The 55,220-nt window shown below is 65.2% G+C and carries 55 protein-coding genes, 3 pseudogenes and 1 riboswitch; of the genes and pseudogenes, 26 read left to right on the top strand and 32 right to left on the bottom strand.

What is annotated here, in order from left to right; all coding sequences use genetic code 11:
• Window positions 1–212 precede the first annotated feature (212 nt).
• Complete coding sequence (locus BLV97_RS13755; RefSeq protein ID WP_035837406.1) at window positions 213–611, top strand: hypothetical protein; 399 nt, start codon at window positions 213–215, stop codon at window positions 609–611.
• 157 nt (window positions 612–768) lie between these two features.
• On the opposite strand, the gene BLV97_RS20810 is transcribed toward BLV97_RS13755, so the two are convergent.
• The 5 genes from BLV97_RS20810 to BLV97_RS13735 all read right to left on the bottom strand — a co-directional run bounded on the left by BLV97_RS20810 (window position 769) and on the right by BLV97_RS13735 (window position 6,852).
• Complete coding sequence (locus BLV97_RS20810) at window positions 769–987, bottom strand: hypothetical protein (RefSeq protein ID WP_143037541.1); 219 nt, start codon at window positions 985–987, stop codon at window positions 769–771.
• Window positions 959–2,395 carry a DUF6880 family protein gene (locus BLV97_RS13750; RefSeq protein WP_035847141.1) on the bottom strand — a complete coding sequence of 479 codons (1,437 nt, stop codon included), beginning with the start codon at window positions 2,393–2,395 and terminating at the stop codon, window positions 959–961. Before BLV97_RS13750 ends, BLV97_RS20810 begins: the two co-directional genes overlap by 29 nt.
• A 277-nt stretch (window positions 2,396–2,672) precedes the next feature.
• Window positions 2,673–3,593, bottom strand: a complete 921-nt coding sequence (locus BLV97_RS13745; protein WP_176992660.1) for a GSU2403 family nucleotidyltransferase fold protein — start codon at window positions 3,591–3,593, stop codon at window positions 2,673–2,675.
• Window positions 3,594–3,891: 298 nt separating this feature from the next.
• Window positions 3,892–5,313 carry an IS1380 family transposase gene (locus BLV97_RS13740; protein ID WP_035847127.1) on the bottom strand — a complete coding sequence of 474 codons (1,422 nt, stop codon included), beginning with the start codon at window positions 5,311–5,313 and terminating at the stop codon, window positions 3,892–3,894.
• 75 nt (window positions 5,314–5,388) lie between these two features.
• Window positions 5,389–6,852, bottom strand: coding sequence for a sensor histidine kinase (locus BLV97_RS13735; protein WP_176992659.1), 1,464 nt, complete (start codon window positions 6,850–6,852; stop codon window positions 5,389–5,391).
• A 503-nt stretch (window positions 6,853–7,355) separates the two neighbouring features.
• On the opposite strand from BLV97_RS13735, the gene BLV97_RS13730 reads away from it, so the two are divergent.
• Window positions 7,356–8,171 carry a hypothetical protein gene (locus BLV97_RS13730; RefSeq protein WP_035847125.1) on the top strand — a complete coding sequence of 272 codons (816 nt, stop codon included), beginning with the start codon at window positions 7,356–7,358 and terminating at the stop codon, window positions 8,169–8,171.
• 38 nt (window positions 8,172–8,209) lie between these two features.
• On the opposite strand, the gene eutB is transcribed toward BLV97_RS13730, so the two are convergent.
• From eutB to ehuB, 5 genes are all read right to left on the bottom strand, one after another.
• A complete protein-coding gene (gene eutB / locus BLV97_RS13725) occupies window positions 8,210–9,238 on the bottom strand; it encodes a hydroxyectoine utilization dehydratase EutB (protein ID WP_035847124.1) in 1,029 nt (342 codons plus the stop codon).
• Window positions 9,238–10,014: an ectoine/hydroxyectoine ABC transporter ATP-binding protein EhuA gene (ehuA, locus tag BLV97_RS13720; RefSeq protein WP_035847123.1), complete on the bottom strand. Its 777-nt coding sequence runs from the start codon at window positions 10,012–10,014 to the stop codon at window positions 9,238–9,240. Before ehuA ends, eutB begins: the two co-directional genes overlap by 1 nt.
• Window positions 10,011–10,706 (bottom strand): ectoine/hydroxyectoine ABC transporter permease subunit EhuD, encoded by a 696-nt coding sequence (gene ehuD / locus BLV97_RS13715; RefSeq protein ID WP_035847122.1) that lies wholly within the window; start codon window positions 10,704–10,706, stop codon window positions 10,011–10,013. Before ehuD ends, ehuA begins: the two co-directional genes overlap by 4 nt.
• Window positions 10,707–10,709: 3 nt before the next feature.
• Entirely contained in the window at window positions 10,710–11,381 is a 672-nt protein-coding gene (ehuC, locus tag BLV97_RS13710; protein ID WP_035847120.1) for an ectoine/hydroxyectoine ABC transporter permease subunit EhuC, read from the bottom strand.
• A gap of 72 nt (window positions 11,382–11,453) precedes the next feature.
• Entirely contained in the window at window positions 11,454–12,311 is an 858-nt protein-coding gene (gene ehuB / locus BLV97_RS13705) for an ectoine/hydroxyectoine ABC transporter substrate-binding protein EhuB (protein WP_035847118.1), read from the bottom strand.
• Between the two features lie 172 nt (window positions 12,312–12,483).
• Here ehuB and BLV97_RS13700 point away from each other — a divergent pair, with 172 nt between their 5' ends.
• The 3 genes from BLV97_RS13700 (at window position 12,484) to BLV97_RS13690 (ending at window position 15,770) form a co-directional block, all read left to right on the top strand.
• Entirely contained in the window at window positions 12,484–13,668 is a 1,185-nt protein-coding gene (locus tag BLV97_RS13700; RefSeq protein WP_035847117.1) for a M24 family metallopeptidase, read from the top strand.
• A 51-nt stretch (window positions 13,669–13,719) separates the two neighbouring features.
• Window positions 13,720–14,454 (top strand): GntR family transcriptional regulator, encoded by a 735-nt coding sequence (locus BLV97_RS13695; RefSeq protein WP_244521028.1) that lies wholly within the window; start codon window positions 13,720–13,722, stop codon window positions 14,452–14,454.
• Window positions 14,455–14,888: 434 nt separating this feature from the next.
• Window positions 14,889–15,770, top strand: coding sequence for a DMT family transporter (locus BLV97_RS13690; protein ID WP_035847115.1), 882 nt, complete (start codon window positions 14,889–14,891; stop codon window positions 15,768–15,770).
• Here the strand turns inward: BLV97_RS13690 and BLV97_RS21990 are convergent.
• Window positions 15,767–15,933: pseudogene (locus tag BLV97_RS21990) on the bottom strand (IS481 family transposase); the annotation flags it as partial. The gene BLV97_RS13690 and the pseudogene BLV97_RS21990 overlap by 4 nt on opposite strands.
• On the opposite strand from BLV97_RS21990, the pseudogene BLV97_RS13685 reads away from it, so the two are divergent.
• The 5 genes and pseudogenes from BLV97_RS13685 to BLV97_RS13665 form a co-directional block, all read left to right on the top strand.
• Window positions 15,901–16,224, top strand: a pseudogene (locus BLV97_RS13685) (transposase); the annotation flags it as partial. The pseudogenes BLV97_RS21990 and BLV97_RS13685 sit on opposite strands and share 33 nt — an antisense overlap.
• A 468-nt stretch (window positions 16,225–16,692) precedes the next feature.
• Entirely contained in the window at window positions 16,693–17,019 is a 327-nt protein-coding gene (locus tag BLV97_RS13680) for a hypothetical protein (protein ID WP_035847112.1), read from the top strand.
• A 191-nt stretch (window positions 17,020–17,210) separates the two neighbouring features.
• Window positions 17,211–18,221 (top strand): YncE family protein, encoded by a 1,011-nt coding sequence (locus tag BLV97_RS13675; RefSeq protein WP_143037540.1) that lies wholly within the window; start codon window positions 17,211–17,213, stop codon window positions 18,219–18,221.
• A gap of 215 nt (window positions 18,222–18,436) precedes the next feature.
• On the top strand, window positions 18,437–19,282 hold the full coding sequence (locus tag BLV97_RS13670; RefSeq protein WP_035847107.1) for a DMT family transporter: 846 nt from the start codon (window positions 18,437–18,439) through the stop codon (window positions 19,280–19,282).
• 199 nt (window positions 19,283–19,481) lie between these two features.
• A complete protein-coding gene (locus BLV97_RS13665) occupies window positions 19,482–20,135 on the top strand; it encodes a DsbA family oxidoreductase (RefSeq protein ID WP_035847106.1) in 654 nt (217 codons plus the stop codon).
• A gap of 49 nt (window positions 20,136–20,184) precedes the next feature.
• On the opposite strand, the gene BLV97_RS13660 is transcribed toward BLV97_RS13665, so the two are convergent.
• The 7 genes from BLV97_RS13660 to BLV97_RS13630 form a co-directional block, all read right to left on the bottom strand.
• Window positions 20,185–21,027: a PhnE/PtxC family ABC transporter permease gene (locus BLV97_RS13660; RefSeq protein WP_035847104.1), complete on the bottom strand. Its 843-nt coding sequence runs from the start codon at window positions 21,025–21,027 to the stop codon at window positions 20,185–20,187.
• Window positions 21,024–21,809, bottom strand: coding sequence for an ABC transporter permease subunit (locus BLV97_RS21430; RefSeq protein ID WP_035847102.1), 786 nt, complete (start codon window positions 21,807–21,809; stop codon window positions 21,024–21,026). The genes BLV97_RS13660 and BLV97_RS21430 overlap by 4 nt, the downstream gene beginning before the upstream one ends.
• Window positions 21,799–22,629, bottom strand: coding sequence for a phosphonate ABC transporter ATP-binding protein (gene phnC / locus BLV97_RS13650; protein WP_051646356.1), 831 nt, complete (start codon window positions 22,627–22,629; stop codon window positions 21,799–21,801). The genes BLV97_RS21430 and phnC overlap by 11 nt, the downstream gene beginning before the upstream one ends.
• Window positions 22,630–22,706: 77 nt before the next feature.
• Window positions 22,707–23,756, bottom strand: coding sequence for a PhnD/SsuA/transferrin family substrate-binding protein (locus BLV97_RS13645; RefSeq protein WP_035847100.1), 1,050 nt, complete (start codon window positions 23,754–23,756; stop codon window positions 22,707–22,709).
• A 35-nt stretch (window positions 23,757–23,791) separates the two neighbouring features.
• Entirely contained in the window at window positions 23,792–24,520 is a 729-nt protein-coding gene (phnF, locus tag BLV97_RS13640) for a phosphonate metabolism transcriptional regulator PhnF (RefSeq protein WP_035847098.1), read from the bottom strand.
• A 144-nt stretch (window positions 24,521–24,664) separates the two neighbouring features.
• Window positions 24,665–26,371 carry an ABC transporter permease gene (locus BLV97_RS13635; protein ID WP_035847095.1) on the bottom strand — a complete coding sequence of 569 codons (1,707 nt, stop codon included), beginning with the start codon at window positions 26,369–26,371 and terminating at the stop codon, window positions 24,665–24,667.
• A gap of 6 nt (window positions 26,372–26,377) precedes the next feature.
• A complete protein-coding gene (locus tag BLV97_RS13630; protein WP_035847093.1) occupies window positions 26,378–27,355 on the bottom strand; it encodes an ABC transporter substrate-binding protein in 978 nt (325 codons plus the stop codon).
• 148 nt (window positions 27,356–27,503) lie between these two features.
• Here BLV97_RS13630 and BLV97_RS13625 point away from each other — a divergent pair, with 148 nt between their 5' ends.
• Window positions 27,504–28,595 carry an ABC transporter ATP-binding protein gene (locus BLV97_RS13625; RefSeq protein ID WP_051646355.1) on the top strand — a complete coding sequence of 364 codons (1,092 nt, stop codon included), beginning with the start codon at window positions 27,504–27,506 and terminating at the stop codon, window positions 28,593–28,595.
• Between the two features lie 135 nt (window positions 28,596–28,730).
• Here the strand turns inward: BLV97_RS13625 and BLV97_RS13620 are convergent, their stop codons facing one another.
• From BLV97_RS13620 to BLV97_RS13600, 5 genes are all read right to left on the bottom strand, one after another.
• A complete protein-coding gene (locus BLV97_RS13620) occupies window positions 28,731–29,651 on the bottom strand; it encodes an SMP-30/gluconolactonase/LRE family protein (protein ID WP_035847091.1) in 921 nt (306 codons plus the stop codon).
• Window positions 29,652–29,666: 15 nt separating this feature from the next.
• Complete coding sequence (locus tag BLV97_RS13615; protein WP_035847089.1) at window positions 29,667–30,629, bottom strand: ABC transporter permease; 963 nt, start codon at window positions 30,627–30,629, stop codon at window positions 29,667–29,669.
• 25 nt (window positions 30,630–30,654) lie between these two features.
• On the bottom strand, window positions 30,655–31,614 hold the full coding sequence (locus tag BLV97_RS13610; protein ID WP_035847087.1) for an ABC transporter permease: 960 nt from the start codon (window positions 31,612–31,614) through the stop codon (window positions 30,655–30,657).
• Complete coding sequence (locus tag BLV97_RS13605; RefSeq protein ID WP_092164102.1) at window positions 31,611–33,158, bottom strand: sugar ABC transporter ATP-binding protein; 1,548 nt, start codon at window positions 33,156–33,158, stop codon at window positions 31,611–31,613. The genes BLV97_RS13610 and BLV97_RS13605 overlap by 4 nt, the downstream gene beginning before the upstream one ends.
• Window positions 33,159–33,224: 66 nt before the next feature.
• On the bottom strand, window positions 33,225–34,316 hold the full coding sequence (locus BLV97_RS13600) for a sugar ABC transporter substrate-binding protein (protein WP_160169210.1): 1,092 nt from the start codon (window positions 34,314–34,316) through the stop codon (window positions 33,225–33,227).
• A 737-nt stretch (window positions 34,317–35,053) separates the two neighbouring features.
• Between BLV97_RS13600 and BLV97_RS13595 the strand changes: the two genes are divergently transcribed.
• The 3 genes from BLV97_RS13595 (at window position 35,054) to BLV97_RS13585 (ending at window position 37,543) form a co-directional block, all read left to right on the top strand.
• Window positions 35,054–35,380 carry a hypothetical protein gene (locus BLV97_RS13595; protein WP_035847074.1) on the top strand — a complete coding sequence of 109 codons (327 nt, stop codon included), beginning with the start codon at window positions 35,054–35,056 and terminating at the stop codon, window positions 35,378–35,380.
• A 462-nt stretch (window positions 35,381–35,842) separates the two neighbouring features.
• A complete protein-coding gene (locus BLV97_RS13590; RefSeq protein WP_035847073.1) occupies window positions 35,843–36,688 on the top strand; it encodes a DMT family transporter in 846 nt (281 codons plus the stop codon).
• A 201-nt stretch (window positions 36,689–36,889) separates the two neighbouring features.
• Window positions 36,890–37,543 carry a DsbA family oxidoreductase gene (locus BLV97_RS13585; protein ID WP_035847071.1) on the top strand — a complete coding sequence of 218 codons (654 nt, stop codon included), beginning with the start codon at window positions 36,890–36,892 and terminating at the stop codon, window positions 37,541–37,543.
• A 115-nt stretch (window positions 37,544–37,658) separates the two neighbouring features.
• Here BLV97_RS13585 and BLV97_RS13580 read toward each other — a convergent pair whose 3' ends face one another.
• Window positions 37,659–38,354 (bottom strand): 5-formyltetrahydrofolate cyclo-ligase, encoded by a 696-nt coding sequence (locus BLV97_RS13580; protein ID WP_035847069.1) that lies wholly within the window; start codon window positions 38,352–38,354, stop codon window positions 37,659–37,661.
• On the bottom strand, window positions 38,351–38,683 hold the full coding sequence (locus tag BLV97_RS13575; RefSeq protein WP_143037539.1) for a DUF6522 family protein: 333 nt from the start codon (window positions 38,681–38,683) through the stop codon (window positions 38,351–38,353). The genes BLV97_RS13580 and BLV97_RS13575 overlap by 4 nt, the downstream gene beginning before the upstream one ends.
• Window positions 38,684–38,839: 156 nt before the next feature.
• Here BLV97_RS13575 and BLV97_RS13570 point away from each other — a divergent pair, with 156 nt between their 5' ends.
• Window positions 38,840–39,205 carry a DUF488 domain-containing protein gene (locus tag BLV97_RS13570; RefSeq protein ID WP_035847067.1) on the top strand — a complete coding sequence of 122 codons (366 nt, stop codon included), beginning with the start codon at window positions 38,840–38,842 and terminating at the stop codon, window positions 39,203–39,205.
• 52 nt (window positions 39,206–39,257) lie between these two features.
• On the opposite strand, the gene cobT is transcribed toward BLV97_RS13570, so the two are convergent.
• Together cobT and bluB are read right to left on the bottom strand one after the other, a co-directional pair.
• Window positions 39,258–40,283 carry a nicotinate-nucleotide--dimethylbenzimidazole phosphoribosyltransferase gene (cobT, locus tag BLV97_RS13565; protein WP_035847066.1) on the bottom strand — a complete coding sequence of 342 codons (1,026 nt, stop codon included), beginning with the start codon at window positions 40,281–40,283 and terminating at the stop codon, window positions 39,258–39,260.
• A gap of 147 nt (window positions 40,284–40,430) precedes the next feature.
• Complete coding sequence (bluB, locus tag BLV97_RS13560; protein ID WP_035847064.1) at window positions 40,431–41,195, bottom strand: 5,6-dimethylbenzimidazole synthase; 765 nt, start codon at window positions 41,193–41,195, stop codon at window positions 40,431–40,433.
• A 42-nt stretch (window positions 41,196–41,237) separates the two neighbouring features.
• Window positions 41,238–41,420: riboswitch (cobalamin riboswitch) on the bottom strand.
• A gap of 147 nt (window positions 41,421–41,567) precedes the next feature.
• Here bluB and tcuA point away from each other — a divergent pair.
• Window positions 41,568–42,899, top strand: a complete 1,332-nt coding sequence (gene tcuA, locus BLV97_RS13555; protein WP_035847062.1) for an FAD-dependent tricarballylate dehydrogenase TcuA — start codon at window positions 41,568–41,570, stop codon at window positions 42,897–42,899.
• Here tcuA and tcuB read toward each other — a convergent pair.
• Window positions 42,896–43,975 (bottom strand): tricarballylate utilization 4Fe-4S protein TcuB, encoded by a 1,080-nt coding sequence (gene tcuB, locus BLV97_RS13550; RefSeq protein ID WP_035847060.1) that lies wholly within the window; start codon window positions 43,973–43,975, stop codon window positions 42,896–42,898. The two genes, tcuA and tcuB, sit on opposite strands and share 4 nt — an antisense overlap.
• A 219-nt stretch (window positions 43,976–44,194) precedes the next feature.
• Between tcuB and BLV97_RS21985 the strand changes: the two genes are divergently transcribed.
• The 4 genes from BLV97_RS21985 (at window position 44,195) to nadC (ending at window position 48,217) form a co-directional block, all read left to right on the top strand.
• Window positions 44,195–44,530 carry a MerR family DNA-binding protein gene (locus tag BLV97_RS21985; RefSeq protein ID WP_081825225.1) on the top strand — a complete coding sequence of 112 codons (336 nt, stop codon included), beginning with the start codon at window positions 44,195–44,197 and terminating at the stop codon, window positions 44,528–44,530.
• A 209-nt stretch (window positions 44,531–44,739) separates the two neighbouring features.
• Window positions 44,740–45,792 carry a quinolinate synthase NadA gene (gene nadA, locus BLV97_RS13540; RefSeq protein WP_035847058.1) on the top strand — a complete coding sequence of 351 codons (1,053 nt, stop codon included), beginning with the start codon at window positions 44,740–44,742 and terminating at the stop codon, window positions 45,790–45,792.
• A 5-nt stretch (window positions 45,793–45,797) separates the two neighbouring features.
• Window positions 45,798–47,366 (top strand): L-aspartate oxidase, encoded by a 1,569-nt coding sequence (locus BLV97_RS13535; protein WP_035847056.1) that lies wholly within the window; start codon window positions 45,798–45,800, stop codon window positions 47,364–47,366.
• Window positions 47,366–48,217 (top strand): carboxylating nicotinate-nucleotide diphosphorylase, encoded by an 852-nt coding sequence (nadC, locus tag BLV97_RS13530; protein ID WP_092164100.1) that lies wholly within the window; start codon window positions 47,366–47,368, stop codon window positions 48,215–48,217. Before BLV97_RS13535 ends, nadC begins: the two co-directional genes overlap by 1 nt.
• A gap of 333 nt (window positions 48,218–48,550) precedes the next feature.
• On the opposite strand, the pseudogene BLV97_RS21610 reads toward nadC, so the two are convergent.
• From BLV97_RS21610 to BLV97_RS13515, 3 genes and pseudogenes are all read right to left on the bottom strand, one after another.
• A pseudogene (locus tag BLV97_RS21610) lies at window positions 48,551–48,763 on the bottom strand (IS110 family transposase); the annotation flags it as partial.
• Complete coding sequence (locus tag BLV97_RS13520; protein ID WP_035847051.1) at window positions 48,724–49,035, bottom strand: thiamine-binding protein; 312 nt, start codon at window positions 49,033–49,035, stop codon at window positions 48,724–48,726. The pseudogene BLV97_RS21610 and the gene BLV97_RS13520, both read right to left, overlap by 40 nt.
• Window positions 49,036–49,095: 60 nt before the next feature.
• On the bottom strand, window positions 49,096–50,085 hold the full coding sequence (locus tag BLV97_RS13515; RefSeq protein ID WP_081825224.1) for a DMT family transporter: 990 nt from the start codon (window positions 50,083–50,085) through the stop codon (window positions 49,096–49,098).
• A gap of 302 nt (window positions 50,086–50,387) precedes the next feature.
• Between BLV97_RS13515 and BLV97_RS13510 the strand changes: the two genes are divergently transcribed.
• The 5 genes from BLV97_RS13510 (at window position 50,388) to BLV97_RS13490 (ending at window position 53,975) form a co-directional block, all read left to right on the top strand.
• Window positions 50,388–50,936, top strand: a complete 549-nt coding sequence (locus BLV97_RS13510) for a sigma-70 family RNA polymerase sigma factor (RefSeq protein ID WP_035847049.1) — start codon at window positions 50,388–50,390, stop codon at window positions 50,934–50,936.
• Window positions 50,933–51,604, top strand: a complete 672-nt coding sequence (locus BLV97_RS13505) for an anti-sigma factor (protein ID WP_035847047.1) — start codon at window positions 50,933–50,935, stop codon at window positions 51,602–51,604. The genes BLV97_RS13510 and BLV97_RS13505 overlap by 4 nt, the downstream gene beginning before the upstream one ends.
• A gap of 135 nt (window positions 51,605–51,739) precedes the next feature.
• Window positions 51,740–52,288 carry a fasciclin domain-containing protein gene (locus tag BLV97_RS13500; protein ID WP_035847045.1) on the top strand — a complete coding sequence of 183 codons (549 nt, stop codon included), beginning with the start codon at window positions 51,740–51,742 and terminating at the stop codon, window positions 52,286–52,288.
• Between the two features lie 60 nt (window positions 52,289–52,348).
• Complete coding sequence (locus BLV97_RS13495; protein WP_035847043.1) at window positions 52,349–53,197, top strand: cytochrome b/b6 domain-containing protein; 849 nt, start codon at window positions 52,349–52,351, stop codon at window positions 53,195–53,197.
• 1 nt (window position 53,198) lies between these two features.
• The gene (locus tag BLV97_RS13490; protein ID WP_051646353.1) at window positions 53,199–53,975 is read left to right on the top strand and encodes a molybdopterin-binding protein; all 777 of its coding nucleotides are present in this window, start codon (window positions 53,199–53,201) and stop codon (window positions 53,973–53,975) included.
• A 126-nt stretch (window positions 53,976–54,101) separates the two neighbouring features.
• Here the strand turns inward: BLV97_RS13490 and BLV97_RS13485 are convergent, their stop codons facing one another.
• Window positions 54,102–54,542: a LysE family translocator gene (locus tag BLV97_RS13485; RefSeq protein WP_051646352.1), complete on the bottom strand. Its 441-nt coding sequence runs from the start codon at window positions 54,540–54,542 to the stop codon at window positions 54,102–54,104.
• A gap of 19 nt (window positions 54,543–54,561) precedes the next feature.
• Here BLV97_RS13485 and BLV97_RS13480 point away from each other — a divergent pair, with 19 nt between their 5' ends.
• The gene (locus tag BLV97_RS13480) at window positions 54,562–55,116 is read left to right on the top strand and encodes a LysR substrate-binding domain-containing protein (protein WP_051646351.1); all 555 of its coding nucleotides are present in this window, start codon (window positions 54,562–54,564) and stop codon (window positions 55,114–55,116) included.
• Window positions 55,117–55,220: the final 104 nt, after the last annotated feature.

Here is a 55,220-nt window from a genome sequence, read left to right as displayed (position 1 = left end):
GCAGTGGCCAAGGACGTGTTCTTCCTTCCAGTCTGGCGCAAAGCATCCGCGCGTTCCCATCTCAGGTTAGGTTTCACGCTCGCGCACGCGTCGCGATCGTGCAAGAAGGCACCTATGGTGCGTGCTCTGCCAGAACATTTTAGGTCCTCACAGATTGACCACTGCGGCCATATCTGCGATCCGGCGCGCCCCCCCCTCGGATGACAGGTCCCATGTCACACCAGTTGCTCAACGCCAACGATCGCAGGCTCCTTTCCTTCATCCTCGGCCTGTACGCCGAAGACGGGCCGATCGAGCGCAGCCAGTTGTCGGTCAAAGCCCGTGGGATCGGTATAGAGGTGGCGCGCTCGCTGTTGAACCTGAAGCATAGCGGGCTGGTCGAAGAGATCACCCAACGGCCCGGCGCCCTCAGGCGTCTGTTTGGCGCGAAGACGCTCGTTCTGGTGGGGCCGACCGAAGCCGGGGCAGCCCAGGACGCGGTGCCCGAGCAGGTCTCAGGCGCAACGGTGGGCGCGAAGATCGACCTGGGGCAGCCGGAGAGTTCAAACACCGCCCCCGTGCGCGACGCTCAGCACGCCCCGCTGCCTGCAGAGCAACCCCTCGTCCCTTGATCCTACTCGGCCCGCTTGCTGCGCACTCCAGCCGCTCTTTCCCTGCGCAGCGAAAGTCAGGAGCCCGCCCTTCGTGTCCGCCGCGCCGCTCCATGCTGCGTCAGGACCGAAGGTCGCGTATGGGCTTATTCTGTTGAAAAACTCTGCCACGCGAAAATCATCTCAGAAATTCGGAACGCTGTTCTTCCCATAGGTCAACTGGAAAACGCTGTTTGTTGAGGCGTGTCTTCACGGGATGATATTCCGGCGGAGCGGCCCGTTCGGGCGAGCAGGTGAGTTTTTCAACAGAATAGGCTAGATCCGCCAGTTCGCCGCGCCCGGCGCGAATGGCCGGATAGGACCACTTCTCATGCTTCAACCAATCGCCAGAACCCATATTTTCGTCCGTGATCCTGCTTGAGCATTTCAAGGAACTGCGCGTGTGTGGGCAGGTCGCCATAATCCTCGATGGCGGCATCGCAGGACTGAGATTCGGCCAGATGGCGCGCCGCGTAGCGATAGCGTTTGGACTTTCCGCCCGCCAGGGTGTCCAGAACCATCGCGCGACGCATCAGCGTGGCGGCGAGCGGGTGCTCGACATCGAGCGCCTCCGCCGCGGTCGTCAGGGTGTGATACGAATCCCCGTTCAGATCCGCAGCGCGAGCCACGACGAGCCGGGCCGCGCGTTCGTGCGACGGCCAGTCGACGAGGAAGCTGATCGCCGCACCCAGATGCGGATAGGCTTCTGCGAAGTCCAGCGCGGCCTCTTCGGCCTCGATGTCGTCGAAATCCGGCAGCAGCTTCAGATACTTCCGAAGGCAGGGTGCGCTAAGGGTCTGCTCGAACGTGGCCCACAGATGCGCCTTCAGGTCCTCCGTCTTGCCCTGCTTTTCAAGGCATTCTTCATAGACCGCGTCGAGATCATAGCGGAACACCCGGAAGGACGTGTCGTCTTCGGCGGCGCGGGCGCGGGTGACGATGTCGAAGGCCTCGTCGACGCGCCCCGCATCCAGCAATCGGCGCGCGACGTCGGGGGCGATGGTGCCATAGGTCAGCTGTTCCTCGGAATATCGGGCCATGTAGGCGTCGACATCACCCTGGGCATCCGCGACGTCCGCCAGAATGATCGACCGGGTCGCCTGCCGGTTGCGCCGCGCGCTTTCTTCGGCGGAAGACCTGATGCCGTAGCCCCGGTATTGCGCAAGCTCATGTTCGGTCGGCGGCGCGTCAGCCCAGGCTTCGGTGATCTCTTTGAGATGCTCGAGCCCTTCCTGGCCGAGCGCCTCGGCCGTCGCCGAAATGATCCCGTCGAACTCGCCGTAGCCCGCATCGGCGACCGCGTCGAGAATACGTTCGGCCAGGGCGGTGCCGTCCGTGGAAATGGCGGGCGATATCGTCGCGATCAACTCGACCGCGTCGCTCATGACGCCGCCGACCGCGCCGTTGCTGTCATCTGTGCGTTCATAAATCGAGGAGGCAAGCTGCAGGAAAGACCAGAGCAGCTCAAACGCCTCGTTCGCATCCTGTGGGGCGACCGTGGTTTCGATCAGTCCCAGCAGCCCACCGAGATCCTTTACCAGCGCCCTTTGCTTGCGCCAATCGACGAAGCTCGTCGAGCGGCGCAGCGAGGCGAAGCGTTTGCGGAGATCGGCGGCAACTTCCCCCGGGCCCTGGGCGGCACTGAGTTCCATCCTCGCACGGCGCTGCAGGGGGGCGCTTCCCTGAACCAGGTCCATGACCAGTGCGGCGAGCTTCTCCGCCCCCAGCGTCTCGAGATTGGCTTGGTTCAGGGTCTTCTTGGACATGGAGATACTCAGGGCTTCTTCAGTGCTGTGGGTGCCGCGGACAATGTCGCAGACCTAGTCGCGCGACAAGCACGAATGGCCGGGTTCCAAGGGGCCGCCCGAGGAGGCCTATGGGAAGACCGGTGCAGGTTGCGGCGATAGGTTTTGCTCGCAGCGGTGTCTGCTTCGATCACGTAGACGGCCAGTACCGCGACATCGAGGATGTCGACATCTGGGAGCCGGCCTTTGCCACCTGGTTGCGAGCGGCTGAAGCCGGGCTTGACTTTCACGCCGCCGCTCACCATCCCGGCCGGTCGTCCCCTTTCGCTGGCACTATCGCCTTGATCTGATCACGCAGCGCATTCGGCAGCTGGGTGAAGAACACCTCATCCAGAGGCAGATGAGGTAACTTCTCGGCGATAAGCTTCACCACCGCGAGAGCCTGCGCGGCATCGCGCCCCTTCTTCGCCGGGTCGCGATCCTCGCGGGTCGAAAGCCAGAACTTGTGCGCCGCCCAGTAGCGCGGATCTGGACAACGGATTGGCGCGGGATAACCGCGCTCATCGACCACGATGGTGTCGACCGCAGGTGCGTTCACGAGCCATTGCAGGCCGATGTTAGGGGTTCCGACAAGATCGCCCGCCTGTCCCGACTCCGCGCCGGGCATTTTCTTCCAGGCAGGACGCGGCTTGGGGCGGATCAGTTCGACCATGTAACCCTCCGCATTTGTCAGCCGATAGTCCCGCGGATTGCGCGAGGTGAAGCTCGCGTCGATCCGGCTTTTGATCATCTCGGCAAGACCGATCAAGCGGCGCTCATCGGTGAGCAGGCGCAGCCTGTTTCGGTCATCGTGAAGCAGATCGGTATCACTGGTGGCCGTCGCCCCCACCTCGAATCTGACACCTGCCAACGCTTCGTAAGCATAAAGCGCATTCGTGCCCACAACCCGGATCCTGCTTTGCCGGCTGTGGAGGCGCAACTCACGCAGGATCCGCGCCGCCACAACGGGCAGGCGCCCATCTCTGAGGCCCCGCAGGATTGCTGCTTGCTTGTCCAGAGAGTCTTGCAAACGCTGAAGTCGCGCCCGATTTTCTTCGCGCCCGTCCTTGAAGCGGGCGAGTTGCTCTTCCGTTTGCTCTGACCTGGGGCCAAGGCTCTTCCCGGCACCTCCGACGCGGCGGTAGAGATAATCCTTACCGTCTCGCGCCTCGAACCCCATACTCCCGAGAAAGCTGTGACGCCGCATATCCTCGGCGTCGATCCAGGCTTCCCAAGCCTGCGAAAGGTTAACCCGGCTTATTCACCGAACCCTCCTCCGAGGGCGTTTCTGGTCGGTTTCGCTGCGCGGATAGGGCTCTGTCTGGGGCTCTGGGCGGGGTCTTGCGATGATTGGTGTGGTGGTCGCCGCCCTTGGGTCTGTTTTCGGCGGTTTCCTGAGGCGCGCGTGCCTCTCTTGCGCATGACAGCGGGCCGCCCCCAGGCGGTTTCTGGTTCCCGGGCGGTCCGATGTCGGGCAGCTACGGGTCGGCCCAATGCAGCGCGAGGAGCCTGGGCCAGAGCACGGACCAGAAGGGGGCCGCTGCCGAGGAGAGCGCCAGCACCATCCTGCGCCCCGAGATCACCAGACGCGCGCCGGCGCGCAGCACCCGCTCGCGTAGGCGGCGCAGGCTCCAGCCCGTCCCGGTCGCCTTTGCCATGGCCCGGCGGGCGATGTGCATGACCTCATATGCGAGACAGGCGATCAGCAGCCGGGCCTCGTTGCAGGCAAAGGCGTCAATGGCCGGCGTTGCCGCTTTTGGCGTCTTGCCCCGCCAATGCGATTTCGCCCGGTTGGTCGACGAGAGCGCCGGGGCCAGCACGTCCTTCAACTCGCCCATGTGGCCTTCGGCCTTGCCGCGTTCGCGGTAGTGCGCCAGCACCTCGTGGCGTGTCTGTCGGGTCCAGTGGCGCGAGGTGACCAGGAAGAAGCGGTCGAGCAGCAGATCCTCCGCGCGCTCCTTCACCACCAGGATCACCCGCCGGCGCCTGTCCCAGCTCTCGGCCTGATAGCGCAGCTCGTAGAGCCACATCCGCGGCTCCAGCGGCCTGCGCCCGGGCGGGCGCTTCATGTAGGGCTCGGCCATCCGGTCCAGCACGGGATTGGCGCGCAGGCGGGAGACGTAGTCGATCCCGCGCGCGTCGAGCCCGGCCAGAAGCGTTGCGGACGGGAAGCCCGCGTCGATGCGCACCATGGCGACCTCGCACAGGCTCGTCTGTGCCCGGTCCACCACATCGAGGATGACATCGAGCGCCCCATCCGCGGTGCCGACATTGCCGGCCCTGAGGCGGGCATCCAGCATGTCACCGGTCTCGGCAATCGAGGTGATCAAAGGGTGATAGATGCGGGCCGCGTAGTGGCCATTCCATTCGGCCTTCGGCTGGTGGCCATGAACTTCGATCGGCGCGCTGTCGACATCGAGCGTGATCCGCCTGGCGCGCTTGCCGCCGCGCTCTGCCCGGATGCCGCGCCCGGCCATCTCGAGAACCGCCTCGCGCAGCACCTGCAGATTGCCGGGCTCGGCCATCAGTGCCGTGAACCGCGACAAGGTCGGCTGCGACGCCAGACCGCCGCCGTCCGCGAGCGGCGTCAGACCCGCCGCGGAACTGGCCGCCAGCCGGAACGCCGGGTCGTGGCGCAGGGCATCCGCGTCGTCATGGTCGCGCCAACCTTGCGCGGCAAGCAACACGCAGGTGCGGATCAGCGACGCCAGGTCATGCGTCACATCCTCCTGGCGGCGAGGGTCCCTCATCCGGGAGGTCATCCAGCCCACGATCCCGCTGCGCTCGAGGATCTCTCGCAGCACCACCACACCGGGATCCCCCGTCAGCCGATCGGCCCGGCTTTCGATCCGAAGCGAACGGTTGAACCCGGGCGTGACCGGCTGTAGCGTTTCACCCATGCGTGCGTCCGATGCTGCCGAAGGTCTTTGTTTAGCAGCTTGATTCTAAAGCACATTCAGGCGCACGCAACCAATCTAGCTCGATTTCGGTGAATAAGCCGGGCTAACCCCATTCATGCCGCCCGTGGCCAGCGCCGCGGTGTTGTCGGAGTCCTGATCGTTCTGAGGCGCCTTGGATCGCTTCATCTCGACGGTGAAGGTGGTTCCCGGCCCCGGGTTCTTGCGATAGTCGATCGTGGCGCCATGGGCTGCCAGGATCTGCTCGGAAATGGCCATGCCCAGGCCAGAGCCTCCGACTTGCCTTTTGTCGGAGGCATCCACTTGACTGAACTGATCGAAGACGGTGGCGCGATCCGCCTCCGAAAGGCCAATGCCGGTATCGATCACCAGAATGCGGGCCGACCGCTCGTCGGTCTCCAGCCGTATTGTGACCGTGTCGCCCGCATGCGAAAATTTCGCCGCGTTTGACAGCAGGTTGGCCATGACCTGATTCAGGCGGTGCCGATCTGCCTGCACGAAGACCGGGTTCGAAGGAAGCTCGGTGTGGAAATTCACCTTGAATTCGGCGCCATAGGGTGAGTTCATCTCGATGGCGGCATTGAGGAATTCGCCAAGTTCAAGCGGCTCGATTTCAAGCTTCATCTTGCCACTCTCGATTTTCTGCAGGTCGAGAACGTCATTGATCAGCAGCGAAAGCCGTCGGCAGTTCGCTTCGGCGATCGCCAAGGTGGAATCGACCCGCGGCGGAAGCTTACCCAGCATGCCGGACCGGGCCAGGATGACGGCTCCGTTGATGGAGGTCATCGGCGTGCGCAGCTCATGGCTCATGGTCGAGAGAAACTCTGACTTCTTCCTGTAGGCGGTTTCGACCTTCTCGTGTTCTTGGCGCAGGTTTTCGATCTGCTCCAGCTGCCGCTGGTAAAGGTGCATGAAGATCCGGGCGCATTCGATCATGAAGTACAGAAAGAAGATATTGGTAAAGAGATGCATCCACGCCGGTGACGACAGCGCGGCGCCCGTATGAACGATGTCCCAGGCCGGAATAAAAAGGAAGGTCGTGCCATAGAAAACCATCTTGATCTTCAACAAGCTGATCAGCTGATGCGAGTTCATGGCCGCGAAGAGCGACGCGGCAAACAATATGAAAAAGGCCATGTAGTGTATGCCCGGACCTTCGATCGCGCTGATCCACAGCACGATGATGCAGATCGTGCCGGAGTTCAGCGCGCCGCCAATCAGTACATGCATCCGAGCGCGCGATTGTGTGATGAGATCGAAGGTCTTCGTGTGCAAGACCTTCCGAAAAGTGCGAAGGTCAAAGACTTCCGAGATGGAGAAGAGCGCAAGCGCGATGAGTGCCAACCGGGTGTCGATATAATAGGCGCCGATTGCGATACCCGCGCCGTAGATCAACATGCGCTGCCAGAACAGCGCCATCCCGACGGTCGCGTAATCCCGCAACCGATCTGACAACTGCGCGTCGGGCCTCTTGGGCCGCAGCGAGTCTGTCGTCCTGTTCAAAGCACGCGGATGCTCCATCACTTCAAGCCTCATCCCCTTGGCACTAATTGACTTAGATGGTCCGATGCGGCGCGTTTCAGGTCCGCATTGCCTCACGACGAGCAACTTTTGAAAGAAACATTTGTCTAGTCTGCCAATTTATCGGTGCTCTTGGGCTTCACTATGCGGTTTTTGCGGATTTTCTGAGGCAAGCCCAAAGCCCCAAATGCTGGCGCAGCCTGTTTCCTGTGTGCCTGTTTCGCGTGATGGAAGGCACGGATTTCACGTGATCCCGGGCGCGAAGGAGGGGCGGACAGCCGCGCCTCCGTCAGCACCTCTAATCGACGCGAGACCGCCGACTTCAACAGCCCAGACCCCGGCGCTGCCGAGACCCCGTCTTCCGTTCTGTCCCACCTGCCTGATTGATTTCGGGGATAATGTCGGTCACCCAAATCCTGTCAGGCACGGCGACCTCGAATTGCCGGTCCAGCGCGTTATCAGCGACCTCCGCTGCAGCTGAAAGCGCGCGGAAGGCTGCTGCGATGGATGCTGCCATCAAAGCCCGCTTTAAAGCGTTGGAGAATGATCCAGCACTTCGCGGCAAGCGCGAAGCCAAAGAACTACGCGGGCGCTACGGCTTGGGTTTCGTCGACCCTGAGCATTATCGGCGTGTGATCAAGCTGTTGAAGCAAATTGATGGCGGAAAGCGCATGGAGCCTGAGGACATTGCCTGGCTTATGACTGAATCCGTGGATTGCTGGACCGATGAGATTCAGGAGACCTATCATCGACTTGAAGCGGGGGCGCTCGCGGAAGAATGGAGGCGCAACGGCGACCTCTGGGCGGCCGTAAATGCACGCGGCCATTGGCGTAAGGCTGACAAGCCGCTGGAAGCGCTGAAGATCACAGATGAAGGGCTGAAGCGGAATGGGTCTGCACCAAAGATCCGCTCTGCTTTATGTACGACGCGCGGCGGGGCGATGCGAGATCTTGGACGGCTTGCCGAGGCCGAGGTGATGGGGCGCGATGCGCATGATTTGGCACCAAAGGACTTCAGGCCCTGCACCTTGCTCGGAGCGCTCGCGATGCAGCGTGCGGATTTCCAGTCAGGGCAGGAATGGTTCCAAAAGGCAGAAGGGCTTGGAGCGGATCTTCATGCCATTGATCAGGATCTGCGCAGCGTAATGGTCAGTGTGGCAAGTGAAGTGAGAGAGGGACTATGCTCCTTTCTGCTTTCGCAGGATCCACAGCGATACGCGTGGGCTCGTCGATGGATCGGCTCCTCTGATCCGGACGGAAAACACGCGATCAAGGGCGACAAACGCACCGCAAACGGAACTGCCAAGCACAAGCGATGACGCGAGGGGGCAGTGCCGCTCTGCCTAGGTCACGGTCGTCATTTCATGCGCCATGACGCCCCCTTCACGGTCTTGCCGTCCAGATCCACATCCGCCCCCGCCACGATCCGCGCGAACAGCCCCATGTCGAGGTTGCGCCCGGTCAGGATCGTGGCCATCGGCCCCGGTGCCGCCGCGTCCAGCTTGCCTGCCAGTAGCGCGGCAATGCCGACGACGCTGGCGCCTTCGGCCACCAGCCGGTCCTGATAGAAGACCGCCTGCAGGGCGCGGTAGATCTCCTCTTCGGTGACAAGGACCACCGCGTCAAGCAGATCGCGGCAGAGTGAGAAGCTAAGCCGGTTCTCCAGCCCGATGCCGCCGCCCAGACTGTCGGCGAGGCTTGCGACCTCCCTCACCTCGACCGGGTGGCCGGCGGAAATCGAGGCCGCCATCGCAGCACCCCGGTCCATCGAGATGCCGATCACCCGGATCGCGGGCTTGATCGCCTTCGCCGCCAGCGCCACCCCGGCGGCCAGCCCGCCGCCCGACAGCGGCACCAGAAGCGTGGCGATGTCAGGCCGGGCCTCCAGCATCTCCAGCGCGATCGTCCCCTGCCCCGCGATCACCCGGGGATCGTCGAAGGGCGGGATTTCGATCAGCCCTTCCTCGGCCACCAGGCGGGTTGCCTCGACCTGCGCGTCGTCCTGACTGTGGCCGGTGATCCGCGCCTCACCGCCCAAGCCCAGGATGCCCGCGACTTTGGCCTCGGGCACCAGCGACGACAGACACACCACTGCCCGAAGGCCGCGCCGCGCCGCCGCATAGGCGACCGACCGGCCATGGTTGCCGGTCGAACAGCAGACGACCCCCGCCGCGCCCTCGGGCACCGAGGCCACCGCATTGGCCGCGCCGCGCAGCTTGAAGGCGCCGGTGGGCTGGGCGATTTCCAGCTTCAGCAGGAAATCGGCGCCCAGCTTAGCGGCCAGATAGGGCGAGGGCACCAGCGGCGTGCGCGCGGCGATGCCCGAAATTGCCTGCCTTGCGGCAAGAACATCGGCAAGGCTAAGCCCCGCGGCCTGGGGTGTCATCAATCGGCCTCCGTCACCGCACGCAGGAACTGCTGTGTGCGTTTTTCCTTGGGATTGCCGAAGATCTCGTCCGGCGTTCCCTGTTCGCGGATGCGGCCCTGATCGAAAAAGCAGACCCGGTCGGAAATCTCGCGCGCAAAGCGCATCTCGTGCGTCACCATCAGCATGGTCAGATCATGTGCCTCGGCCAGATGGCGGATGACGTTCAGCACCTCGCCCACCAACTCGGGGTCGAGCGCCGATGTGGGTTCATCGAACAGCATCACCTTGGGCCGCATCGCCAGCGCCCGAGCGATCCCCACCCGCTGCTGCTGCCCGCCCGAAAGCTGGTTGGGGAACTTGTGGGCATGTTCCGTCAGCCCCACGAGTTCCAGCAATTCATCCGCCCGCTCCTTCGCCGCGACCTTGGACAGGCCCAGCACGACGCGTGGCGCCTCGGTCAGGTTGCGCAGCACGGTCATGTGGGGGAACAGGTTGAAGCTCTGGAACACCATGCCAAGCTGGGTGCGCATCTTGCGCAGATGGGCCTCGGACGCGGGCACCAACCGCTCACCCTTCTTCTCGTGCCAGAGCGGCTGTCCGCCCACATAGACGACCCCGCTGGTCACATCCTCCAGCGTCATCAGGATGCGAAGCACCGTGGACTTGCCAGAGCCGGAGGGACCGATGATCGTCACCTTTTCGCCCTTGGCGACCTCGAAATCGAGGTCCTTGAGCACGTTGAAGGCGCCAAAGCTCTTTTCGACCTTGTCGAAACGAATGATCGGTTCACTCATCTGAGTGCGAGCCCCCTCTTGGGAAGTTTCACGTCGACCCAGCGCACGATGCCAGAGGCGATCAGCGTCAGGATCATGTAGAGTCCGCCCACCATCGACAGCGGGACGAGGTAATCGAAGGTCTGGTCGCCGATGATCTTGGCGACGTTGAGCATCTCGAGCACGGTGACGACCGAAAGCACCGGCACATCCTTCATGATCGACACCATGTAGTTGCCCAGTGCCGGCACCACGCGCGGCACCGCCTGAGGCAGCACGATATGGGTGAACGTGCGCCTGCCCGGCAGGTCCAGCGCCTTGGCGGCCTCGATTTGGCCGTGGTCGACCGCCTCGATCCCGGCGCGGTAGACCTCGGACATGTAAGCCGAATACTGGATCCCGAGGGCCAGCGCACCGGTCAGGAAGGCAGGCAGGACGATGCCGTAATCCGGAAGCACATAATAGAGGAAGAAAAGCTGCACCAGCAGCGGCGTATCGCGGATGAATTCGGTGACGAACATCGCGGGCCAGCGGACGATGCGCAAGCGCGCGCCCTTGAGCACCGCAAGGCCCAGCCCGATCACCATGGCGACGAAGAAGCCCAGGATCGAGGCCTCGATCGTCACCCACATGCCGATCAGCAGCATCGGCAGGATCGAAACCGCGAAGGCCAGCTCGCCATGCGAGGTATCCCAGTGAAGGCCGAACAGCATCCGCTACCTCCGCGCGCCGCGCCAGCGGCCGACATTGGCCTCCAGCAGGCGCATCAGTACCGACAACACCAGCGCCATGCCGAAATACATCAGCAGGACGATCGTGTAGACGGTGGTGGAATCCTGATAGTAATTGCGCAGCTGTTCGGCCTTGAAGGCCAGATCGCCGAGGCTGATCAGCGAGGCAAGCGCCGTGTCCTTGAGGTTTTGCACCGCAAGGTTGGAAAAGCTCGGCATCATCTCTGGGATCGCCTGCGGCAGCGCCACGCGCCAGAGGGTATGGCGATAGGTGAAGTTCATCGCTTTCGCCGCTTCGTATTGCTGCTTGCTGACCGCCTGGATCGCACCGCGCACCACCTCGGCCCCATAGGCGCCGATATTGAGGCCCAGAGCCAGCACCCCGGCGGCAACCGGTGGCAGGCGCAGATTGATGCCGATCGCGTCGCCCATGATCGGCAGCGCGAAATACAGCCAGAAAAGCTGCACCAGCAGCGAGGTGCCGCGAAAGACCTCGATATAGGTGATCGACAGCCACCGAACCCCGCGAACCGGCGAGAGCTTACCGATCCCGGCGGCGAACGACAGGAACGCGCCCAGGATCGTCGACCAGAAGGTGAGCTGCACCGTGACCCAGGCGCCCTGCGACAACGGGCCGAGATACTGCGTCCAGGTCATGGCGCGGAACTCCGGTTGGCGAAATGAAAGAAAGAGGGCGCCCGCGGCATGCGCGCGGACGCCTCAGTCAGCTTATTTGCAAAGCTCTTTGGTCGTCTTCTTGCCGGACCCCTGGATGTCGGCCTCGGTGAAGCCATAGCCCGACAGGATCTTCTTCCACTGATCGGTCTTCTTGAAGGCGACGAGTTCCTTGTCGAAGGCGTTGCGCAGGCTGGTCGACTTCTTGTTGAAGGTGAAACCGCCCCAGCTACGCTGCTCCTTGCCGTCGATCACCGGGTCCTTGAAGTTGTCCGCGACCTGCACCTTGGGGCTTTTCTTGGCCAGTTCGCTGGCGGTGAGCCCGGTGGCGGCATAGGCGTTCGCCCGACCCGTCGCGACGGTCGAGATCGCGTCGGAATTCGAGGCGATGGTGACGATATTCGATTGCGGCACGCCCAGCTTCTGCATCATCTGCAACTCGTCGGCACCCGCCATCACCGCGACCTTCATCCCCTCCTTCTTGAAGTCGGCATAGGAATGCACGCCGTCGGGATTGCCCGTCTTGACCAGCAACCCCTCGCCATACGAGGTGTTGGGATCGGAATAGAGCACCTTCTCGCAGCGCTCGGGCCGGATCGCCATCTCGGCTGCGGTCATGTCGAAGCGGTTGGCCAGAAGCCCCGGGATCAGCGACGAGAAGTTGGTCACGACCCATTGGATCTGGTCGGGCTTGATGCCCATCCTGCCCAGCACAGCCTTGGCCACGTCCGGCCCGGCGCCATTGGCGTTGCCGCTGGGATCGACGAATCCGTAGGGGATTTCGTTCGCGACGGCGATGCGGATATAGCCGCGCTCCTTGATCTGCTTCAGCGTCACGGCACCGGCCGCGCCTACGCCCAGAAGGCTGATCGCGACCACTCCGGCGACACCTTTGAGGAAAGTCCGTCTCATCTTGGCTCAACTCCCTTGTTTCTGTGTTCGAGTCTCGTTTTCCGAAAGCTGTACACAACTCGAAATGGTTTGCAATCTTGCGCTGCCATAACGACCGCATTATTTAGTATATCTATGTGGAGCCAGCATACGTTGTGCACAAATCCTCAGAGTTCATCCTTCCGGAGACATCATGACCGCCCAGACCCCATCTTTCTCCGCGGCGGAATATTCCCGCCGTCTGGCCAAGGTTCGCACAGCGATGGCGGCGCAGGAGCTCGACCTGCTATTCGTCGAGGATCCGTCGAACATGCATTGGATGACGGGCTATGACGGCTGGTCCTTCTACGTCCATCAGGGCGTCATCGTGCTGCCCGACGCCGATCCGATCTGGTGGGGCCGGCGGCAGGATGCGAACGGCGCATTCCGCACCGTCTGGATGGCCGACGAAAGGGTGCACTTCTATGCCGACAATTATGTTCAGTCGACCGAACGCCACCCGATGCAGGACCTTGCCCGCCTGATCCGCGACACGGTGGGCGATAAGGCCCGGATCGGCCTGGAGCTTGAGAATTACTATTTCTCCGCCAAGGCGTATCTGACGCTGCGCGAGGATCTGCCGGGGGCGGATCTTCAGGACGCGACCGCGCTGGTGAACCGCGCCCGCGGGGTCAAGAGCGCCGAGGAAATAGCCTTCATGCGCAAGGCCGCGCGGATCTCGGAGAAGATCATCGACGGTCTGGTCGAGCGCGCCCGCCCCGGCCTGCCCAAGAACGAGCTGGTCGCCGAGGCCTATGGCGACGCGATCCGCGGCGCAGATGGCGAATGGGGCGACTACCCCGCGATCGTGCCTCTGATGCCCACGGGAAAGGATGCCTCCGCTCCGCACCTGACATGGGACGGACGGCCCCTGCCCGCGCAAACCGCCACGTTCTTCGAAATCTCGGGCTGCTTCCGACGCTATCATGCCCCGCTCTGCCGCACCGTCTTCCTCGGCACCCCGCCGGACGACCTGAAACGCGCCGAGGCGGCGCTGGTCGAAGGACTCGAGGCCGGGCTCGACGCCGCCCGCGCCGGCAACCGCGCCTGCGACATCGCCGAGGCGCTGGCCGCGCCGCTGACCCGGGCGGGCATCGACCGGGCGGCGCGCTGCGGCTATCCGGTGGGCCTTTCCTATCCGCCGGACTGGGGCGAGCGGACAATTTCGCTCCGCTCCGAGGACCAATCAGTGCTGGAGCCGGGCATGACCTTCCACTTCATGCCGGGCCTCTGGATGGACGATTGGGGGCTGGAGATCACCGAAACAATCCTGATCCGCGAAAGCGGCGCTGCCGAATGCCTTTGCGACCGGCCGCGCAGGATGTTCGTGAAGGATTGATCGTGGGGCGGACCGCAAATTGCTTGATCGCCGCGGCCCGCCCGCGCAACCTTGGCCCGGGCGGGCCACGGCGGCACGCCTGAAGCAGAGAGGCACGGTATAAGCAACCCCAAGGACCCGCAGACCAGCCCCGCGCGCGAACGCTACGCGCTGCTCTGCGACACGCTCCGCGACCGTATCTGCCTGCTCGATTACCCGCCCGGCACCCGGCTGAGCGAGGAGGCGCTGGCCAGCGAATTCGGCATCAGCCGCACACCGCTGCGGCGGGTGCTGGGCTGGCTCGAATCCCAGGGACTGCTGGTTTCGGTCCAAGGGGTCGGCACGATCGTCACCGATGTCGAGCTGGAAGAGCTGGCGCAGGTCTATCAGTTGCGGATGGAACTGGCCGACCTGATCGGCAAGCTCTCGCCCCTGCCGCCCGATGCAGAGACCGTCGCGCTGATGCGCAGCCTGCGCCAGCGCGGGCAGAAGCTGGCGGCCGAACCCGATACACGCAGCTTCGCGCGGCTGAATATCGAGTTCTTCCATGCGCTGATGCGCTGCTCGGGCAATGCACCGCTGCGCGAGATTTCAGAGCGGCTCTACTACCAGACCACCCGGATCTGGCTGAAGTCGATCTCGCATCTCGACCTCGCCGAGGAGGTCGCGATCTTCGCCGACGAGATCAACGACGTTTGCACCGCGGTCGAACTGGGCGACATCATGGCTGCCGCCAGCATCCGCCGCGCCCATATCTCGATGAGCTTCTGGCGCCTCGGCCAGAACGGCGGCGGCCCCGCAGAATGAGGGGCGGCGCCAGATCGCCCGCCCGGGGCCACGTCCCATTTTCGCCCGAGACGCGCCGCAGGGGGACTGTCGGACAGATGCGAACCCGTCTCCCCCACGGCAGCCGAGCTGACCCGTATTCGGCATAGAGGCCGCGCCACTCGGCGAGAGCGGCGGGGCGCGGTTCGTAGTTGGCGTGGCGCTTCGCGAGTACCCGTCCCCGAGGTCGCGGGATAAATCCGTCCGGGGATAGGGGACGCGCGGCTGTCAGCCGAATTGGGCAACGGCGTCTGTCGAAATTGCCATCGCACATCAGGCGGGACCGACTCCAGGGCCGGTCTTGTCCTCAAAACAATTGCAAGGGCGCGTGCCGGGGCTGGACGCCGCGGCCCCGGGCGCGCAAGGATCGCGGCAACAGACCCTGCCCGAGCCGCCCCATGCCCGCAGACCCTCGAATGACCGCCGCGGATGTGGCCAAGGCGATCGGCATCGCGCTGATCTGGGGCATGGGCTTTGTCGTCGCCAAGTCAGGAACCGAGACCTTCCCGCCGATCCTGTTGCAGGCGCTGCGCTTCGTCGTCACGTCGGTGGCGCTCGTTTGGTTTCTTCCCCGACCTGCGGGCAACATGCGCTGGCTGCTCATCGCCACCTTCGTCGGCGCGACCGTGCAATACGCGTTGACCTTCACCGGTCTCACCGGGCTCAGCGCCGGGGTCGCCGCGCTTGTCGTGCAGACCGAGGTGCCGTTTCTCGTGCTTCTCGGGGCGCTGGTCATGGGCGAGCGCCCGACCCGCCGCAAATGGGTCGGCATCGGCATCGCCTTCGCCGGTGTCGCGGTGATCACCGGCATCGGGCATCTTCAGGGATCGCTCGGCTCGATCCTTCTGGTGTTGGGGGGGGCCTTCACCTGGGCCATGGGCCAGGTGCTGGTGCGCAAGATCCGCGGGCTGAACGGCCTTGCCGTCACCGGCTGGATCGCGGTTCTCGCGGTGCCCCAGCTTTTCGTGGCGTCGTTTCTGTTCGAGTCCGGTCAGCGCGCGGCGATCGTTTCGGCCGGGCCGTCTGTCTGGTTCGCGGTCCTCTATCTTGGCCTTGTCATGCAGGCGCTCGGCTACGCGTGGTGGAATTTCCTCCTCATCCGACATGAAGTCGGCAAGGTGGCACCCTTCCTGCTGCTGCTGCCGATCTTCGCCGTGCTCGGCGGGGTTGTCTTTCTTGGCGAAGCGCTGGTCCCGTCGCGGCTGATCGGCGGGGCGATCATTCTTGCCGGGGTTGCCCTGATCAGCACGGACAAGGGCAGAGCGCTGCCCGCGCCGGTCGCGGTCGAACCCGCCTAGATGTTCAGTCCCGACATCTGGTGGATCGGGTTGAGGTTGAAACTGTCCGGTTCCGAAGTCCTGATCTTGCAGATGCATTCGTATGGCATGAGGCCGCCGGGTGTCTTGAGCCTGCGGGCGAAGTTGCAAGTGCCATGAAGTCGGCGAGGTGCGTGCGTCGCTGAGGGCCTTCCTCACCCGCCCGATCGAGGGGGATTGGCCCTGTCTGTGGATCGACGCGACCTACCTCGAGGTCCGGCGCGGCGGGCGGCACGAGGTTCTGGGCCTGGAAATAGGCACCTCCGGGGCCAAGCCGATCTGGACCGAGTTCCTGCGCAAGCTGACGCGCCGGGGGCGGCGCGGGGCCAATCTGGTCATCAGCGACGCCCACGATGGCCTCAAGGCTGACGTCTCAAAGGTTCTTTGCCCCACCTGGCGGCGGTGCCTAGTCCACTTCCAGCGAAATGCCCTCGCCCAGCCTCGCCAGTTTGCGGAGCATGTCGATCATGACGGCCAGACGAGGGTGGCGAAGATCGTCTTGTTGCCGGGTGCGGCCCGCGCGGCCCGTCCGGCGCCGCGATGGTCGCGCGAAGTCACGCGAAAACACGTATCTGTGATGCAGGTTTAAACTGAACAGTTCAGTTTTACATTCCTGTCACGAACCGACGAGACGCACCCGGAAACGGGAAGGGGATAGACCCGGTCTCATCGGTTCCCGATCGATAACCCCGGGATGCGGCAGATGCTGCATCCATAATAAGAGAGTCACATTCGTCTGGCCAAACCCGGCCTGGCGGTCGCATCAGCCCAGCGTTTCGAAAATGAGATAGCGTCTTCGCGCAGATCCTCAAGGATCGGCACCGAAGTCGGTTTGCCCGTTTCCGACCCGCTCAGCCGCGCCGACAGGACCCGCGCCAGATGCTGTGAAGGAAAGGAAGAAAAGATGGCTACCCGTCTGACGAAAATCGCCGCGATCGCTCTTGTCTCGCTGACCGCCGCCGCGCCGATGGCGATGGCCTATGGCGTGGCATCCGATGCCAGCGCGAACCCTCTGTCGGTCTCGGTCGAGGCCCTGACCCCGCAGCCGGACCTGGCCTATCTGCCGGTCAGCGCCGCTGATGCGCAAGGCTCGGCCGGCGTGGTCAAAGTCGCCGAACTGGGCGCAGAGCCGCGGATGCCCTTCGCGCAGCAATCCACCGGCCCAATCGCTGGCAGCACCCATGTCGTGGTGACCGGCAACCTGACGGTGAACCCCGCGACCGCGCACTAAGCGCCACTTGCGACGCATATTCTGGGGGGCGGCTTCAGGGCCGCCCCCCAGCCATGAGGGGGCATCCACGCCATCAACAGCGGCCCTCCGCACCGAATAACCGCAACGTTTCTTTTACTTTCTAGTGTTCTCGGTAACGCCTAACCAAGCTCTTGAGTCGTCATTGCGTCATCAATCAGGAGTTTGGATACATGCTTAAAAGAGCCACGCTTTTTGCCGTTACCCTGGCGATAGCCCCGGCCGCCTACGCAAGCAGTAACACCACTGTCCTCGGCGCGACGGCAAACCAACCGAAAGGTCCTGGTCACGGTCAGGTATTGTTCATTGACCCGGCGACCCGGACGGCCAGCAGTGCGAGTTTCGCGAAGGCCGGAACACTTGCGGGCAACAGCTTCTATGCCGGGTATGACGCCGCCACGAAAACCATCTTTGTTCCATCGCCCGTCGGACGCGTCACCGTCCTGAATGAGAAAACCGGCCATCGCGTCGGAACGTTCTCGACCATCAAGGGCGCCCGGGTCGCGGATGTTCTGGGGCAAAAGAAACTTCTTATGGTGCTGTCGGGAAAATCATTGGCGGCCTACTCGCTGCCAGGCCACACCCCTCTGTTCACCATACCGGTTGGGGGCAATGCGCTTGCGACAAACCGTTCGGAAACGAAATTGTTTGTCGGCGGAAATATGGACAGGAAAATCACCATTGTTGATATTCCTTCCGGCCGGATCGCCGGAACATACCCTGTTGCCGGATCTGGCGATCTTCTCATGGCCCGGGGAAATCTGTTTTCAGCGGATATCAAGACCGGCGTCATGAGCGTGGTCAATACCGCGACGGGCAAGGTGACACGGATAAAGACCCCGGAGGTCGATCCTCATTTTTCCTATGCGGCAATACCGCATGCGACCGCAGGCTTCATGCAGCTTGCGAAATCCCCGGACCAACAGGTTGTCTATAGCGCGGGTTTTTCCGGTCATATCCTGAAGTTCTCGGCCGAGCACCCGAAATACCTTGGAGAGATCCCGGTCCGGGCGGGTGAAGGTATGAGCAAGCTCAGTGGGTTGGCCATCGTTCAGGGCGGCAAGGATGCCTTGGTAACGGTCGAGAACCGTCATGAGGCGGCATTGGTTGATCTGAAAAACGGAAAAATCCTTCATGTGTTCAAGGGCGATTCAAGCAATCGCTGGGTCGTGGCCCGCAGCTAGCGACCGCGTCACCCCGGACCCTTCTCCACGGGCGGTTCGGGGCAGTTGCGCCCTTGGGCCTGCTTTTCAGCGGGTTCCGGGGGCGGGCGGCCCCCCCTGCGCATGCGGGCGGCCATCCCAAGGCGGTGCGGATGAGGTGAACGGCCCGTCTGCGCCTTGAATTCGCGGTGCAACGGTGCAAGTCCTCGCATGCAATCCATTTCCGCGGAGCCCGGATGCGACTGTTTCTGCTGATCCTCGTCACCATGATCGCCTTCGCGGCGAATTCCGTGCTTACCCGGATGGGCCTTGCCGAGGGGCGCATCGGCCCGGCGGCGTTCAGCGCGATACGGCTTGCCTCGGCGGCGCTGGCGCTGTCCTTGCTGGTGATCTCGCGCGGGCGGAAGCTGCCGCTTGCAACCCCGGGGCGGTGGCGGGGCGTTCTGGCGCTGGCCGTCTATGTGCTGGGGTTTTCCTTCGCCTATGTGTGGCTTTCGGCCGGGGTGGGCGCGCTGATATTGTTCGGCGCGGTCCAGATCACGATGTTCTCCGCCGCCCTGCGGGCAGGAGAGCAGATGCCCCCGCAGCGTCTGATCGGGGCGGCGGTGGCCTTCGCCGGGCTGGTCTGGCTGATGTGGCCGGCGGGGCATGCCACGCCTGATCTGGCGGGCTCTTTTCTGATGGCCGCCGCGGGCATCGCCTGGGGCGCCTATTCGATCCTGGGCCGGGGCGCCAGCGAACCCGAGGCAGACACCGCCGCGAATTTCCTGCTGGCCACGCCGTTCGGGCTCGCCGCGCTTCCCCTTGCGGTGGGCGCGCCGCTGACCCCGACGGGGGTGGGCCTGGCGCTGGCCTCTGGCGTGGTGACATCGGGGCTGGGATATGTGCTGTGGTATCATGTGCTGCCGCAGCTTCGGGCCTCGACCGCGGCGATCGCGCAGCTTGGGGTTCCGATCCTTGCCACCGCCGGCGGGGTTGCCCTTCTGGGCGAGGCGCTTAGCTGGCGCTTCGTGACCGCCACGGTTCTGGTGCTTGGGGGTATTGCGCTTTCGCTCCGCCGGCCGCGGCGTTTGCGGGATTAGCCTATGCCGCCGCTGACAAGACAAGCCGCTGTGCGCGATGGATAGGCAGGTTGTGCGCCTGAGGCTATGTGCGCCCGGGGCGGCTTTCTGATATGGAGTCCGAAGGCGGCGGTGATTTTGGCGGCCTTCGATTTCACGATTTGCATGACAGGCTTCGGGGCAGTCGCATCGTCCCTGGCCGTGGCGGAAAGGCAAGACCATGACCGAACCAACCAAACCCCTGCGCATCGACATCGTGTCGGATGTGATGTGCCCCTGGTGCGTCATCGGCTATCGCCAGCTGGCCGCCGCGCTGGAGGCGACCGGCACCGCGCATGAAATCCACTGGCACCCGTTTGAGCTGAACCCCAAGATGCCGCCCGAGGGCCAGAACCTGCGCGAGCATGTGGCCGAGAAATATGGCAGCACCCCCGAGCAGTCCGAGGAAAGCCGCGTCAGGATGACCGCCATCGGCGCAGAGGTGGGCTTTGCCTTTGGCTTTTCCGACGACATGCGGATGCACAACACCTTCAACACGCATCAGTTGCTGCATTGGGCGAACCTTTCGGGCCGGAAGCACGACCTGAAACAGGCCTTGTTCACCGCCCATTTCACCGAGCGGCGCAATCTGTCGGACGACGCCGTGCTGGCCGATGTGGCCGCCGGGATCGGGCTGGATCGCGCCGAGGCGCTGGCCGTTCTGGCCGACCAGAGATTTGCCGCGGATGTGCGGGCCGCTGAAAACCACTGGATCCGTCAGGGGATCCAGGGTGTTCCGGCCGTGGTCTTCGAAGGCCGCCACCTCGTCACCGGCGCGCAAGGGGTGGAGAATTACAAGAATATCCTCGACCAGCTTGCCAAGATGCCTGCCTGAGCAACGGCGCCCCATAGCGCATAAAGCTATGGGGCCCCCTGCCCGGCGATCAGCCGGCATGCTTGATCCGGCCCTTGGCGCGGGTCGCGGCGGCCTCGAGGGCCATGGCGAAGCCGAGGATGATATAGGTGATCAGCCCCACCTCGCGAAGGTCGAAATAGAAGCCGCTGGCCATGAAAAGATCGAACCCCACGCCCGAGGCGCCCGCGGCAGCGCCCATGGCCACGGCATTGGCGAAATTGATCTCGAACCGCAGGAACGTCCAGGAAAGCAGATAGCTGAACGAGGACGGGATGACGGCCTGAAACACGATCTGCCACCAGTTCGCGCCGCTTGCCTTGAGCGCCTCGATGACGCTGCGGTCGAGGTCTTCGAACGATTCCGCATAGGCCTTGGTCAGGTAGCTGATGGAATGGAAGGTCATGCCAACCACCGCCGCCGTGCTGCCAAGGCCGGCGGCCACGGCGAAGATCAGCACCCACAGGATCGTCGGCACCGCCCGAATGAGGGCGACCAGCGCCATGATGATCACGGTCACCGGCTTTGGCGACAGGTTCTGGGCGCCGAGAAGCCCCAGGAACAGGGCGATGATGCCGCCGAACAGCGTGGTCAGAAACGCCAGACCAAGGGTGATGACCACCTCTTCCAGCGCGCTGAGGAAGGACAGACGCGGCCCGCCGGGATGCAGGAAGATGATCTTCAGGTTGGCGAAGGTGTCGCGCACCGCCTCGGCCATGTCGATGCCACCGAAATCGAGCGTCGCCAGCGCATAGATCGTCGTCCCTGCCAGCCCCAGCAGCAGCAGACGGATGACAACCTTTTCCTTGCGCAGGGGCCTGCCCGGCAGGCGGGGCGTGGCTGGCCTGCCCGGGATCTGCTGCAAGGCCGTCACAGGATGATCCTTCTGACGTAGTTCGAGAACATCTCGATCACGATGATGGTGATCACGATCATGATCACCACCAGGCTGGCCTCGTGAAAATGGAAGCTCTTGTAATAGAGGTCGAAGGTGAAGCCGATGCCGGTGCCGGTCAGCAGGCCGACAAGGGTGGCGTCGCGGATGTTGGTGTCGATCATGAACAGTAGCCAGCTGACCATTTGCGGCAGGCATGACGGCAGCACCGCCTGAAAGATGATGGCGAAATACCCCGCGCCGGTGGCCCGCAGCGCCTCGACGGCATCGAGGCTGGCCTCGTCCACCGTTTCGATGAACGCACGGGTGAGAAAGCCGAACGAGCCGAAGAACAGCGCCAGATAGCCGGTCACCAGGCTCTGGCTGAAGGCCAGCATCAGGATCATCGCCCAGGCAACCAGCGGGATGTTGCGAAACACCGACGCCAGCCCCCTGACCAGAATGCTGGACAGCGCGTTGAAGCGCGTGGTGCGTGACCCGAGCATGGCCATGAAGGCCGCGAAGATCGCGGCAACCGTGGTCGCGGCGATCGACATCAGCACGGTCTGCCACAGCTTTTGCAGGATCTCCGGCAGCCGCGCCATGGCGTGGTGATCTGGGTAGAAATTGTGCGCCCCCCAGGCAAAGGCTTTGGCGATGCTGGTGAAGCCCGCGACCACGTCATATTGGGTGATGAGGATCGACCCTGCCGTCAGTGCCGCGACGGAAAGGAAGAACACCAGACCGTTGTTGAAGCGCCGCGCGAAGATGTCAGCTGGCATATTGTTCCCCAAGCTCGGCGGTCAGGCTGCGGGAATCCGCGCCGTAGATCTCGGATATCTTCTCGGGGGTCAGCTCCTCCGGGCGCCCGTCGAACACCAGCCGCCCGGCGTTGACGCCCAGAATGCGATCGGAATATTTGCAGGCGACATTCACCTGATGCAGGTTGACGATCAGGGCGATGTCCATCTCTTGCGAGAACCGTTTCAGCTGTTCCATGATATTGCGCGAGGCGTTGGGATCGAGCGAGGCGATCGGCTCGTCGCACAGGATCATCCGGGGGTCCTGCAACAGCGCCCGGGCGATGCCGACGCGCTGCTTCTGGCCGCCGCTCAGCCGGTCGCAGCGCTGGTAGAGATGGTCGCTCAGCCCCAGCGTCGCGATCACCTCGGTGGCCTGGCGCTTTTCTTCGCGGCTATAGTGGCCCGCGGCCCCCGCGAGGGTGGATTTGGCGCCGAGCCGGCCATGCAGCACGTTCTCGATCACCGTCAGCCGCTCGACAAGGTTGTAGTGCTGGAAGATCATGCCGATCTTGCTGCGCAGCCGCTTCAGGCTCTTGCGGTCAAGCAGGCCGACCGACGCGCCCTCGAAACTCACCTCGCCGCTGGTCGCCTCGATCATCCGGTTGATACAGCGCAGCAGGGTCGACTTGCCGGCCCCGGACGGGCCGATCACTGAGACGAACTCACCCTTTCGGATCGAGAAACTGATGCCGTCCAGCGCCGGTTTTCCCGCGTCGTAGCGTTTGACGAGCTGGCTGACCTCCAGCAACGGGCGTCCGGGCAGCAACGGGCGTCCGGGAAATTGCGAAACCTGTGTCATCCACCATTCCTCGAACGGGCAAAGCCAAAGCCGGTATCGGGGCCCGGCGGGTGCCGGACCCCAAAAGGGTTGCGGGATTACTGGATCCCCAGAACCTTGCGCATCGGGTCGTACCAGGCGTCGGTGACCTTCACGAAGCGGGCGGGGCGCTGGAAATCCGACCCTTTGGCACCGGCGGGGGCAAAGATCTTGGGATCATTGGCCACCGCGTCCGAGGTCAGGACATTCGTGATCTGGGCCATGGTCTTGTCGCTCAGATAGGCGCTGTTGACCTCGAAGGGCGGGTTCAGCACCGGGATCGACTTGATGATGACGAATTCCTTGCCTCCGAGGGCGGAAAACGGCGCAGCGGCGTCTTTCTTGATGGCATAGACCGCGCCGGCGGTGTTGTCGGTCCCCGAGACCAGCTTGACATAGGGCGCCACCAGAAAGTCGCAGACCGCCGCCACATCGGCATGTCCGGTCAGCGCATTGACCAGCGACAGCTGGTGCGACCCGCCGAACATCACCTTCGAGAAGAAATGCCCCGACCCGCCCTGCGCCAGATCTTCCTTGGTCAGGGTCTTCCATTTGGCCTGCTTGTCGAAAGTGCTCAGAATGGCCGCCGCGGGCATGTTGAAGCCCGACGTCGAGCTTGCCGACACGAAGGACATCCGCTTGCCGACGATATCGCCGATGCCGAAATGGCCATCGGTCTCATATTGCGCCTCATTGCCCTTCTTGACCACGAAGCGGCTGTAATACAGCGCATCCTTCAGGGTGCCGGAGGGCCCGGAATTGACCACCAGCGGAATGACCTTGGGGTTGCGGGCATGCGAGGTCAGGTATTCGTTCGCCCCGAACCAGCCGATCTGGGCCTGACCGTTTTCCAGCGCGGCAATGGCGATCGCATAGTCGGTGGTAAGCTTGTTGACCACCTTCTTGCCGGTTGCCTCGGAGATGACCTTGGCGATCTCGTCGCGCATTCCGGCCTGACCGTCCGACGAGTCGTTGGGCAGCCAGGCGATGGTCAGCGTATCGGGTTCCTTGGCCGACGCGGCGCTGGCCGAGGAGGCGGCCAGGATGCCGCCGCCAAGGGAGAAGGCCAGCGCCAGAGCGCTTGCCGTGAGAATATGCTTGCCATACATTGTGAAGGCTCCTGCAGGGTTGATCGGTAAGAGGATCAGGGATTGATGCGCAGTTGAATCCGGTCGGCGCGAAACCGGGTCAGGGCGTATTCGAGCGGGGTTCCATCCCGTTCGCATACATTGACGCTTTTGACCCGCAGCACGGGCTGGTTCTTCGGCATGCTCAGCAATGAGGCATCGTCGCCCTGCGGGAGCATCGCACTGATCAGGCTTTCGACCCGCTGCAGCCGGCGCTGGTAGCGCTCGCCGAGATGTTCATGCAGCGATCCGCCGTCATAGCCTGCGGGCAGTTCGGGAAAGACCGATTGCGGCAGGAAATGCGACACCACGCAGACCGGCCGGTCGTCGGCCAGTCGCAGGGTCTCGATCCAGATCGTGGGGCTATGCTCGGCCAGGCCCAGACGGGTTGCGACGCCGCCCCGGGCCGGAATCACCAGCTTGCGCAGGATCCGGCTGCCGGCCGTCATGCCAAGGGCTTCGAAGGCCTGGGTGAAACGGGTGCCGCGCCCAAGCATGTAATCCATCAGCCAGTCGAGCACGAAAGTCCCGGTGCCGTGGCGCCGCTCCAGCAGGCCGTCGGCGACCAGTTCGTCCACCGCCCGGCGCAGCGTGTGCCGGTTGACGCCAAAGCGCGCGGCCAGCTCGGTTTCCGAGGCCAGACTATCCCCCGGCGCCATGGTCGAGGCGATCTCTTCTCTGAGAAGCCGCGCGATCTGGCTGTAGATCGCTTCGCCGCCGGTTCGCTGCAATGCCGCAAGACTCATCTAGATGTCTCCATCAGGTATGAGCGGCAGGCTACCGAGCCGATATGATGGATTGATGACCCGGGGACGAAGATGCTGCGACGCCAGGGACGGCGGCATGGCCAATGCGGCGCGGGGTGTCGCGGGGCCGCTCTGGCGCCGTGATCAGGGCCGCCACGGGATGACGCCCGGCGGTAAACGGCGTGCGGCAAGGCTTACAAGGCCCATCAGCGCGACGGTGACCCCCACCGTCAGCATCGCCATCGCGGCGGCCAGCGTGGTCGCGCCGCCGTCTTCGTAATTGAAGATCGTCGTGCCGACCGTTTCGGTCCCCGTCGACCACAGCAGGGACGAAACCGTCACCTCGTTATAGGCCGTCAGAAACACCAGAATTGCCCCCGAGGCCGCCGCCGGGGCGATCATAGGAACCAGAATGCGGCGAAATCGCTGCCCGAAGCCCGCGCCTGACACCCGCGCGGCCGCATCGAGGCTTTCGTCGATCTGCGCCGCCGCCGCGGCAACGGGTTTCAGCGCGATCGAGAAGAACGCCGTGAGATAGGCCAGAAAGATGATTGCCAGCGTGTTGTAAAGCGACAGGTGCAGGATCGGCAGGGGCCTCAGGAAGGCAAGGATGAACGCGATCGAGATGACGATCCCGGGGACGGCATAGGTGATCTCGCCCAGCGTCACGATGGCCGAGGTGATGCTGCGCGGCACCGGGCTGCGGCGCCCGACCAGAAACACCGACAGCAGCATTGCCGCCAGCGCCAGTGTCACCCCCGCGCCGCCCGCCGCGAGGGTGCTGTTGACGAAGGCCCGCAGTGTCGCCTGCTGACGAAACAGAACCTCGGTGTAGTTCGACAGGGTGATGGTCGATGCGTTCAGCGCGACTCCATAGGTCGGCACCAAGGAGGTCGAAAGCAACGCGGTAAGCGGCACCACGACGGTCAGCACGATGTAGAGCAGGATCACCGCCTCGACGACCGGGCGCAGCCGCCCGAGGCGAAATGAAATGGGCGCCTGCAGCCGCCCCGGCAGGCGCGCGCCGATACGCCGCTGCAATGCCATCTGGATCAGCACAGCGGCAATCGCGACGATCCCCAGCAGCGCCGACAGCGTCGCCACATCGCCCAGCATCGAGGGGCCAAAGCTGGACAGCCTCTGCCAGATCAGCACTGGCAACGTGATGTAGCGCCCCGGAATGCCCAGAAGCGCCGGAATGCCGAAATTGCCAAGCGTCGAGACGAAGGCAAGGGCATAGGCGGCGATCAGGGCCGGCGCGCTGATCGGCAGCAGCACCCGCGTCAGCGCCCTGCCCGGGCCCGCCCCCGCGATCCTTGCGGCATCGACCAGCGCGCGTGGCAGCCGCCGCAGCGCGGCAAGCATCACCAGAAACACCAGCGGCGCGTGTTGAATGGTCAGCAGCAGAATGACGCCGTCGCGCGAATAAAGCGGGTTCGTCGTCCCGATCGGCGGCGCCAGCCCGAGCGCCTTCAGCAGCACGCTGGCGGGGCCGGTCGCCTGAATCCAGGCAATCGCGGTGACATGCTGCGGGATCATCATCGGCAGGATCAGCGCGAAGACGATGGCCCCCTTGGCGCGCAGATCGCCCAACCCCAGCGCGAAGGCCAGCGCGGCGCCGATCAGCAGCGCGAACAGCCCGGACCACCCGGCGGTCTCGACACTGTGCCAAAGCGCGCGCCGCACCGTCGCATCCTGCAGCGCTGCGCGCAGCGGCGCGAGCGTCATCTGACCGCCCGCGCTAAGCGCGAGGCGGCCCAGAAGCCCGAGCGGAAAGGCAAACAGCACCGCCGACATGAGGGTCAGCGCGCCGAGGGTTGCCCACTCGCCGCGCTGCAGACGTATGGCCATCGCGGGTCAGCCGCCGAACATCGCCGCGAACTTCTTCAGATTTGCCGTGTTGTCCTTCAACGCCTGCGCGGGATCGAAGGGCAGCAGCTTGATCTGGCTGCGCGGCGGAAACCCCGGGGGCGGCGCGATGTTCGCATCGGCAGGCAGATAGCCCATCTTGGCCGCCAGCCTCTGACCAGCGGGGGAAAGCAGGAAGTTGACGAAGGCCTTGGCGGCGGGCACGTTCTTTGCCGTCTTCAGGATCGCGACCGGCTCGGTCACGGCGGTCAGCCCTTCGCTCGGGGCGACAAAGGCAACCGGCGCGCCCTTGGCCGCACCGCGCACCGGCAGGTAATCCACGACAAAGCCATACAGCTTTTCGCCGCTGGCAACCGCCTTGTAGGCCGCACCGTTGCCGCCCTGCGCCACCGCGCCCTGATCGGCCAGACCCTGGTAATACTTCCAGCCCAGTGCCGGATCGGCGGTGATGGCATCCAGCTGGATCGCCGCGGCCCCCGAATTCAGGGGCGAGGGCATCACGATCATGCCCTTGGCTTCCGGCTTCAGCAGATCCTTGTAGGACGTCGGCTTCATCGGCGCGCTGGTATTGTATATGATCCCGGTGGTGATCAGCTTGGTCGAGAAATAATAGCCCTGCGGATCCATCAGGCCCTTGGCGAAGCGCTTGGTGTCGGCCCCGGGATAGGCCATCAGCCGGCCTGCCTGTTTCAGCGATTGCATCGTCACCATATCGGCAATCAGCAGAACGTCGGGCTGCGGCGCGCCGGCGGCGAATTCGGCCCGCAGCTTGGCCATCATCTGGGTGGTTCCGTCCCGCACCCACTGCACCTTGACGGCGGGGTATTTCGCCTCGAAGGCGTCGACGGTCTTCTGCGCGTCGGCATTCGGCTGCGAGGTATACAGCACCAGCTTTCCGGCCACCTCGGCCTGCGCCGCCCCTGCCGTGAGGGCAAGGGCCAGGGCAACGGCTCCAAATCGCAACATGATCTCTCTCCTCTTCGATGGGACGACTACTTTGCCCCGGTGCTAGTCGCCTGAAGTGACAGCCGCGTGACGCGCCGCTTGGGCGGGCCTGTCACCATGCTGTTGCAAACTGCGCTTAGGCGGGAAGGGACCCGGCTGGATTGCCAAGATGCGCGACTTCGACCCGCACGAATATGCGACCGACACCGCCGACACCCCTGACGCCGCCGTGCGCATCGAGGGCGTTTCGCTGCGCCTTGGCCAGACCGAGGTGCTGCGCGGCATCGATCTGACGCTGAAGCCGGGGCGCGTCCTCGCCCTGCTGGGCCCCTCGGGCTGTGGCAAGACGACGGTGCTGCGCCTTGTTGCCGGCATGCTTGCGCCGGATCGCGGCCGGGTGACGATCCGCGGCGCCGTGGTCGCGGACGGTTCGTCGCGCCGCTTCGTGCCGCCCGAGCACCGGGGTCTGGGGATGGTCTTTCAGGACTACGCGCTCTGGCCGCATCTGAGCGTCGCCCACAACGTCAGCTTCCCGCTCGAGATGCAGCGCATCCCGGCCAAGCGGCGCGACGCGATGACCCATGCTGCCCTCGCGCGCGTCGGTCTTTCCGCGATGGCAAAGCGCCGGCCAGCGGATCTGTCGGGCGGCCAGCAACAGCGCGTGGCAATCGCCCGCGCGGTTGTCGGCGGGCCCGGTCTTGTGCTGTTCGATGAGCCGCTGTCAAACCTCGACCGCGAATTGCGCGAGGCGATGATCGACGAGATCGCCGGGCTGGTGGCCGATCTCGGCCTGACGGCGCTGTATGTGACCCATGATCACGCCGAGGCGTTTTCGCTGGCCCATGAGGTCGCCGTGATGCGCGCGGGCCGGATCGAGCAGATCGCCGCGCCCGAAGTGCTGGTGGACCGCCCCGCGACCCCCGATGTCGCCCGGTTCCTGCGCCTCGGTGCCCTTCTGCCGGTAGAGCGCGCGGCGCAGGGGTGGTGCATCGCCGGAGGTGCCGTGATCGCGCCGCATGATGCCGCCCCGGCAGGCAGCACGCAGGTCCTTCTTGCGGCACGGTTGCTGCGTGTCGGAGCGGCAGAAGACGGCGCGATCCATGCGCGGGTTCTGCGCTGCCTTTTCCGGGGCGACGCGCATCTGGCGACGGTGCGTCTTGCCGGCGGCGAAACCCTGCAGGTGCCGGTATCCCGGCGCCTTGATCCCGGTCAGGCGGTCGGATTGCGCATCGCCCCCAGCGCGCTGCGGTGGTTCCCCTGACTGGGCCGTCGCCCGCACCGCGGTCGGTCGGCATGTTTATGGCGCTGCGTTGCGCGCGGCCACATTGGCGACGCTGGGCCGAAATCTGGCGATCGCCGTTCTGCCCGGACCTTGGTGAACGGCCTTCCGGGGATGTCAGCCCCTGACCGGGCTGACGCCGTTCACCGGCAGCCGCACGCCATAGAGCGAGGTCGTGCCGCAGATATAGAGGTAGTTCAGCTTCGGCCCGCCGAAGCACAGGTTCGCCACCACCTCGGGCACCAGCACCTTGCCCAAAAGCGTGCCGTCCGGATGGTAGCAATGCACCCCGTCCGCGGCGCTGGTCCAGATCCGGCCCTCGGTGTCGAGCCGGAAACCGTCAAAGAGACCGTTTTCGCATGTGGCGAAGATCTCGCCGCCCTTCAGCGCGCCACCCGTGCCAACCTGGAAGCGGCGGATGTGGCGGGGGCCGTTCTCGACATGGCTGACGCCGGTGTCGGCGATGTAGAGCAGGCTTTCGTCGGGCGAGAAGGCCAGCCCGTTGGGCTGCACGAAGTCGTTCGCCACCACCTGCGGCGCACCGTCTTCGGGGCCGACGCGGTAGACGTGGTTCCCGTCCTGCTCGAGCACGCCCTTGTTGCCCTCATAGTCGCTTTCGCTGCCATAGACCGGATCGGTGAACCAGATAGAGCCGTCCGACTTTACCACCACGTCGTTGGGGCTGTTCAGCCGGCTGCCCTTGTGGCTGTCGGCGATCACCGTGATCGATCCGTCCAACTCGGTCCGGGTCACCCGCCGCGCGCCATGCTCGCAAGACACCAGCCGGCCCTGGCGGTCGACCGTATGCCCGTTCGCGTTGTTCGCGGGCTGGCGGAACACCGACACCGCGCCGCTGCATTCGTCCAGCCGCAGGATCCGGTCGTTGGGGATGTCGGACCACAGAAGATAGCGGCCCGCGGCGAACCAGACCGGCCCCTCCGCCCAGCGGCAGCCGGTGTAAAGCCTGTCGACCCCGGCGTTGGCCTTGTGAAGGGGGCGAAATCTGGGGTCGCGGATCTCGTAATGCTGTGCGGCCATGGGGATCTCCTGGCGTCAATCGGTGGGGCGCGCCTCACGCGCGTAGAGAAGCACCAGCGCAAGGATGATCACCCCGAAGACGACATCCTTGCCGGCCTGCCCGATCTGGGCGGTGGACAGCAGCGATTGCAGGATGACGACGATCAGCGCCCCGGCGATCGTGCCGACATAGCCGCCCGAGCCGCCCATCACATTGGTGCCGCCAATGATCACAGCCGCGATCGGGATCAGCAGGTAATCGTTGCCCATCCCCAGATAGGTCTGCGAGGCGTATCCGGTCAGCAGGATGCCCGCCAGCGCCGCGCCGAAACCCGAGACCATGAAGGCCCCAAGCACCACCTTGCGGCTGTCCACCCCCGACACGAACAGCGCGGTTTCGTTGTTGCCGATCGCGTAAAGGTAGCGCCCGAAGCGCGAGCGGCGCAGCACGACGACGGTGAAGACCGCCAAGAGCGCCCAGATGAGCGCCGCCGCGGGGATGCCGAAGATATTGCCCACCGCCATCTCGCGCACCACGGCGGGCACGTCGGATTTCGGCGGCTGGGCGTTGGTATAGACCAGCGACGCCCCTTGCAGCAGCGCATTCATCCCCAGTGTCCAGACCAGCGAATGCAGCCGGAAAACCGCAACCCCGACCGCGTTGATCGCGCCGATGACCAGCCCGCACAGCAGCGCGGCCCCCATCGCCAGCCAGACGGAATATCCGTCCGACGACAGCGTGGCCATCACCAGGGCCGAAAAGGTCAGGTTCCAGGGCACCGACAGGTCGATCTGCCCGATCAGGATCACCATTGTCTGCCCGATGGCGATGATCCCGATGAAGGCCGCGATCTGCAGCTGAGCGTGGATCCAGCGCCAGCTGGCAAGGCCGGGGTCGTAGACGAAGGCCGCGATCACCAGAAGCGCCAGCAAGGCATAGGCGACGGCCACCCCGTGGCGGGTGAAGTCCGACAGACGGCGGGCGAGCAAGTTGTCCATGGTCCTCCGGGTTCGGGTCTTGAGGTCAATTCTTGAGGATCGTCAGCCAGTTGCGGGTGCGCAGCGTCCAGAGGTTGCCGAACACCAGCACCACCATCAGGATGCCGCCCTGAAAGACGCTTTGATAGAATGGCGAGATGCCGGCGGCGAACAGCACGCTGATGATGATCGACAGGAAATAGGCCGCGATCACCGGGCCGGGCGCGACCCCGCGCCCGCCGCCCAGCAGCGCGCCGCCAAAGACCACCGCGGCGACCGAGTTCAGCGTATAGGAAGTGCCGATCGCGGCATCGCCCGATGTGGTCTGCGCGGTAAGGTATAGCCCGGCGGCGGCCGCGAAGACGCCGCCCATCACATAGGCCAGGATCAAGGTGCGCGGCACGTTGATCCCCGACATATGGGCACCGCCCGGGTTGTCGCCCACGGCCCGGATCGCGGTGCCCAGGCGCGAGCGCATCAACGGCGTCCAGACCGCGAACAGCATCACGAACAGCGCAACCATCGCATAGGGCAGATAGCCCCAGCCGCCGGTCAGGGCATTGGCGTAGAACGGCGGCACCAGGCCGCCCGGCTGTGGCCTCACCATCAGCGCCAGACCCGAAAAGATGTAAAGCGTGGCCAGCGTCACGATGATCGGCTGGATCCGCCCGTAGGCCACCAGCACCCCGTTGACCAGGCCCGCCCCCGCGCCCACCGCCAGCGTCAGCACGCAGACCGCAATGACCGAGGCCGGATGCGATCCCATGTAGGTGGCGGCGATGCAGTTGCTCAGGCTGACCACCGCGCCGACCGACAGATCGACGCCGCCGGTCAGCACCACGACAAGCTGCGCCAGCGCCGCCAGCGCCAGGGTGGTGCCCTGATTGGCCAGGATCTTCGCGCCGAAGGGCGACAGGATCAGCGGCTGGCGGATATAGTAGTAGATCAGCAGCAGCCCCAGCGCGACCACCGCCAGCACCGAGGTGTTGTAGCGTCTGAAGATCATGCTGGCACCTTCTCGGGTTTTGCGCCGTCCCCAAGCCCGAACGAGGCGGCCAGAATCTTCGGCTCGGTGATGTCGCGGCCTTCGAGGCTGCGCACCATCTGTCCGTCGTCCATCACCAGGACGCGGTGGCACAGGCCCGCAAGCTCGCTCGTTTCCGTCGTGTAGACGATCACGCCCTTGCCCGCGCGGGCGAGGCCGGCGATCAATTCGTAGAACGCGCGCTTGGTGCCCACGTCGATGCCGCGCGTCGGGTCATAGAACAGGAACACCTCGGCCCCGGTCGCCAGCCATTTCGCCAGCACCAGCTTTTGCTGATTGCCGCCCGAAAGCGACCGCGCCGGCTGTTCCATGCCGCCGACCTTGATTTCCAGCCGTGCGATCATCTGCGCCACGAACTGCCGCTCGCGCTTGAGCGAGACGAAGCCGAAGCGCCCGTAGGCGGGCAGGGTGGCCATCGAGACGTTCTCGCGCACGCTCATCGGCAGGACCAGACCCTCGGTCTTGCGGTCCTCGGGAATCAGGGCGATGCCGGCGCGCTTGGCGATCCAGGGTTTCGACAGCTTCGCGGGCTTGCCATGCAGCAGCACCCGGCCCGAAAGCCTGCGGTAGGCGCCGAACAGCGCCAGCAGCAATTCGCCCTGGCCCTGGCCTTCCAGCCCGGCGATGCCCAGCACCTCGCCGCCGCGCAGCCGCAGCGATATGTCCCTGAGCCGGCTGCCATCGGACATCCGCTCGACTTCCAGCAGCACCGGGGCGCCGGCGGGAAGGGGGCTGCGTTCGGGAAAGGATTTCTCGACCCGCTGGCCAAGCATCATCTCGACGATCTCTTCGTCGGAACACTCCGCCGCGGCGACGGTGCCGACAAGGGCGCCGTTGCGAAACACGCTCATCCGGTCGACGAATTCGCGGGTCTCGGCCATCCGGTGCGAGATGAACACCACCGAGGTGCCACCGGCCTTCAATTTGCGCAGCAGCGCGAAAAGCCGCTCTACCTCGGTCCGGCCCAATGCCGAGGTGCCCTCGTCAAGGATCAGCAGGCGCGGATCGCGTGACAGCGCCTTGAAGATCTCGACCAGCTGGCGGTCGGCCAGCGACAGATCGGACAGCATCGCGTCGGGGTTCAGGTGGTCGATACCGAGCCGGTCGAACAGCGCCCGCGCCGCCGCCCGCATCCGGCGCCCGCTGACCTGGCCCAGGCGGGTCAGCGGCTCATGCCCGATAAAGATGTTCTCGGCCACGGTCAGATGGGCAAAGAGCGAAAGTTCCTGAAACACCGTCGCCACACCCTGCGCGCCGGCGTCGGCGGGGCTGGAAAACGTCACCTCCTGCCCGTCGAAGAAGATCGTGCCGCTGTCGGGCGCCATCACGCCGCTGAGGATCTTCACCAGCGTCGACTTGCCGGCCCCGTTGGCGCCCAGAAGCGCGTGGATCTCGCCCCGGTCGCAGGCGAAATCGGCCGCGTTCAGCGCCTGGACGCCGCCGAAGCTTTTGGTGATCGCGCGCACCTCCAGAAGCGACCCCGCGCCAGTCGTTTCGGGTGTCATCCAAGTTCCCCCATACGCCGCCCCGATCGGCCGGGGCGGTGGTCTTGCAGTCGGACGGCGGGCGCCTCAGACCTTGATCTTGAGGATCTTCTCGGCCGTGAAGTTCAGGCCGCAGTCGCTGATCGAGATCGGCGTGAAGAAACTGTCGGGGAGGTTGGGGAAATAGTTCACCCCCGGCTTCAGCGTCGCGTTGGTCGCGGTCGGCTGCGGCGTCGCGATCGACTGTGGCAGCTTCTCGCCCTTCAGGATCGCCACCGCGACCTTGATCCCCAGCGCGCCCAGGGCCGGCGACTGGCCAATCGACAGCATCGGGAACTTGTCCTTGGCCGCCAGCGTGCGGAATCCGTTCTCGGCTTCGCCCGCGATCGGCGGCATCTTCAGCCCCGCCTGCTGGAAGGCGCGCACCACGCCGGTGTCTCCGCCTTCGCTCCAGACCGCGTCGAATTTGGTGCCCGAGGCCAGCGCGTTCGCCACCACCTTCTGCGCGGTGCCGTCATCCCACTTGCCGTAGACTTCGGTGATCTTGATGCCGGGATATTTCTTGAAGACCGCCTCGCCGCCCTTCATGCGTTCCTGATCGACGAAGGTGCCCGCGACGCCGCGCACGACGAGAATATTGCCCTTGTCGCCGGTCCTCTGGACCAGCCAGTTGGCCCATTTCTGGCCCATCTCGAACTGGTTCTGGTTGACCCAGACGGCCTTTTTGGTGGTCACCACGTTGTCGAAGGAAACCACCAGGATCCCGGCGGCGACCGCTTGGTCGATCACCGAGTTGAGGCCGGTGGGCGAGGCCGCGTCGAGCACGATCGCATCCACACCGGCAAGGATCATCTGGTTCATCTGCGCGATCTGCGCGCTGACGTCGTTGCCCGCGCTCGAAACCATGAATTCCTTGATATCGCGCTTGACCGCGGGCTCCTCGGTATAGGCCTTGGCGATCTGGATCATCTCCGTCCGCCACATGTTGCCGATGTAGGAATTCGACAGGGCGATCTTGTAGGGGCCCTGCTTCTTCTTCCACGCGAAGGTCTGGGTGCCGCTGTCCCAGGGCGAGAAGCATTCCCTAGCCCCCGCGATCGCCATGCCCGGCAGCGTGTCGTTCAGCGCGATCGCGGCGGCCCCCGCCAGGGTCGTTCGCAGAAAATCCCTTCGTTGCATGTTTTCCTCTCCCATTTGCGCGACCTCCTCGGCGCTTCTGCCGAGGCAGCCGTCCTCCATCTCCGCGAGAATTCTAGCCCCAACGTTGGCAATCCCGTGCCGGGCCGTGAGATCGTTACCGCAATGGTATACCAGATTTTCCCGATTATGGTATGCCAAAAATGGCGAGGCGTGAGGCTTTGTGCCGGAGGGCCAGGATCATTTCATCCGATACGGGCCGCGGCTGTCATGAACGGCTGCAGGGCCGATATCAGGCGACGGTCGCCGATGTCGGTGTGGCCGGGGTTCGGCAAGGAACCGGTCTTTCGCTGCCAGATCCGTCAACAGCTTCGGCGTCGCGACAGTCCCGCGCTTTTGCACGCCCTGTGGTGGCGTGATCGCGGGAAATCACGAACAAACACGCATCTGTGATGCATATTTAAACTGAACCGTTCAGTTTTACATATCTGTCACGAACCGACGGAACACGCCCGGAAACGGGCAGGGGATAATCCCGGTCCCATCGGTTCCAGATCGACAACCCCCGGGATGCGGCACAGCCCGCGCCCATAATAAGAAAGTCACATTCGTCTGGCCGGAACCGGCCTGACGGCCGCACCAGGGCAGTGCTCCGAAAACGATATAGCCTGTTCGCGCCGATCCTCAAGGACCGGTAGCGAAGCCGGCTTGTCTGTTTCCGATCTGCCCGGCCACGCCGGAAGGACCCGCCCAGACGCTGTGAAGGAAAGGAAGAAAAGATGGATATCCGTCTGACGAAAATCGCTGCAATCGCTCTTGTGTCGCTGACCGCCGCCGCACCGATGGCGATGGCCCATGGCGTGGCGACCGCTGCCGACGCGACCCCCATGTCGGTCTCGGTCGAGGCTCTGGCCCCGCAGCCCGATCTGGCCTTCCAGCCGGTCAGCGCCGCCGATACCCAAGGCACTGCGGGCGAGGTCAAGGTCGCCGAACTGGGCGCCGAGCCGCGGATGCCCTTCGCGCAGCAATACAACGGTCAAAGCGCGGGTAGCACCCATGTGGTGGTGACCGGCAATCTGCCGCTGAATGCCACGACGACGCGCTAAGCGCCGCTTGCGATCCACATTCAGGGCGGGGGTGCGGCACAAGGCCCGCATCCCCGCCTTCGGGCAATCGGGGCCATCGACGAAGCCCCTTTGACCGAATAATCGCAACATACCCCATACTTTTCCGTGAGCTAAGTACCGGCTATGCAAGCTCTCGTGTCGTCACAGCATCCTCAAGATGAAGCCGGGATAATTTTTGAATACATGCTCGACATTGCGGTGCCTTTTGCCGTCGCCTTGGCGATAGCCCCGGCCGCCTGGTCAACCGGTAACGCGATTGTCCTTGGCGCGGCGGCAAATGGATGGGGTCTTCTTCCCTAGCTGTCCACGTTTCCTTGGGATCGACCTTCGCCGCGCCGCGACCAGCATTCGGTTTGGTTGAAGCGAACAGCCCATCGGCACCTTGATCTCTTGGTGCAATGGTGCATGTCCTCGCGTGCTGTTCATTCCCTGGGAGTCCGGATGCGACTGTTCGCGCTGATCCTCGTCACCATGATCGCCTTCGCGGCGAATTCCGTGCTTACGCGGGTGGGCCTGGCCGAGGGGCGCATCGGCCCGGCCGCGTTCAGCGCGATACGGCTTGCCTCGGCGGCGCTGGCACTTTCGCTGCTGGTGATCTTGCGCGGGCGGAAGCTGCCGCTTGCAACCCCGGGGCGGTGGCGCGGCGTCGTGGCGCTGGCGATCTATGTGCTGGGGTTCTCCTTCGCCTATGTGTGGCTCTCGGCCGGGGTGGGGGCGCTGATCCTGTTCGGTGCGGTCCAGATCACGATGTTCTCTGCCGGCCTGCGGTCGGGCGAACGGATGCCTCCGCAGCGCCTGATCGGGGCGGCGGTGGCCTTTGCAGGGCTGATCTGGCTGATGTGGCCCGCGGGGCACGCCACGCCCGATCCGGCGGGCTCTTTGCTGATGGCCGCCGCGGGCATCGCCTGGGGCGCCTATTCGATCCTGGGCCGGGGCGCCAGCGAACCCGAGGCCGAGACCGCCGCGAATTTCCTGCTGGCCACGCCGTTCGGGATCGCCGCGCTTCCCCTTGCGGTGGGCGCGCCGCTGACCCCGACGGGGGTGGCGCTGGCGCTGGCCTCCGGCGTGGTGACATCGGGGTTGGGCTATGCGCTGTGGTATCATGTGCTGCCGCAGCTGCGGGCCTCGACCGCGGCGATCGCGCAGCTTGGCGTTCCGATCCTTGCCACCGCCGGCGGCGTGGCCCTGCTGGGCGAGGCGCTTAGCTGGCGCTTCGTGACCGCCACGGTCCTGGTGCTGGGGGGCATTGCGCTGTCGCTGCGTCCGTCGCGGCGTTCGCGGGATTAGCCTATGCCACCCCCGGCAAGACATGCCGCCGCCCCCCGACGGATAGGCAATTCGCGCCCCCGGCGCTATATTCGCACAGGGCGGCTTTCTGATATGACGCCCGAAGACGGCGGAGATCTCGGCCGCCTTCGATTTCACGATTTGCATGACGGGCTTTCGGGGGCGATCGCCTCGTCCCGGGCCAAGCGGAAAGGCTAGACTATGACCGAACCATCACAACCCTTGCGCATCGACATCGTGTCGGATGTTATGTGCCCCTGGTGCGTCATCGGCTACCGCCAGTTGGCCGCCGCGCTGGACGCGACGGGCACCGCGCATGAAATCCACTGGCATCCGTTCGAACTGAACCCCGATATGCCCCCCGAGGGCCAGAACCTGCGCGAGCATGTGGCCGAGAAGTACGGCTCCACGCCAGAGCAGTCTGAAGAAAGCCGGGTCAGGATGACCGCGATCGGCGCCGAGGTGGGCTTTGCCTTCGGCTTTTCCGACGACATGCGGATGCACAACACCTTCAACGCGCATCAATTGCTGCATTGGGCAAACCTGTCGGGCCGGATGCACGACCTGAAACAGGCCCTGTTCACCGCTCATTTCACCGAACGGCGCAATCTGTCGGACGATGCCGTGCTGGCCGATGTGGCGGCCGGGATCGGGCTGGACCGCGCCGAGGCGCTGGCGGTTCTGGCCGACCAGAGGTTCGCGGCCGAAGTGCGCGCCGCTGAAAATCACTGGATCCGTCAGGGTATCCGGGGTGTTCCCGCCGTTGTCTTTTCGCGCAGGCATCTGGTGACCGGCGCCCAGGGCGTGGAGAACTACAAGAATATCCTCGACCAGCTTGCCAAGATGCCCGCCTGACCGACGCCAGGGCCTGGAGCATTCCGCGCTCTCAGCTCCGCGCGGAGCTGGGGGCGCTCGGCAAGGCCAGCCTATGTATCGCCCATGTCATGCAGTGTCGCGCGGCGGGGCGCCGTCAGCGGGCGCTTGGCTGGCAAACGCCGGTTTCGGTCACCACGGCGCGCATCGGGATGTCATGCGGCTGCGGGTAGATGGTGGCGATCCGGCTTGCCGCCAGGCCGACACCATAGGCCCGCGCCCCGGGTCCCGCCACCGCCAGCGTGCGATCGAAATAGCCGCCGCCATAGCCAAGCCGGTAGCAGTCGGCATCATGTCCGACGACCGGGGAAATCAGGATATCGGGGGTCAGCCAGTCGCCCTCGGCGGGCACCGGAATGTTCCAGAACCCACGCGTCATCCGCACGCCCGGCGCCCAGGCGCGGAATCGCAGCGGCGCGGCCTTTTCGACCACAAGCGGCAAGGCCGCCACCGCCCCGCGCGCGATCAGCGTGGCCAGCCAGGGCCGCAGGTCCAGCTCCGACCGGATCGGCCAATAGGCCGACACGACCTTGCCCGCCACATCGCCGATCACCCGGTCAAGATGCGCGGCAATGGCCGCCGCCGCGGCCTCGCGCACAGCCAGCGGCAGGGCGGCGCGGGCGTCGAGAAGGCGGATACGCTCGGCCTTGCGCCAACGCGCCACGTCGCGGGCCTGCTGCGCATCGGGCTCGGCGGGCAGGCCGCCCTGGGACGGGTCCAGTTCATGCCAGAAACACGGCGGCGAGGCATAGCTGCCGCCAGACCCGCCATCGGCGATATCGTCGTCGTTCATTTGGTGCCTCCGATCCGCGAAGCCGCAGTCGGGGTTTGCCGCGCGCGGTCCGTGCCGGCCTCGGGCTGTTGCCCCGTTCGCGCCGGCGCGCGGTCCGCCGACAATCGTTTCAACACCCTCCCCTCGGCGTCCACGATCAGGCGCAGCCGCCGGTCGGCCGAGGTGAACGTCAGCCGGTGCCGGCCGGCGTCCTCGTCCTGCCCCTGTTCACAGACGCTGGTGATCGTGCCATTTCTGAACCCCTGCATCACCTCGTCCGGCGTCAGACGCAGGCCGGGGGCGATCTCTTCCGCGTCGACCTGAATGGTGCCGTTCTCGAACCCGATCATCTTTTTGCCCCGCTGCCGCCGTCTGACCTTGCGCGGCAAACCTGCACCCATCAATAGGCATTGACAATACCCATTTGACCTTGCGGTTCGCGCCGGGCGGCCTAGCTTTCCCCTGACGCAACCCGCTGCACCGACCACCGCAAGGAACCGACCGGCGTGACCGACATCCGCATCAAACGCGCATACCGCGCCGCCCGGGTGTCGGACGGGCAGCGCATTCTGGTCGACCGGCTCTGGCCGCGCGGGCTGGCCAGGGATCGCGCCCGTCTCTCGGCGTGGATGAAGGATCTGGCGCCCAGCGACGCGCTTCGCCGCTGGTTCAACCACGACCCTGCCAAATGGCCGGAGTTTCAGCGCCGCTATGGCGCCGAGCTGGACTTGCAGCCAGAGGCGCTTGGCGCGCTTCTGGCGCGGGTCGAGGAGGGCCCAGTCACGTTGATCTACGGCGCCAGGAACGAGCAGTTCAACAACGCCAAGGCCTTGCAAGGCTACCTTCTGAGGCGGATCGCGGCATTCGACTGACCGCGCGGGCCAACAGGGCCGGGACCGCCCGCGCCTTCGGGCAAGCGCGGGGTCACCCCCCCGACACGCCCGCTTCGGCAAAGGTCGCCATGCCGTCATGGGCCGCCAGCGCCGCGCGCAGCACCCCCAGCGCCACCGCCGCGCCCGAGCCCTCGCCCAGCCGCATCCCCAGGTCAAGCACCGCCTTCTTGCCAAGCACGCCAAGCAGGCGCCGGTGCCCGGGCTCGGCACTCGCGTGACCGACAAGGCAGTGGTCGAGCGCACCCGCATCCAGCGCATGCAGCACCGCCGCCGCCGCGGTGCAGATGAAACCATCAAGGATCACGGGAATCCGCGCCGCCCGCGCCGCCAGAACCGCACCGCAGATCGCCGCCTGCTCGCGCCCGCCGAAGGCCGCCAGCACCGCCAACGGATCGGCCAGCGCCGCCGCGTGCCGCGCAACGCCCGCCTCGATCACCCGCGCCTTGAGGCGCAGCCCCTCGCTGTCCGAACCGGCCCCCGGCCCGACCCATTCGTCCGCCGTGCCGCCGAACAGCGCCCGCGTCAGCGCCGCCGCGACGGTCGAGTTGCCAATCCCCATCTCCCCCAGGATCAGCACGTCCGCCCCGGGGTCGACGGCCTGGGCCCCGCGGGCCATCGCGTCCAGAACCTCGGCCTCGCGCATCGCCGGGCCCGCGCTGAAATCGGCGGTCGGGCGTTCAAGATCAAGCGCGATCACTGTCAGCTCGGCGCCGGAAGCACGGCAAAGCTGGTTGATGGCCGCGCCCCCGGCCTGGAAATTCGCCACCATCTGCGCCGTCACCTCCTGCGGGAAAGGGTTCACCCCCTGGGCACAGATCCCGTGGTTGCCGGCAAAGACCAACGCCTGAGCCTGTGCGATCCGGGGCCGCGCGACCCCATGCCAGCCGGCCATGAACACGGCCAGGTCTTCCAGCCGGCCCAGTGACCCCGGCGGCTTGGTCAGGCTGTCCTGACGCGCGCGGGCGGCCTTGATGGCCCCGGCGTCGGCGTCGGGCAGCGCCACGACGCGGTCGCGCAGATCGGAAAAGGAAGGGGCGGGAAAAAGCGGTTGGATCATGTCATTTCACCTTCATGGGCTGCCCGCGGCGACAAGGTCATCTTGTCGGCGATCCGGGCGATGGTTTGATGGATTGATGGCACTGGCCCGCGGCGCAGCGATACGCCCGGGCCAGCACGAAGTTGCCGAATGCTGCGGTGTCTTGGCTCAGGCCAGACGTGACGAAAGAAACGTCCCGTCCTCGATGGCGTCCTGGTCCCGCTGCAGCCGCGACAGCAGCGGCGCGTTCCGGTGATGGCCCTGCCAGCGATCGAAATGGATCAGATCGCCGATCGGCAGACGTTGCCGCCAGCCGCATTTCTCCAGTTCCGGCCGTTCATGGAAGCCCTTCACATGTCCGATGCAAAGATAGGCGACAGGGACGATATGCGCGGGAATGCCAAGCAGCTTGCGCAGGGCCGCATTGTCCAGGATCGAAACCCAGCCCAGACCCAAGCCTTCCGCGCGCGCCGCAAGCCAGAGATTCTGAACCGCGCAGACAGAGCTGAAGAGATCCATGAAAGGGATATGGGTGCGCCCGATGACCACCGGGCCCGCGCGTTCGCGATCGCAGGTCACGCAGATATTGATCGGCGATTCAAGGATGCCCTCCAGCTTCAGAGCGCGATAGGTTGCCTGTTTGCTGTCCTCGAACATCATCGCGGCTTCCGCGTTCGCCCGGTCAAACAGCGCGTGCACCTGTTCCTTCACGCTTCGGTCGCGGATCAGGATGAAATCCCACGGCTGCATGAACCCGACAGAGGGCGCATGGTGGGCCATCAGCAATATCCTGGACAATTGCGCCTGCGAAACCGGATCGGGCAGGAACTCGCCCCGAACGTCTCGTCGGCTCAGGATCGTACGGTAGACAGCTTCGCGGGCGGCGGCGTCCAACGCATCCGCCCGCCCCGGTTGGGGTTGGGTAATATCCATCTGTTTTCCCCTTCGATGGATCGTGACCACCGCATTCCAGACGGTCGCCTATCCCCTTCGGCCGGTCTTCTGACTTGGGCTCGTCTCCCTCCGGGCGCCTTCCCAGCTATGAAAGCCAGTGGCTGATGTCCGGCGGATCACCCTTACAGCGTTGGGCACGTCGCGGAGTTTCACCGCGTTCCCGATTCTCCCGCCGAAGCGGGCACCGAATGGTGCTGCGAGCGTAGGTATCCATGGCGTCCGGCACAACATCATTTTACGACCGGCTGCACGGCGATGGGCGGGGCGCTGCAACCGCGCCATTGCGCAGCGCACCGGTTTCGGATTGTCGTGGTCCCGGGCCATCCCCGTAGCCGCGAAGAAGCATGGGACATGACGAACGATCTTACAGCGGATACGACCTGTGATGTTCTGATCGCCGGGGGGGGCGTGGCGGCGCTATGTGCCGCGATCTCGGCGCGCGAGGCCGGCGCGTCGGTCATGATGGTGGAAAAGGCCTCGATCGACATGCGCGGCGGGAACACAAGGCATTCCAGAAACCTTCGCGTCGCGCATGACGGCGCAACGGTGCTGTCGCCCGGCACCTATGGCGCAGAGGAATATGCTTCGGATCTGTCACGGGCAGCCGGTGGCAAGGGGGACGAAACGCTGATCCGGGCGCTGGCGCGGGGGTCCGAGACGATCACCGACTGGTTGTCGGCGCGCGGCGTGGTGTTCGAAGCTTTCGGGCGTGGCCGCATTCCCTGGTCACGCAAGACCGCCTTCCTGCTGGGCGGGGGAAAAACCATGTTGAACGCCCTCTATGCCGCGGCCGAATGTCGTGGCGTGACCATTCGATATGGCGCGACCGTCAGCGACCTGACCGGCGACGGCGCGGCCAGGATCGTCCGTGGCGCGGCCTTCGAAACCGTGACGGCGAAAGCGGTGGTCGCCTGTAGCGGCGGATATCAGGCAAACTCGGATTGGCTGCGACGCGAACGCGGCGCCGCGACGGGCGGGCTGGTGAACCGAGGCACGCCGTTTGCAGAAGGCGAGGTCCTGCAATCGCTGCTGAACCTGGGTGCGCGATCCACCGGCGTGGCCGGGGCGTGCCATATGGTGGCGGTCGATGCGCGTTCTCCCCGCCACGATGGCGGGATCGTGACGCGGGTAAAGGATATCCCGCTGGGCATGGTCGTCGATCGCGCGGGGCGGCGGTTTCACGACGAAAGGGCCGACCCGGGACCACATCATTACGCGACCTGGGGAAACCTGATCGCCGAACGCCCCGACCAAAGGGCGACCCTGATCCTGGATGATGCCGCGATGCGCGCCCGCGCCCGCGCCCCGACACCATTCCCGGCCTGGAGGGCCGACACGATAGAGGAACTGGCGGCCGTGTTGCAGGTAGAGCCGGGCGTTTTGAAGCATTCCGCGCAGGAGTTCGGGCGCCTTGGAAGCCCGCCCTATTGGGCGCAGCCGCTCTGCCCCGGTGTGTCGTTCACCTGCCATGGCGTCGGGGTCGATGCCCGGGCACGCGTGATCCTGCGCGACGGACGCCCCAGCGATCATCTGTTCGCCGCGGGGATGATCATGGCCGCAGGCGTCCTTGGCACGGGCTATCTTTCCGGCGTCGGGATCACCATAGGCGCGGTATTCGGAAGGATCGCGGGAGAGGGCGCGGCCCGCCACGCACACAGCCGGGCGCCAGGAACCCTTCGCTAGCGCCTGGATCCCTGTTGACGCTGCGCCTCGACGATCAGCGCGGACAACCTGAAGGCACCATGAACCATCTTGGAATACGGCAGCAGCAGGAAGAATGTCAGAACGCTGCCCAGATGAAGGCCCAGAAACCAAGGCGCCAGCCGGCTGCCGGATGCGGCCCACAGCGCAAATCCGCTGGTGGGAAGAAGCAAAAGCAGCAAGATGAAGGCAAGTTCGCCACCCCAGACCCGTGCATCGCCAAGGCCTCGGTCCGCGCGCAGCTTGAGCAGCCCCAACCCGGCGGCGCCGAAGGAAAGAAGGACGCCCCCCGTGGCCCCCAGAAACTTTGGCGGGCTGGCCAGGCCATAGGGCGCGGGCAGGTGCATGGCATAATGCATGATCGCCCCGGCCATGGTCGCGGCGAAGCAAAGGAGGAAACCGGCCACCGTCGCCCAGTGCAGTTTGCGGCGAAGGTCTGAAAACCGGTCTTGGCGTTCGAAATTGCAGCCCTGGCCGTGGCCGCCCGACAGGTTATCCAGCCGCATCCCGCGGATCAGCGCGGTCCTGATGTGGCGCAGGCGTACCGGCCCGGCATCGACGCTGCGCAAATAGCGACGGATACCGCCAAGCACCAGCGCGATGGGCGCCAGGAATGCCGGCACGAAGACCGTCACCATCATGGCATGTGACATGTCACGATAAAGGCCACTGCCGCCCGCCTGGGGGTGGGGCTGGCCCAGCGACAAGATCGCCGCGATACCGAGGCCGAGAACCAGCGCCACAAGAAGCCCGCGGGTCTGAAACAGCCGCATCGGCCTTCTGAGCCAGATCATCCCGTCCCAGCTATCGCTGCGCACCTCGGCCAATATTGCCGGCAGGTTCACCCCGAACGCGTGCGGCGGCGCATATTGGCAGGAATAATAGCAGCCGCGGCAATTGTGGCACAGGCTGGCAAGCTGGGTCAGGTCTTCGTTCGCCAAGACCTGCGCGCGCCCGGCCGCGGGAAAGACATCGCAATAGCCGTCGCAATAGCCGCAGGCGCGGCAAAGCGTCAGCTGCCGGCGAAGCTCTTGTCGCCTGTCTTGCGGCGCGTCCATGCGGTTTCGTCCGCCCCCAACTGCCACGGCCCGGTGGGTGACGATCGGCCGGTCATCGGTCCTTCGCGCTCGGCCCGCAGCGCATCTTCCCCCCTGGCTGGGGGTCAACGCGCGCCCGTCTTGCCCGGCGACCTGTTTGGGCGCGTCGAACCCATTGGTCAACTTGTTCCCGCGGGTCGCGCCATCGCCGCCCAAAAGTTCATTCCTGCCGATTGACGGTTGAATTCAGCCCCTCTTCAGCGCCGTCGCCAGGGTCCTGTCGGCAGCCTTCGGCTGCCACCCTCTGCCCGCCGAACAGGCGCGCGCGATGTTGGCTTCAGCCTTGAAAAGGTTGGCGATTTTCTAGGTCTCGTGGCCTGCCATGCCGCAACCTGCGCCAGGGCTCAGGCCGTCGCATCACGCCGGATCGAACCCATTGGCGCGAAAATCACCGATCTGCGTCGCATCGAAACCGTTTTAGGTGAAACGATGGCGCATTGTTCGCGGAAGGGCGGGCCGGAATGCGCGGTCTCGCCGATGACAAGGGCGGAAAGATTGCAAGGCGCGGAAAATTGAAGGCCCGTGTGTTGATCGGCGGAAACGACTCCCCTAGGTGCCGGGGTGAACCGGGTGCATTCAGTTACTCCCTTCGATGCGAGGACTAGCCAGGCCTTCCACGGCCCCAGTCAAACGCTACCTGGACAGCTCCTTCACCGGCCACCAGAAACCCTGTTGCGATCGTCACGCGCCGTGACGGAACGCAATGAACCGAGGATAATCCGTCCGTGCTCGACCAGATCGCGCTGCGCGCCGAACTCGCTGATCACTACGATCTTTCGCCTTCCCTCAAGACCGCCGAAGCCACTGCCGACATCTACGCCCGCATGAGTCGGGTGGTTTCACCGCCGGACTGGGCGGTATTCGCGCCCTATGTCGCCGCGATCAACCGGCTGAAGGCAGAGCGAAACGCCGTGATCCTGGCCCACAATTACATGACGCCCGAGATCTATCACGGGGTCGCGGATGTCGTGGGCGACAGTCTGCAACTGGCGATCGAAGCAACCGAGGTCAACGCCGAGGTGATCGTCCAGTGCGGCGTGCATTTCATGGCCGAGACGGCGAAGATCCTGAACCCGGGCAAGACCGTGCTGATCCCCGACAGCGAGGCCGGCTGTTCGCTTGCCGAAAGCATCACCGCCGAAGGCATCGCCGAAATGCGCGCGAAATATCCGGGCGCGCCGGTCGTCAGCTATGTGAATACCACCGCCGAGGTGAAGGCCGCCTCGGACATCTGCTGCACCTCGTCCAATGCGGCGCAGATCGTCGCCGCGCAGGAAAGCGACACGGTCATCATGACGCCCGACCGATATCTGGCCCGAAACGTCGCCCGGCAGGTACCGGAGAAGCGCATCGTCTGGTGGGAAGGGGCCTGCGTCGTCCACGAACGCTTCACCGCGCAAGAGCTGCGCGAATTTCGCGAATGGAACCCGGGCACGCGCATCATCGCGCATCCCGAATGCCCCCCCGAAGTGGTCGCCGAGGCGGATTTCTCGGGCTCGACCAGCGGTATCATCGCCTATGTCCAGCACGAGCGCCCCGAGAAGGCGATGCTGGTGACCGAATGCTCCATGGCTTCGAACATCTCTGACGAACTGCCCGAGGTAGAGTTCATCGGCCCGTGCAACATGTGCCCCTACATGAAGAAGATCACGCTGGAAAAGATCCTCTGGTCGTTGCACTCGATGCAAGGCGCGGTCGAAGTCGATCCAGGCATCGCGGACCGGGCGCGTCTGGCGGTGCAGAGGATGATCGACCTCTCGCGCCGGTTGGCCGGATAAGCCCGATGCAGGTGATCGACACCCCTTGCGTCGTGATCGTCGGGGCGGGGCTGGGGGCAATCTACGCCGCGCTGAACCTTGCGCCGCGCCCGGTGCTGATGATCTCGCCCGAGCCGCTTGGCGAGGGGGCAAGTTCCGCCTGGGCGCAAGGCGGGATCGCCGCCGCGATGGACCCGCGCGACAGCGCCGCGGCCCACGCCCGCGACACCATCATCGCGGGCGCGGGCGCGGTCGACGCCGACGTGGCCGAAAGCGTCACGGCGGAAGCGCGGGCGCATATCCTGGAACTCACCGGCCTTGGCACGCCCTTCGACCGGACGGCGACCGATGATTACCTGCTTTCGCGCGAAGCCGCCCATTCCTTCGCCCGCGTCGTCCGGGTCCGCGGCGATCAGGCCGGGGCCGAAATCATGCGCAGCCTGATCGCGCAGCTTCGGCACGCGGCGCATGTCCAGGTGCTGGAAGGCGTGATGGCCACCGCGCTGCGGGTCGAACAGGGCGCGGTGACGGGCGTCGAGGTGGCGCGCTGCGGCCCCGGCCAGTCGGCCCCGTGCCTGATCCGCGGCGCGGCCTGCCTGTTGGCGGGCGGCGGCTCGGGCGGGCTTTATGCGTTGACGACCAATCCGCCGCGCATACGGGGCCAGGTCATCGGCATGGCCGCGCGCGCCGGCGCGGTGATCGCGGATGCCGAGTTCGTCCAGTTCCATCCCACCGCCATCGCCTGCGGCAGCGATCCGGCCCCGCTGGCCACCGAGGCGCTACGTGGCGAAGGGGCCATTCTGGTCAACCGGCAGGGCGAACGCTTCATGTGCGATCTGCATCCCGATGCCGAACTTGCGCCCCGCGACATCGTCGCCAGGGCGATCTATGCGCAGACCCAGGCGGGGCAAGCGCCCGCCCTTGACACCCGCGCGGCACTGGGGGCCAGGATTTTGTCCGACTTCCCGGCCGTGGCAAGGGCCTGCCGGGTCGCCGGGCTTGACCCGCTTCGCGATCCGATCCCGGTGGCCGCCGCCGCGCATTACCATATGGGCGGCATCGCGACCGACGCCGGGGGGCTGACCTCGCTTCCCGGCCTCTGGGCCTGTGGCGAGGCGGCCTCGACCGGGCTGCACGGCGCGAACCGGCTGGCATCCAACGGGCTGCTCGAAGCCTTGGTCTACGCCCGCCGCGCGGCCCGCGAAATCGATCGCGCCCTTGGCACGCGGCACGGCGCGGCGCCCGCAGTCGCCCTTCCCGAATTGCCTGCCGCCCCGGCGCCCGAACCCGCGCTGGTGGCGCGGCTGCGCCAAAGCATGACCGACGGCGCCGGCGTCATCCGCGACGCGGCCGGCCTGCGGCGCACGCTTGACGACATCGCCGAGGTGGAGGCCGCCCAACCCGATTGCGCCACGATGGGCAACATGACCGCGACCGCAACCCTCATCGCCGCCGCCGCCCTGAACCGAAGGGAAAGCCGGGGGGCGCATTACCGCTCGGACTTCCCCGAACCGGCCCAACCGCAAGGACAGCGCTCAGCCATGACCCTGGATGACGCGCAATCGCTGCGCACCCCCACCCGAATGGAGCCGTGATGACACAGCAAGCCCCCCTACCCGACCTGATCCTCGAACCGCTGGTTCGCGCCGCGCTGATGGAAGACCTTGGCACCTATGGCGACATCACCACCCGCACGGTGATCCCGGCCGGAACGCAATACATGGCGCGCCTTTGTGCGCGTGAGGCGGGCGTGATTTCGGGCCTGCGGGTTGCCGCCCTCGCCTTTCGCCTTGTCGACCCCGAGCTGCGGATCACGCCCCATGTCACGGACGGCAGCCGGATTGCGCCCGGTGACCTGTTGATGGAGATCGAGGGCGCGGCCGCTTCGATCCTTTCGGCCGAACGCGTGGCGCTGAACTTCGCCGGACGGCTCAGCGGCATCGCCACCCTGACCGCCGCCTTCGTGGCGCAAGCCGCGGGCACCCCGACCCGCATCACCTGCACCCGCAAGACCACCCCGGGCCTGCGGCTCGTCGAAAAGCAGGCGGTGCTGCATGGCGGCGGTTTCAATCACCGCTTCTCGCTTTCCGATGCGATCCTGATCAAGGACAACCACATCGCCGCCGCCGGGGGCATACGTCCGGTATTGCGCGCGGTAAAGGCCGGTGCCTCGCACATGATGCGCGCCGAGATCGAGGTTGACCGTCTCGACCAACTGGCCGAGGTGCTCGACGAGGGCGGCGCCGAGGTGGTTCTGCTCGACAACATGGACACGCCCACCCTGCGGCGGGCGGTGGCCATGACTGCGGGTCGGCTTACCCTGGAAGCCTCGGGCAACATGCGGCTGGAGCGCGTGGCCGAGGTTGCCGCGACCGGGGTCGATTACATCTCGTCCGGCGCGCTGACCCATTCGGCCAGAACGCTCGACATCGGGCTGGATTTCTAGGCTCCGGCCTTCGGTAACGGGGCGGTCCCAGGCAATTGGTTTAGCGCATGCGAGGCCCGCCGCCATGGTGCGGTTTTGAACATCTGGTCTTTCGAGGCCGTCCTTCTGACACTGCCGCCTTCGTCTGAGATCACCCGGGTGCATGCTTCGGTCCGTGGTCGGCGCGATGGCCGCCAACATGATGCTGGTTCAAATGCAATTCCGATGTGCCCATCTCATTGGCGTGCTCGATGTGGATCGGCAACCGTCCGGACCACGGCATCATCGGAACTGCGTCCCTGGGGGACCTCGAAGGCCTGCAGTCAGGCAGGCAACGGTTCGAAACTCAGTTTATCAGGCCGCACGGAGCACTGCGATTTCAGGTCGGAAGTCGGTGTCATCGACCCACATCCGGTGAAGGATCACTGCGATGCGTCGTGCCAGAGCGACCATGGCACGCTTTGCGCCACGGCGGCGAGCGACCTGCGCGGCCCATGTTCTCAGCCATGTCGATCGCCCGCGGTGCATCATGACGGTCGCGGCCTGGCACAGCGCACGGGCGTTGTTGATGGCGTTGTGGTATGAATCTTGATATTGGTGATCACCTCGACCGCGCGGTGATCAAGACAGGCCTGCTGCGCCGCCTTGACGATCTCCAGCAACTGGTCCAGCTCGCCGCGCATCGTCGTCTCCATCGCGCCGACCACGAAAGGCACATTGGCGTTTTTCACCACATCGATCGCGCGGTCGACAACCTCATAATTGTTGCCGGTCCGCACGCGCGGGATCACCTGAAAGGCAAGATAGGTTTCGACCCCCCGCGGCTGGTCGTCGTGCATGAGGTCTTCCTTCCCGTCCGAGATGGTGACCCGCGTCGACGGCGCGGTCCGGGTGTTGTCCTACTGCGTCACGGATCCCGGCGCCATGGCGGGTGTCGGCGTCGAAGGGGAAACGCGGCCCTCATCGTCCAAACTGGCCCCCGAACTGGGTTCCGAACTGGGCGCCAAGCCGCGCACCCGGGTCTGGCGCTGCGCGGCATACCATAGGTAGACCGCGAGACTTCCGATCACGATCGCGCCGCCGGCCAGCATCGCCGGCGTCGGCGCCACACCGATGCCTGCCCAGACCCAGATCGGGCCAAGGATGGTTTCAAGCAGCAGCAAGAGGCTCACGTTCGATGCCTGCGTGTAGCGCGGCGCCAGCGAAAGCGAGAAGAACGATACCGGCAGAATCAGCCCGCCGGAAAGCGCGATGGCCCAGAGGTGGCCGCCCGCCATCGCCCTAGGCCCGATCCACGCCAGGCTGAAAAGACCGGCCAGCATGGCGCCGACCGCCACCATCAGCAGGATCGGCAGTTGTGTGCGGCGACGGATGGTGACGAAGCTGAGCGCAAGGCTCAACGCCACGCCCAGCCCGGCCGCGGCCCCCAACAGCGGGCTGCCCCCGGCCCCGCCCGGCGACGCCCCGAACACCGCGATGCCGATACCGGCCAGCACCGCCACGATCGTCGCCCAGGTCGACCAATGCGTCCCCTCGCCCAGCAGCATCCGGGACAGGAGGGCGGAAAAGATCGGCGTCGTCGCGACGCTGAACAGCACCACGGGAACCGGCGCCACCGCGATGCCGATCGCGAAGAGCGACAGGTTGAAGAACTGGCAGACCACGACCAACATGCCCGCCCCGCAGGCGATGGCGCGCAGATCGCCGCGCAGATGCCGCCGCCGGAAGATCAGCCATGCCGACAGAAGCGTCGCGCCCATCAGCAGCCCGCGCCAGGCAGTCATCTCGGCACCGCCCATCGCCGACCACCGCATGAGCAGCGTATCGGGGGTGATCGCCAGCGCCCCGAAAAGGCCAAGGAAGATGCCGAATTGTGGATGGCGTGTCATTTGATCTACCGGATGCGACGGTCTGGCCAAGGCCTTACCGCTCTGTCCGTCCCAATCCAAGCACCTGCGGAACGATAGACGCGCGGCACGCGACCGGCGCGGGCCGCGCGTTGCACTGGGCCGTGGCGATCGGGGCGATATCGGCAAGACTGATTGCACCGCCAGGCACGTCCTACTTGCAGGCACGATGAGGGTTTCCTGATCCGGCCGGACAGCGGGAACCTTGGCGGACCTGCCCCACATTCGGGGATCGACCGTGAATCAGCACTTGACGAAAGATCGGCTGTCTTCACATTGCGTGGATGCAGGACGATCAGATCGCGCATCTTTTGAAGGGCGTCGCCGGTGGCGATCGGGTGGCGTTTCGTACGCTTTATTCTGCGGCTTCTGCGAAACTCTACGGGGTTTGCCTCCGTATATTAAGGAACCGCGCAGAGGCCGAGGAGGCCCTACAAGAAGTGTTTACACGGATCTGGATCAATGCCGGCCGGTTCGACGCAGACCGGGGCAGGGCGATGACATGGTTGATCTCGATCGCGAGAAATCATTCCATCGACCGGCTGCGGTCACGTCGAGAGGAGACGATCGACAGCAGCGAATCAGACCCGTTCGCGATGATCCCCGACCCTGCGCCGGGCGCAGAGGCGCGCGCCGTCGCGCAGGGCGAGGCAGGTCGCGTCTCGAAATGCTTCGAGATATTGCCGCCCGCCCACGCCGCCGCGATCCGGGGGGCCTATCTCGATGGGTTGAGCTATGCGGAACTGGCGGATCGGCATGCGATCCCGCTCAACACTGTGCGCACCTGGCTGCGAAGGGGGCTGCTTCGGCTGAAGGAGTGTCTTGCACAATGAGCACGCTTCCCCCTCCTCTGCCCGAAGACGGCGACGATTTCCTTGCCGCGGAATACGTCCTTGGGGTTCTTTCGTTGCCCGAGCGGCTGGCCGTCGAATCCCGCCTGCGCCGTGAGCCCGCCTTTGCGGAAAAGGTCGCCGGCTGGGCCGCGCATCTGGCGCCTCTCGACGCGGAATATCCAGAGGAACCGGCACCTGATTTGATGCCGGCGATCGAGGCCAGGATCTTCGGACGGCCCGAACCTGTCGCCAAACGGCTTCCGCGCCGGCGCTGGTTCCTCGCGGCGCTTGGCGCCACGGCGGCTGTGGCCGCCTTCGGCGTCTACCTCACCGGGCTCGATACCACGCCCCAGGCTCTGACGGCACGGATCGCGGCCGCGGACGGCGCGCTGATCTTCCAGGCGCGCTATGACACGGACCAAAACGTCGTGACGATAACCCGCACCAGGGGCCCGGGCCCCGCGGCGGCGCATGATTACGAGCTGTGGATCATCACGCCCGGCAACCCGCCGGCCCCGGTGGGCCTTGTCAGCGCAGCGACACGGAAACTGACCGTGCCGAAGCTGTCCGCGGGCGACACGCTGGCGGTCAGCCTGGAACCCGCGGGCGGGTCGCCCAATGGTCGGCCCACCCGGGTTCTGGGCGCCGGGGTCCTGTCGCTGACGTAAGGCGCGCGCCGAACCGCCTGATCGGGGCGGCCATCGCGATTTTTTTCTCCACGTTGAAACTTTTCGCCGGTGCGGCCCGTAGCTGATACCATGGACCGGGGATTTTCCCGGGTCCGCTCAACAGGAGAAACCCAGATGACTGCACCTTTCCGCACCCTTGCCGCCGCCACCGCCGTGGCGCTGACCGCCGTTGCCGCGCAGGCAAATCCGATGGTCGGTGGCGCGCCGATGTATGCCAGCAAGAACATCATCCAGAATGCCGTGAATTCCAAGGACCACACCACCCTGGTCGCCGCGGTCAAGGCTGCGGGCCTGGTCAAGACGCTGGAGGGCAAGGGGCCGTTCACCGTCTTCGCGCCGACCAACGAGGCCTTTGCCAAGCTGCCCAAGGGCACGGTCCAGACGCTGCTCAAGCCCGAGAACAAGGCCAAGCTCCAGAAGATCCTCACCTGCCATGTGCTGGCGGGCAAAGAGACCGTGGCCGACATCGAGAAGGTGGCGATGCAGACCGGCGAGGCGACGCTCAACACCCTCGGCGGGTGCAAGCTGACCGCCTTCGAGAAGGATGGCAAGCTGATGATCCGGGATGAGAACGGCGATACCGCGATGGTCACGATCCCCGATGTCATGCAGTCGAACGGCGTGATCCAGGTGATCAACACTGTCATGCTGCCGAAAAGCTGACCTTGGATCGGGGCTGTCCGCCATCGGGCAGCCCCATATTCTGACGCGGGTGGTCTCGGGATGCGAAACAGAGTTGACGGACCGACGCCGGAAGTGATCCGGCGGCACGGGCCCTGGACCCGGATCACCCACTGGATGTGGGCCGTCTGCGTCTTCTTCCTGCTGCTCTCAGGGTTGCAGATATTCAACGCACACCCCGTGCTTTACATCGGGCAGCAATCCGGGATGACGCAGGGTTTCGACAATGCCGTGCTGCGGATCGGCGCCGAGGGCGGCCAGGGATCCACGCCGGCGAAGGGCGTCACCCAGATCCTTGGCCACCGCTTCGACACCACCGGCGTCCTGGGGCTGAGCGGGCCCGCCGCTGCCCCCCAGCCCCGCGCCTTTCCGGCCTGGGCCACCATCCCTTCGTCGCAGGATCTCGCCACCGGGCGGGTGGTGCATTTCTTCTTCGCCTGGGCGCTGGTGGGCACGCTGGCGATCTGGGCGGTGGCAAGCCTGGTGAACGGGCATCTGCGCCGCGATATCCTGCCCGGGCGCCGCGACCTTCGGGGTCTTGGGCGCGACATCGTCGCCCATCTGCGCGGCCCGCTGCGCCACGGGCGGCGCTATAGCCCTGTGCAGAAGCTGACCTATTTCGCGGTCTTCTTCGTGCTTTTCCCGCTGATGATCCTGACCGGGCTGACCATGTCGCCGGCAATGGACGCGGCCTGGCCCCTGCTGCTCGATCTTTTCGGAGGGCGGCAGACGGCGCGCAGCCTGCATTTCCTGGGGATGGTGCTGATCGTGGCCTTCTTCGTGGTCCATATCGCGATGGTGCTGGTCGCGGGGCCGCTGAACGAGCTGCGCTCGATCGTCACCGGGCGCTACAGGATCACCGGCGACGGCCAAGAAACCGAGGAGGACTGACATGGACCGCCGTACGATCTTGCGCCTCGGCGCCGGAAGCCTTGCCGCAACAACGCTCTCGGGCTGCAAGACATTCGACTTCCTGTCGAACCCGGACGATCCGGCCCGGGGCATCCTGCTTTCGGCCAACCGGCTGACGGATGCGGCGCAGCGCCTGTTTCAAGGCCGCGATGCGCTGGCCCCGACCTATTCCGAGGCCGATATCCGCCAGCCGATGCGTCCGAACGGATCGACCGACCCGCAGGCACCGGACTACCTGACGCTGAAGAAGGGCGGCTTCGCGGACTACCGGCTGACCCTTGGCGGAGAGGTCGCAATGCCGCTGAAGCTGTCGCTGGCCGATCTGCGGGCAATGCCGCAGCAAAGCCAGATCACCCGCCACGATTGCGTCGAGGGCTGGAGCTGCATCGCGAAATGGCAAGGCGTGCGCCTGTCGCACCTGCTTGATCGGGCGGGCACGCGCCCTGCCGCGCGCTATGTCGTCTTTCGCTGTTTCGATGCGCTGAGCACCGGGCTGGACGGGCCGCAATTCTACTATGAAAGCATCGACCTGCGCACTGCACGCCATCCGCAGACCATCCTTGCCCTGGCGATGAATGACGCGCCCCTGCCGGTGGCGAACGGGGCGCCGTTGCGCCTGCGGGTCGAGCGGCAGCTGGGCTACAAGATGGCCAAGTATGTCAAGTCGATCACGCTGGTGTCCACGCTCTCGGGCATTCGCGGCGGCAAGGGTGGCTATTGGGAGGATCGGGGCTATGAGTGGTATGCCGGTGTCTGAGCGCGCGGATCAGCGGGCCGCGGCTTGACCGTGGCGGCCCCGAACCACCGCCTCGATGACCGCGCGGCCCGAAACGCCCTGGCCGCGTCACGGCTGGCCGCATAGACGCCCGGCGAAGTGTTCCCCTCATTCAAGCCACAACTGAAGGATCGAGACCGCGAGCAAGGCGCCCAGAAGCGCATTGAAGACATGCCATTGCGCATCCGTTCTAAGCAGCCGCGCCAGAAGTAGCCCCGCCACGCACCAAAAGGACAGCGAAAGGCTCGCCGCGATGCCGAACGAAGCGCCAAGCATGAACGCCAGATCCATCGGCCCCGCGGCGAGCGACGCGAAGGAAGCGGCCGCCCCCAATGTCATTGCCCACCCCTTGGGATTTTGCCAGACCAGCCAGATCGCACCCACAAAGCCGGTGGGCTTGGCGATCTTCGCATGCAGCTGCGGTGATCCGCTGCGCGCGATTTTCCATGCTAGCCACAGCAGATAATGCGTGCCGATCCCTTTCATAGCCAATTGCAATGCGGGAAACGCCAGAAGGACGCCGCCCAACCCCGCCGCGGCCGAGGCCATTGACCTACTGGGGACGTGGTTGACCCCGATCCTGACGGCGTTTGCCGAGGCGCACCCCAAGGTGGAGATCGAGCTTGTCTGTCTGGCGTCACCGGATCTGCAAAGCGCCGTCAGCAACGGCGCGCTGGACCTTGCCCTGATCGAAGAGCCCGTGGGGCCATCCCATGGGGAACGCCTCATGGTCGATCAGCTGGTCTGGGTCGGCGCAAGGGGGGGCGCGGCACATCTGAAAAAACCGCTTCCGGTTTCGCTGGTGGCCGAGACCTGCGCCTTCCGTCCCGCCGTTTTGCGGGCGCTTGAGGATTGCGGCCTGTCCTGGCGCACGATGTTCGAGAGCGGCAGCATCGATGCGACACGCGCCACCGTCCGGGCTGATCTTGCGGTCTCGGCTTGGCTGGCCTCGACCGTCCCGAGCGATCTCGACATCCTGGCTCTCACAGGGGTCCTTCCCAAGCTTCCGCCGTTCTCGGTCAATCTCTACCTCGCGAAGGGTCAGCGCCCGCGGGTGGTCGAAGAACTTGCGCGGCAAATCCGCCATGGCCCAAGCAGCCGTTCCGCCACGGCCCCGTGTTGACGGCAGAGCCGGGATCGCGAATAGGGCCCTGACCGCCAGAGTGCCGAAATCCGCATGCTTCGCGGTCTTTCTCGAACCGATCGCACTTGGAAGGCGCGCGGTCG

The organism is Allgaiera indica, assembly GCF_900106675.1.
GTDB lineage: Bacteria > Pseudomonadota > Alphaproteobacteria > Rhodobacterales > Rhodobacteraceae > Acidimangrovimonas > Acidimangrovimonas indica.
The sequence above is the reverse complement of the archived record's forward strand: the minus strand, read 5'-3'. Positions and strand labels throughout refer to the sequence as shown.

Coding starts and splice junctions, on each gene's coding strand:
- BLV97_RS13755 (WP_035837406.1), top strand. CDS start 213: ATGTCACACCAGTTGCTCAACGCCAACGATCGCAGGCTCCTTTCCTTC.
- BLV97_RS20810 (WP_143037541.1), bottom strand. CDS start 987: ATGGGTTCTGGCGATTGGTTGAAGCATGAGAAGTGGTCCTATCCGGCC.
- BLV97_RS13750 (WP_035847141.1), bottom strand. CDS start 2,395: ATGTCCAAGAAGACCCTGAACCAAGCCAATCTCGAGACGCTGGGGGCG.
- BLV97_RS13745 (WP_176992660.1), bottom strand. CDS start 3,593: ATGGGGTTCGAGGCGCGAGACGGTAAGGATTATCTCTACCGCCGCGTC.
- BLV97_RS13740 (WP_035847127.1), bottom strand. CDS start 5,313: ATGGGTGAAACGCTACAGCCGGTCACGCCCGGGTTCAACCGTTCGCTT.
- BLV97_RS13735 (WP_176992659.1), bottom strand. CDS start 6,852: ATGGAGCATCCGCGTGCTTTGAACAGGACGACAGACTCGCTGCGGCCC.
- BLV97_RS13730 (WP_035847125.1), top strand. CDS start 7,356: ATGGATGCTGCCATCAAAGCCCGCTTTAAAGCGTTGGAGAATGATCCA.
- eutB (WP_035847124.1), bottom strand. CDS start 9,238: ATGACACCCCAGGCCGCGGGGCTTAGCCTTGCCGATGTTCTTGCCGCA.
- ehuA (WP_035847123.1), bottom strand. CDS start 10,014: ATGAGTGAACCGATCATTCGTTTCGACAAGGTCGAAAAGAGCTTTGGC.
- ehuD (WP_035847122.1), bottom strand. CDS start 10,706: ATGCTGTTCGGCCTTCACTGGGATACCTCGCATGGCGAGCTGGCCTTC.
- ehuC (WP_035847120.1), bottom strand. CDS start 11,381: ATGACCTGGACGCAGTATCTCGGCCCGTTGTCGCAGGGCGCCTGGGTC.
- ehuB (WP_035847118.1), bottom strand. CDS start 12,311: ATGAGACGGACTTTCCTCAAAGGTGTCGCCGGAGTGGTCGCGATCAGC.
- BLV97_RS13700 (WP_035847117.1), top strand. CDS start 12,484: ATGACCGCCCAGACCCCATCTTTCTCCGCGGCGGAATATTCCCGCCGT.
- BLV97_RS13690 (WP_035847115.1), top strand. CDS start 14,889: ATGACCGCCGCGGATGTGGCCAAGGCGATCGGCATCGCGCTGATCTGG.
- BLV97_RS13680 (WP_035847112.1), top strand. CDS start 16,693: ATGGCTACCCGTCTGACGAAAATCGCCGCGATCGCTCTTGTCTCGCTG.
- BLV97_RS13675 (WP_143037540.1), top strand. CDS start 17,211: ATGCTTAAAAGAGCCACGCTTTTTGCCGTTACCCTGGCGATAGCCCCG.
- BLV97_RS13670 (WP_035847107.1), top strand. CDS start 18,437: ATGCGACTGTTTCTGCTGATCCTCGTCACCATGATCGCCTTCGCGGCG.
- BLV97_RS13665 (WP_035847106.1), top strand. CDS start 19,482: ATGACCGAACCAACCAAACCCCTGCGCATCGACATCGTGTCGGATGTG.
- BLV97_RS21430 (WP_035847102.1), bottom strand. CDS start 21,809: ATGCCAGCTGACATCTTCGCGCGGCGCTTCAACAACGGTCTGGTGTTC.
- phnC (WP_051646356.1), bottom strand. CDS start 22,629: ATGACACAGGTTTCGCAATTTCCCGGACGCCCGTTGCTGCCCGGACGC.
- BLV97_RS13645 (WP_035847100.1), bottom strand. CDS start 23,756: ATGTATGGCAAGCATATTCTCACGGCAAGCGCTCTGGCGCTGGCCTTC.
- phnF (WP_035847098.1), bottom strand. CDS start 24,520: ATGAGTCTTGCGGCATTGCAGCGAACCGGCGGCGAAGCGATCTACAGC.
- BLV97_RS13635 (WP_035847095.1), bottom strand. CDS start 26,371: ATGGCCATACGTCTGCAGCGCGGCGAGTGGGCAACCCTCGGCGCGCTG.
- BLV97_RS13630 (WP_035847093.1), bottom strand. CDS start 27,355: ATGTTGCGATTTGGAGCCGTTGCCCTGGCCCTTGCCCTCACGGCAGGG.
- BLV97_RS13625 (WP_051646355.1), top strand. CDS start 27,504: ATGCGCGACTTCGACCCGCACGAATATGCGACCGACACCGCCGACACC.
- BLV97_RS13620 (WP_035847091.1), bottom strand. CDS start 29,651: ATGGCCGCACAGCATTACGAGATCCGCGACCCCAGATTTCGCCCCCTT.
- BLV97_RS13615 (WP_035847089.1), bottom strand. CDS start 30,629: ATGGACAACTTGCTCGCCCGCCGTCTGTCGGACTTCACCCGCCACGGG.
- BLV97_RS13610 (WP_035847087.1), bottom strand. CDS start 31,614: ATGATCTTCAGACGCTACAACACCTCGGTGCTGGCGGTGGTCGCGCTG.
- BLV97_RS13605 (WP_092164102.1), bottom strand. CDS start 33,158: ATGACACCCGAAACGACTGGCGCGGGGTCGCTTCTGGAGGTGCGCGCG.
- BLV97_RS13600 (WP_160169210.1), bottom strand. CDS start 34,316: ATGCAACGAAGGGATTTTCTGCGAACGACCCTGGCGGGGGCCGCCGCG.
- BLV97_RS13595 (WP_035847074.1), top strand. CDS start 35,054: ATGGATATCCGTCTGACGAAAATCGCTGCAATCGCTCTTGTGTCGCTG.
- BLV97_RS13590 (WP_035847073.1), top strand. CDS start 35,843: ATGCGACTGTTCGCGCTGATCCTCGTCACCATGATCGCCTTCGCGGCG.
- BLV97_RS13585 (WP_035847071.1), top strand. CDS start 36,890: ATGACCGAACCATCACAACCCTTGCGCATCGACATCGTGTCGGATGTT.
- BLV97_RS13580 (WP_035847069.1), bottom strand. CDS start 38,354: ATGAACGACGACGATATCGCCGATGGCGGGTCTGGCGGCAGCTATGCC.
- BLV97_RS13575 (WP_143037539.1), bottom strand. CDS start 38,683: ATGATCGGGTTCGAGAACGGCACCATTCAGGTCGACGCGGAAGAGATC.
- cobT (WP_035847066.1), bottom strand. CDS start 40,283: ATGATCCAACCGCTTTTTCCCGCCCCTTCCTTTTCCGATCTGCGCGAC.
- bluB (WP_035847064.1), bottom strand. CDS start 41,195: ATGGATATTACCCAACCCCAACCGGGGCGGGCGGATGCGTTGGACGCC.
- tcuA (WP_035847062.1), top strand. CDS start 41,568: ATGACGAACGATCTTACAGCGGATACGACCTGTGATGTTCTGATCGCC.
- tcuB (WP_035847060.1), bottom strand. CDS start 43,975: ATGGACGCGCCGCAAGACAGGCGACAAGAGCTTCGCCGGCAGCTGACG.
- BLV97_RS13535 (WP_035847056.1), top strand. CDS start 45,798: ATGCAGGTGATCGACACCCCTTGCGTCGTGATCGTCGGGGCGGGGCTG.
- nadC (WP_092164100.1), top strand. CDS start 47,366: ATGACACAGCAAGCCCCCCTACCCGACCTGATCCTCGAACCGCTGGTT.
- BLV97_RS13520 (WP_035847051.1), bottom strand. CDS start 49,035: ATGCACGACGACCAGCCGCGGGGGGTCGAAACCTATCTTGCCTTTCAG.
- BLV97_RS13515 (WP_081825224.1), bottom strand. CDS start 50,085: ATGACACGCCATCCACAATTCGGCATCTTCCTTGGCCTTTTCGGGGCG.
- BLV97_RS13510 (WP_035847049.1), top strand. CDS start 50,388: ATGCAGGACGATCAGATCGCGCATCTTTTGAAGGGCGTCGCCGGTGGC.
- BLV97_RS13505 (WP_035847047.1), top strand. CDS start 50,933: ATGAGCACGCTTCCCCCTCCTCTGCCCGAAGACGGCGACGATTTCCTT.
- BLV97_RS13500 (WP_035847045.1), top strand. CDS start 51,740: ATGACTGCACCTTTCCGCACCCTTGCCGCCGCCACCGCCGTGGCGCTG.
- BLV97_RS13495 (WP_035847043.1), top strand. CDS start 52,349: ATGCGAAACAGAGTTGACGGACCGACGCCGGAAGTGATCCGGCGGCAC.
- BLV97_RS13490 (WP_051646353.1), top strand. CDS start 53,199: ATGGACCGCCGTACGATCTTGCGCCTCGGCGCCGGAAGCCTTGCCGCA.
- BLV97_RS13485 (WP_051646352.1), bottom strand. CDS start 54,542: ATGGCCTCGGCCGCGGCGGGGTTGGGCGGCGTCCTTCTGGCGTTTCCC.